This window comes from Flavobacterium sp. 2, assembly GCF_049949195.1.
Lineage (GTDB): Bacteria > Bacteroidota > Bacteroidia > Flavobacteriales > Flavobacteriaceae > Flavobacterium.
Map to the genome: position 1 here is coordinate 1 of NZ_CP188206.1, position 57,671 is coordinate 57,671.

Annotated in this window: 28 protein-coding genes (1 of these 28 running past the window's edge); 26 read left to right on the plus strand and 2 right to left on the minus strand. The window is 34.7% G+C overall.

Translation table 11 applies throughout. The features are described from left to right. The 18 genes from ACNFIH_RS00005 to ACNFIH_RS00090 all read left to right on the plus strand — a co-directional run bounded on the left by ACNFIH_RS00005 (position 1) and on the right by ACNFIH_RS00090 (position 40,476). Positions 1 to 1,134, plus strand: coding sequence for an ABC transporter substrate-binding protein (locus ACNFIH_RS00005; protein WP_426484933.1), 1,134 nt, complete (start codon positions 1 to 3; stop codon positions 1,132 to 1,134). 15 nt (positions 1,135 to 1,149) lie between these two features. Then, positions 1,150 to 7,359 (plus strand): T9SS type A sorting domain-containing protein, encoded by a 6,210-nt coding sequence (locus tag ACNFIH_RS00010; RefSeq protein ID WP_426484934.1) that lies wholly within the window; start codon positions 1,150 to 1,152, stop codon positions 7,357 to 7,359. Between the two features lie 52 nt (positions 7,360 to 7,411). Further along, on the plus strand, positions 7,412 to 8,251 hold the full coding sequence (locus tag ACNFIH_RS00015; RefSeq protein WP_426484935.1) for an outer membrane beta-barrel protein: 840 nt from the start codon (positions 7,412 to 7,414) through the stop codon (positions 8,249 to 8,251). A gap of 230 nt (positions 8,252 to 8,481) precedes the next feature. Then, on the plus strand, positions 8,482 to 9,432 hold the full coding sequence (locus ACNFIH_RS00020) for an aldo/keto reductase (protein ID WP_426484936.1): 951 nt from the start codon (positions 8,482 to 8,484) through the stop codon (positions 9,430 to 9,432). Positions 9,433 to 10,221: 789 nt separating this feature from the next. Continuing rightward, positions 10,222 to 11,895: a glycoside hydrolase family 43 protein gene (locus ACNFIH_RS00025; RefSeq protein ID WP_426484937.1), complete on the plus strand. Its 1,674-nt coding sequence runs from the start codon at positions 10,222 to 10,224 to the stop codon at positions 11,893 to 11,895. A gap of 81 nt (positions 11,896 to 11,976) precedes the next feature. Further along, positions 11,977 to 14,694: an alpha/beta hydrolase-fold protein gene (locus ACNFIH_RS00030; protein ID WP_426484938.1), complete on the plus strand. Its 2,718-nt coding sequence runs from the start codon at positions 11,977 to 11,979 to the stop codon at positions 14,692 to 14,694. Between the two features lie 42 nt (positions 14,695 to 14,736). Next, positions 14,737 to 17,202 (plus strand): glycoside hydrolase family 95 protein, encoded by a 2,466-nt coding sequence (locus ACNFIH_RS00035; RefSeq protein ID WP_426484939.1) that lies wholly within the window; start codon positions 14,737 to 14,739, stop codon positions 17,200 to 17,202. Positions 17,203 to 17,287: 85 nt separating this feature from the next. Next, the gene (gene xyl3A / locus ACNFIH_RS00040; protein WP_426484940.1) at positions 17,288 to 19,882 is read left to right on the plus strand and encodes a xylan 1,4-beta-xylosidase; all 2,595 of its coding nucleotides are present in this window, start codon (positions 17,288 to 17,290) and stop codon (positions 19,880 to 19,882) included. Positions 19,883 to 20,024: 142 nt separating this feature from the next. Next, positions 20,025 to 24,164, plus strand: coding sequence for a two-component regulator propeller domain-containing protein (locus ACNFIH_RS00045; RefSeq protein WP_426484941.1), 4,140 nt, complete (start codon positions 20,025 to 20,027; stop codon positions 24,162 to 24,164). Between the two features lie 627 nt (positions 24,165 to 24,791). Further along, complete coding sequence (locus ACNFIH_RS00050) at positions 24,792 to 27,800, plus strand: SusC/RagA family TonB-linked outer membrane protein (protein ID WP_426484942.1); 3,009 nt, start codon at positions 24,792 to 24,794, stop codon at positions 27,798 to 27,800. Between the two features lie 9 nt (positions 27,801 to 27,809). Next, entirely contained in the window at positions 27,810 to 29,297 is a 1,488-nt protein-coding gene (locus ACNFIH_RS00055; protein ID WP_426484943.1) for a RagB/SusD family nutrient uptake outer membrane protein, read from the plus strand. Positions 29,298 to 29,475: 178 nt separating this feature from the next. Beyond that, positions 29,476 to 30,021, plus strand: coding sequence for a hypothetical protein (locus tag ACNFIH_RS00060; protein ID WP_426484944.1), 546 nt, complete (start codon positions 29,476 to 29,478; stop codon positions 30,019 to 30,021). A gap of 165 nt (positions 30,022 to 30,186) precedes the next feature. Further along, positions 30,187 to 31,683 (plus strand): vanadium-dependent haloperoxidase, encoded by a 1,497-nt coding sequence (locus tag ACNFIH_RS00065; protein WP_426484945.1) that lies wholly within the window; start codon positions 30,187 to 30,189, stop codon positions 31,681 to 31,683. A gap of 49 nt (positions 31,684 to 31,732) precedes the next feature. Further along, positions 31,733 to 33,943 (plus strand): FG-GAP-like repeat-containing protein, encoded by a 2,211-nt coding sequence (locus ACNFIH_RS00070; RefSeq protein WP_426484946.1) that lies wholly within the window; start codon positions 31,733 to 31,735, stop codon positions 33,941 to 33,943. A 63-nt stretch (positions 33,944 to 34,006) separates the two neighbouring features. Beyond that, complete coding sequence (locus ACNFIH_RS00075) at positions 34,007 to 37,300, plus strand: VCBS repeat-containing protein (protein ID WP_426484947.1); 3,294 nt, start codon at positions 34,007 to 34,009, stop codon at positions 37,298 to 37,300. 146 nt (positions 37,301 to 37,446) lie between these two features. Then, positions 37,447 to 37,962 carry a hypothetical protein gene (locus ACNFIH_RS00080; RefSeq protein ID WP_426484948.1) on the plus strand — a complete coding sequence of 172 codons (516 nt, stop codon included), beginning with the start codon at positions 37,447 to 37,449 and terminating at the stop codon, positions 37,960 to 37,962. A gap of 38 nt (positions 37,963 to 38,000) precedes the next feature. After that, positions 38,001 to 38,912 carry a hypothetical protein gene (locus tag ACNFIH_RS00085; protein ID WP_426484949.1) on the plus strand — a complete coding sequence of 304 codons (912 nt, stop codon included), beginning with the start codon at positions 38,001 to 38,003 and terminating at the stop codon, positions 38,910 to 38,912. A 1-nt stretch (position 38,913) separates the two neighbouring features. Beyond that, the gene (locus ACNFIH_RS00090; protein WP_426484950.1) at positions 38,914 to 40,476 is read left to right on the plus strand and encodes a phosphatase PAP2 family protein; all 1,563 of its coding nucleotides are present in this window, start codon (positions 38,914 to 38,916) and stop codon (positions 40,474 to 40,476) included. Positions 40,477 to 40,625: 149 nt separating this feature from the next. Here ACNFIH_RS00090 and ACNFIH_RS00095 read toward each other — a convergent pair whose 3' ends face one another. Then, positions 40,626 to 42,170, minus strand: a complete 1,545-nt coding sequence (locus ACNFIH_RS00095; RefSeq protein ID WP_426484951.1) for an MFS transporter — start codon at positions 42,168 to 42,170, stop codon at positions 40,626 to 40,628. 222 nt (positions 42,171 to 42,392) lie between these two features. Between ACNFIH_RS00095 and ACNFIH_RS00100 the strand changes: the two genes are divergently transcribed. The 8 genes from ACNFIH_RS00100 (at position 42,393) to ACNFIH_RS00135 (ending at position 56,046) form a co-directional block, all read left to right on the plus strand. Next, positions 42,393 to 44,510 carry a thioredoxin domain-containing protein gene (locus tag ACNFIH_RS00100; protein WP_426484952.1) on the plus strand — a complete coding sequence of 706 codons (2,118 nt, stop codon included), beginning with the start codon at positions 42,393 to 42,395 and terminating at the stop codon, positions 44,508 to 44,510. A gap of 631 nt (positions 44,511 to 45,141) precedes the next feature. Next, the gene (locus ACNFIH_RS00105) at positions 45,142 to 47,079 is read left to right on the plus strand and encodes a glycoside hydrolase family 97 catalytic domain-containing protein (RefSeq protein WP_426484953.1); all 1,938 of its coding nucleotides are present in this window, start codon (positions 45,142 to 45,144) and stop codon (positions 47,077 to 47,079) included. A 58-nt stretch (positions 47,080 to 47,137) separates the two neighbouring features. Further along, positions 47,138 to 48,100 carry a glycoside hydrolase family 43 protein gene (locus tag ACNFIH_RS00110; protein ID WP_426484954.1) on the plus strand — a complete coding sequence of 321 codons (963 nt, stop codon included), beginning with the start codon at positions 47,138 to 47,140 and terminating at the stop codon, positions 48,098 to 48,100. 27 nt (positions 48,101 to 48,127) lie between these two features. Further along, entirely contained in the window at positions 48,128 to 49,687 is a 1,560-nt protein-coding gene (locus ACNFIH_RS00115; protein ID WP_426484955.1) for a glycoside hydrolase family 43 protein, read from the plus strand. 18 nt (positions 49,688 to 49,705) lie between these two features. Continuing rightward, on the plus strand, positions 49,706 to 51,004 hold the full coding sequence (locus ACNFIH_RS00120; protein ID WP_426484956.1) for a glycosyl hydrolase family 8: 1,299 nt from the start codon (positions 49,706 to 49,708) through the stop codon (positions 51,002 to 51,004). 24 nt (positions 51,005 to 51,028) lie between these two features. Continuing rightward, on the plus strand, positions 51,029 to 52,150 hold the full coding sequence (locus tag ACNFIH_RS00125; RefSeq protein WP_426484957.1) for an alpha/beta hydrolase-fold protein: 1,122 nt from the start codon (positions 51,029 to 51,031) through the stop codon (positions 52,148 to 52,150). Between the two features lie 136 nt (positions 52,151 to 52,286). Next, on the plus strand, positions 52,287 to 54,860 hold the full coding sequence (locus ACNFIH_RS00130; protein WP_426484958.1) for a glycoside hydrolase family 9 protein: 2,574 nt from the start codon (positions 52,287 to 52,289) through the stop codon (positions 54,858 to 54,860). 19 nt (positions 54,861 to 54,879) lie between these two features. Beyond that, positions 54,880 to 56,046 (plus strand): alpha/beta hydrolase-fold protein, encoded by a 1,167-nt coding sequence (locus ACNFIH_RS00135; protein ID WP_426484959.1) that lies wholly within the window; start codon positions 54,880 to 54,882, stop codon positions 56,044 to 56,046. An 80-nt stretch (positions 56,047 to 56,126) separates the two neighbouring features. On the opposite strand, the gene ACNFIH_RS00140 is transcribed toward ACNFIH_RS00135, so the two are convergent. Further along, a protein-coding gene (locus ACNFIH_RS00140; RefSeq protein WP_426484960.1) for a glycoside hydrolase family 9 protein crosses the window boundary here: on the minus strand, positions 56,127 to 57,671 show its 3' portion. 909 nt of this gene lie beyond the right edge of the window; 1,545 of the gene's 2,454 nt are visible here — the last part of the coding sequence; the start codon falls outside the window, past its right edge; its stop codon occupies positions 56,127 to 56,129.

Here is a 57,671-nt window from a genome sequence, read left to right on the forward strand (position 1 = left end):
ATGGATAACGAAATCAAAATAGGAATTTTAATTCCAAAGTCACAACAGTATCCCGGTTTAGATAAAGATTTTATGAGAGGGTTAAAACTTAATGCTCTTAATGTAAAGTTCTTTGTTGAAAGCATTGGTATTGGTGCAGACGAGAATATGATAATTGAGAAAATTCAAAAAATGAATTTTCAGGAAGATATCTCAATTATTATTGGCTTTTTTGGACATTATAATATAACGGAAGTATATAATTATGCCTCAAAAAGTGATATTTTATTACTAGCCGCAGACCTTGGGGCAACTGTACCTTATGAAGCCAAAGCTCAAAAAGGAGTATACATTAATTCATTTGGGCTAAGTGAATCGTGCTTTCATTTAGGTATCTATTTTTCAAATAAGAATTATCAAAAAATTGTTACTTCAACTTCTTTTTATGATTCTGGTTATGGTATGCTTACCGCTATTGAGCAAGCATTAACAGAAAAATCTAATTTTTCAGGGCATTATATAACTCCTTTTTTGCCAAGAGAAAACGAAGCTTTATATATGGATTATACCATTAGCAATCATAAGCCTGATGCTGTTTTTGCATTTTATAGTGGTTTATATGCCGAAGAGAATGCCAATTTTATAACTCAAAATAAAATTACCCAAAAGTATCCTTTTTATGTTACTCCGTTTTTTATTAATGATAAAATTCTGGAAGAGTATAAAAGCAATCCTTACAATCTTTATGTAGTCAGTTCATGGATGCAAAATGATACTGAAACATTAGATTTTACTAACGAATATTTCAATACTTATTCAGAGAATCCATCTGTTTTTTCAATTCTCGGATATGAAAACGGACTGATATTAAAGAGCATACTTCATAAAGCAAGTAATTTTACTAAAAACTCTTTAATTGATGCCATTACGGAATTAAATATTGCCGGACCAAGAGGAACTATTCGCTTTGACAAGGAAACAAACAGAACAATATTTAATCATCATATCTATGAAATAAATCTGGATTCTCCTGATACTATAAGCTTTAGAAAAATTGAAACATTGATAAATGACGGACATTTTATTAAGGCTTTTACCTCAACTACAAAACCTGAAAAATTAGGCGGTTGGCAGAATGCTTATCTGTGTCATTAAACTAAATTGTATGTTATGAAAAAAAAATTACTCTTATTTATTATGCTTTTGTGTTCGTTTTTTGTAGAGCAAAAAATAAATGCACAAGTCAGCGCTGGAGATATTGCCTTTATAGGTTATCAAACCGGAGCGCCTGCCCAAGATGGTTTTACTTTTATTACCTTAAAAGCAATACCAGCCGGTACCACTATCTATTTTACTGATCGTGGTTGGAATCGAACTACTTCGACATGGGTAACAGGAAGTACTGAAATGCATTTGCAATGGAATGTACCAGGTACAGTTCCCGCCGGAACTATTGTTTCGGTAATAGAAACAACAACAGCTGACGTGCTTACTGTTACCGGTACAACAGGTCTAGGTTTTGCATCTGGTTTTACTGGTTTTAACCTGAGTGCGGGTGATCAAATGCTCGCCTATCTTTCTCCTGCAGGTGCACTGCCTGTTTCTCCAAACGCACCTACATTTATTGCAGGTGTACATGCAGATTACAACTCTGGCGATTATGATCCTGTTACAACTTGGAATACTGATAATACAAGTGGAGGACCCTCGAGTGCTCTTCCCTTGGGATTAACTAACGGTGTGAATTGTATTTCATTATATCCTGGTGTAACGGAAAAAGCAAACGCAAGATATACGGGTACTTTAACTGGTACTTCAGCAGACTTACTAGCAAGCATTAACAATATAGCAAATTGGGATAAATTCGATGGTGTTGATTTAGGAATAACTCCATCAGGCTATGTTACTCCTAATGTATCTACGGCTGTAGTGGCAACAGTAAGTTCTGCCGCAGCATCAAATATTAAATCAGTTTCAGCTACGCTCGGAGGTTCCGTATCTGCTGATGGAGGTGATTCATCTGTGGTTAGAGGAATTGTTTGGTCTACATCAGCAAATCCGGTTGTTACGACTAATGCAACAGTTCCAATTGGCAGCGGGACTGGTACATATAGTGCAATAATAACCGGACTTCCAGCAGCTACAACAATACATTTTAGAGCCTATGCCACAAATAGCGCTGGAACGAGTTATGGTAATGATTTAACGTTTACTACTGGAGCAGCATTAACTGCGCCTACTCCTTCAAAAATTGATGTAAGTTGTAATGGAGGCACTACTGGTTCAGCTACAGTAGCACCAACAGGAGGAACAACTCCTTATACTTATTCCTGGTCTCCTTCTGGCGGAACTTCAGCAACAGCATCTAGTCTTTCGGCTGGAACTTACACTGTGACCGTTACAGATGGTGAATCAACACAAATAACAAGAAACGTTACTATTAATCAGCCAAATGTATTATCAGGCATAGTTTCTAAAGTTTCGGTTTCATGTAACGGAGATACAAATGGTTCTGCAACCGTTGCGCCATCTGGAGGTACAACTCCATATACTTATTTATGGTCAAATGGTGTTATAACCGCAACCGCATCAAATCTTGTAGCTGGAACATATAGTGTAACAATTACTGATGCGAATTCTTGCACTAAAACAATTAATAATATTGTAATAGATCAGCCACCTGTATTATCTGGTACAGCCAATACAACTTCAGTTTCATGTTTTGGAGGAGGAAATGGTACGGCAACTGTGACAGCCTCAGGAGGTACTCCCGGATATACATATGCTTGGTCGCCCTCTGGAGGAACTGCTGCAACTGCAAATGGATTGTCTGCCGGAACTTATAGTGTAACAATCACAGATGCTAATTCTTGTTCAACAACGGTAAGCAATATTGTTGTGGGAGGCCCAACGAATGCTTTAGTAGCTTCAGCTGGAGCTCAAACCAATATTTTATGTAATGGATCTGCAACAGGGTCTGCAACTGTAAATGTTACAGGAGGAACTGGCGCTTATACTTATTCTTGGTCTCCTTCTGGCGGAACAGCAGCTACAGCTACAGGCTTGACAGCTGGAACGTACACTGTTACAGTTACTGATGCAAATTCTTGTCAAGCTACCCAAAGTTTTACTATTAGCGAGCCGAGTGTTTTAATTGCTTCACCTGTAGCCCAAACAAACATTGCATGCTACGGTGATGCTACTGGATCTGCAACTATTTCAGCTAGTGGAGGAGCTGGCTCATATACCTATTCATGGGCACCATCCGGCGGAACTGCAGCTACAGCTACAGGATTAACGGCTGGAACATATATAGTTACTGTTACGGATGCAAATTTATGTCAATCAACTCAAGCCTTTACGATCACTCAACCTGCTGCTGCGCTATCAGCAACAACTGCGGCAATAGGCGTAAGTTGTTATGGAGGAAGTAATGGCTCTGCAAGTGTAACAGTATCTGGTGGTACTCCGGGATATACTTATCTTTGGGCTCCATTGGGGGGTACAACAAGTTCAGTTAATGGCAGACCAGCAGGAAATTATACTTGTACTATTACAGATGCTAACGGTTGTACTCTTATAAAAAATCTTACAATTAATACTCCCGCAGCATTATCACCAACAATTACAAAAACTGATGTTTCTTGCAATGGAGGAGCGAATGGAACTGCAACAGTAGCCGTAACAGGCGGAACTGGTGCCTATACTTACTCATGGTCTCCTACCGGAGGAACTGCTGCTACTGCTAGTGGGCTTGTAGCTGGTACTTACACTGTAACGATCACAGACGCTAATATATGTCAGGTTACTCAAAGCGTTACTATAAATCAACCTGCTCTTCTTACGGCAACACAATCACAAACAAATGTTCTTTGCAATGGTGGTGCTACAGGTACCGCCACAGTAAATGTAACTGGTGGAACCGGAACCTATACTTATTTATGGTCTCCATCTGGTGGAACTGCGGCTACAGCTTCAGGGCTGACCGTAGGAAATTATAGTTGTTTAGTTACTGATGCAAATGGATGTAGTATAACAAAAAACTTCACCATTGTACAGCCACCAGTTTTATCAGCAACGACAAGTCAAATCAATGCAACCTGTTCAACTGGTGGTCAGGCAGCGGTGACTGTTAGTGGAGGAACTACTCCATATACCTATCTATGGTCGCCATCTGGCGCTACAACTTCAAATGTAACTGGATTGTCAGCTGGTAATTATAGTGTCTTGATTACTGATGCCAATGGTTGTACATTAACTAAAAACTTTGTTGTCACTTCTACAAATACTTTAGTCGCTAGTACTTCGCAAACTAATATATTATGTAATGGATCTGCAACAGGATCAGCTTCTGTCGTACCAAGTGGTGCTCCGGGGCCTTTTACATATGTGTGGTCACCATCTGGAGGAAATACCGATACCGCATCTAATCTTAGTGCAGGCAATTATTCCGTAACAATTACTTCTTCTAATGGTTGTTCGATTGTGAAAAACTTTACAATCACGGAACCTTCGGCGCTTGTCGTTACTCCTAATCCGCAAACAAATGTTTCTTGTAGTAGTGGAGCCAATGGTTCTGCAAGTGTCACAGTAACAGGCGGAACAGGTGGTTATACTTATTCATGGGCTCCTTCTGGCGGAACTGCTGCTACAGCTTCTGGTCTTGCTGCAGGAACTTATACCGTAACAGTAAAAGATGCTAATTTATGTACTAAAACACAAAGTTTTACTATTACAGAACCTGCTGCACTTGTTGCAACAACAACTCAAGTAAATGTTTCTTGTAATAGTGGTTCAAACGGATCTGCAACAGTTAATGTAACTGGTGGAACTGGAGCTTACACTTATTCATGGTCTCCTTCTGGCGGAACTGCAGCAACAGCAACAGGATTATTAGCTGGAACTTATACAGTAACCGTTAAAGATGCAAATTTATGCCAAACTACTGCTAGCGTTACTATTACACAACCTACAGCTCTTGCCGCTACAACATCTAAAACAAATGTTACTTGTAATGGCTCAAATGACGGAACGGCTACTGTAAATGTAACTGGCGGAACCGGCGCTTATACTTATTCCTGGTCTCCTTCTGGCGGAACTGCGGCAACAGCTTCTGGTCTTGCACCGGGGACTTATGTAGTAACGATTAAAGATGCAAATTTATGTCAAACGACTGCTAGCGTTACCATCACAGAACCTACCTTGCTTACTTCAACTGTTACCTCTACAAATATATCTTGTAATGGTGCAAATAACGGATCAGCAACTGTAACAACAACCGGAGGTACAGGTGCATATACTTATTTATGGTCTCCTTCTGGCGGAACAGCTGCAACGGCAACTGGTCTTGCACCGGGAAATTATAGTATAAAGGTTACTGACGCTAATTTGTGTCAGACTCTAACAACTGTAATTATAGTTGAACCTGCGGCACTTGTTGCAACAGCAACACAAGTAAATGTTTCTTGTAATGGTGGTTCAAACGGATCAGCAACAGTAAATGTGACTGGCGGAACTGCTCCTTATACTTATACATGGTCTCCTTCGGGGGGAACAGCTGCTACAGCTTCAGGCTTGACGGCAGGAGTTTATACAGTAACTATTACTGATGCAAATGCATGTCAGATAACAATAAATGTTACTATAACTGAGCCTGCATTACTTTCTGCAACAACTTCTAAAACAGATGTTTCTTGTAATGGTGCAAACGACGGAACTGCAACAGTAAATGCAACTGGTGGAACTGGCGCTTACACTTATTCTTGGGCACCATCTGGAGGAACTGCAGCAACTGCAACAGGATTAAGTCCAAACACTTATACCATAACAATTACTGATGCTAATGGATGTTTCATTACTAAAACAATAAACATAATCACAACTCCAGATGTAACTGCTCCGGTCCCGAACGTTGCCACTCTTCCAGTGATTACTAACTATTGTTCTGTTTTAACATCCGAAATTGCTATTCCAACTGCAACAGATAATTGCTCAGGAGTTATTAATGGAAGTACAACTGATCCTTTGACTTATAATGCCGTAGGAACTTATGTTATAACATGGAAATATGCAGATGCAAGCGGAAACAATACTACACAAACGCAAACTATAAAAGTACTTGATTCTCCAATTAGTTTGGTTACTCTAAGTGATGCTGAATTTACATATGATGGAAATCCGCATTCTCTTCAGGTTGCGAATTTGCCAACTGGAGCTACGGTAGTTTATTCTGCAAATAACATTTCAACAAATGCCGGAACTTATGTTGTTACTGCTACAATTACACCAGCAGCTAGTTCACCAAATTGTTCACCAATAGTACTAACAGCTAATCTTGTAATCAAGAAAGCTTCACAACAAATTACATTCAGTGCTATTCCCGTTAAGACACTTGGAGCAAATAACAATTTTAATCTCGTAGCAACTTCAAGTGCTGGTTTGCCAATAACTTTTACATCTACATACAGTTCAGCACTGCCTCCAGCTACAGTTTCAGCAACTGGTGCTGTTACTATGTTAAGATCTGGTCAAGTCTTAATTACTGCTCAACAAGCTGGAAATAGCAACTATCTTGCTGCAACAGATGTTTCGCAATTATTAGTAATTCTTAACAATAATATCGACGTTAAGAGCATTACAATAGGATCTAAAGTTTTTGTAAACCCAGGAAAAACAATAAACTATTTATTGCCTTGCGGTGACAATAATCCAACAGTTTCAATTGTCAACGAATCAAATGCGACAATTACGCCTTCTGTAAACTTTACTTTGCAAACTCCTAAACCAGGAGTTTATACTCAAAACGCAACGATTACATCCGAAGATGGAAGTACATCTGCCACTTATTCTATTACAGTTGAAAAACCATTTGGTTTCTACGATATAGTACATCAAAAGTTCAATAATGTATTGCTTGTAAACAATAATCCACAAACAAATGGAGGTTATGAATTTGTATCGTACCAATGGTTTAAAAACGGACAATTAGTTGGCACTGGCCAATATTATTCAGCCGGTAATGATACAAGTTCAACTTTAGATGCTAATGCCGATTATATGGTAAAAATGACTACCAAAGATGGAAAAGTTTTACAAACGTGTTCAACAAAAATCAAACTTACAAATTCGCTTCAGGCAAAACTTTATCCTAACCCTGTTGAGGTTGGAAAAGTACTTACAGTAGAAGCGGATTTCCCTAAAGAAGAATTAGAGAAAATGCAAATTAGTCTTTATTCTGTCTCAGGCAAGTTAATCAAAACTGTACAATCATCTTCAGTCGTTACCGAAATACAATTACCTGAAACAACTGAAAGCAATATGTATCTTGTAGTTCTGGAAACTCCAAATGCAAAAAAATCTTTCAAAGTAATTGTAAAATAAATAAACCCTGCCAATGCTTGATACAAAGGGCATTGGCATAAATTAAGTTAAGATGAAAAAATATATAAAATCACTTCTTGTAATTGTTGCATTTTTAGCGGCATGTTTTAGTAGTTATAGTCAGGATAAAAAACACGAGTTCTCAATATCAATTGGAGGTCCATTTTCATTTGTAAAAGCTACTACAATTGGTCAGTCTGTTGAAGGAAATGGAATGAACGCGGGTCTTCGTTATTCCTATTATTTAAATAAAGGATTAAGTATTGGTATTGGTGTGGAATATCAGACATATAATTCTGACTTTAAATTTGGCTCACTAGGAGGTCAATATGATGCTGTTGATGCTGAAAATGAGTCATTTGAATTTAGATACAAAGCAGCAAATTATAGAGAGGAACAAAAATTAGGATATATTAATGTTCCTATTGGTATTCAGTTTGAAACTCCCGGTACATCAAAATTATATGTTGCGGCCGGAGCAAAAATTGGTTTCGCATCAAGCGGAAGTTATCAATCGACAATTTCAAATCTAACAACAAGCGGATATTATCCTCAATACAATGTAGAATTATTTGGCCCTGCATTTGCTGGTTTCGCAAGTACAAATAATGTAGAAACGCCAGAACAGGATCTTAATAACAAAGTTTCATATTCAGTAACTTTTGAAACCGGTTTAAAACAGGTAATCAGTACTAGAAATTCGATATATATTGGAGCCTATTTAGATTATGGATTGAATGATATCTATGATAATAACGAAGCTAAAAATCTGGTGCAATATAATCCTGAAATACCTGTTGTTTTAAAATACAACAGTGTTTCTAGTTCAGGTTTTACAACAAATGGAAGATTAGTCTCTTACGGACTTAAATTAAGATTCGCACTACAATAAATAAAATAAAATTTATTCCAAGAGCTGTTTTAACTAACAGCTCTTTTTTTGTTCAGTAAACAGAAGGTTTTAAATAAAAACAGAAGGAAAAAATTAATCATAATTTTATTGAATAATAGCTTTTTTACTCTCTTTTAATAATTACGTTATATTAAAAAATTAAACATTTTATTTAAAATATAATATATACTTTTATTAACTGATATGAATTGACTAATACAAAAAACAACATGAATTCTCAAAACCAAAAAAATGAAATAAACCGACGCAGATTTTTACAAACCGGTGTAAAACTGGCAGCTGCCGGAATTTACTTAGGCATGTTTGGTATGCCCAATTTGTTTGGAAATGTTATAGTGGATAAAGATGCTGCGAATATCCCAGATGTTAAGCTGAATAATGGCGTAAAAATGCCTATGCTTGGATTTGGAACTTATGGACTTAGAGGAGAAGTATGTCAGCAATCTGTAGCCGATGCTATATCAGTAGGATACCGCCTTATTGATACCGCAAAAGTGTATGGAAATGAAGAAGCGGTAGGTAAAGCAATAAAGCAAAGTGGAATTGATAGAAAACAACTTTTTGTTACTTCGAAACTATGGGTTGATGATGCTGGTTATGAGAATGCTAAAAAAGGTTTTGAAGAGACACTTACAAAATTGGGACTCGAATATCTTGATCTGTATCTTATACATCGTCCAAGAGGTGATGTAAAAGGATCCTGGAAAGCAATGGAAGAACTTTACGCGGCCGGAAAAATCAGAGCTATAGGAATAAGTAACTTCGATTCAGAACAGCTGGCCGATCTTTTGTCTTATGCTCAGGTAAAACCGGTAGTGAATCAGATTGAGACACATGCTTATTTTCAGCAAGGCAATTCATATAATTTGCTAAAGAAACATAATGTTCAGATGGAAGCATGGGCACCTTTTGCTGAAGGTCGAAATGGACTTTTTACAGATGAAGTATTTGCTAAAATTGCGAAAAAGTACAACAAAACAGTTGCTCAGGTCAATTTGAGATGGCATTATCAGCGTGGTATTGTTGCCATTCCAAGATCTTCCCAAAAGGCACATATTGTAGAAAACCTGAATATATTTGATTTCAAACTTAATCATGAAGACATAAGTGCAATTGAAAAGCTGGATTTAAATAAAACCCAGTTTCCGGAATGGAGCTAAAGCAGCGCTGCTAAAACAAGTATGTTGCTATATTTTTATTATAAAAAAGCCTCTTTTATTGGAGGTTTTTTCTTTTTGCTATTTAGCCTGAAATGAATAATTTTTTATTGAAGAGAGTGGAGGAGTTTTTTTTCAATAGGATAAATAGAATATAATAGCCTTTTTTTATAAAACTAGTTGATTTTACTTTTCCCATTCATTTTCATAGTACAAAAGGTCTTCTTCATATGAACTAGTATCGGTTTCAAATCCTTCGGGCGCATAATATTGTTTTTCGTATTCCATAAGAGTGTTTGATTTTAATTGTTTCTGACCTTTCTATTATCCAATAGAATAATTTAAAACTAAGTTTTTACCAGAAGAAAAATTTATATAATTTTCATTTAGTGTTTTAAAATTTACATTCGTCAATCTTCTAATGAAAATAATTTTTGTTATGGTAGAATAAGAAAGTTATAATTGTTAGGAAGAAAATGCTTTTACCGGAATTTTTAATTTTTCTTATCTCTTTTTGGTATATTAAATTTAAAACTTTAGTAGTGTTATTGCGTTATGTGTTTTTTATCTGTTATATTTTTATTGATTTAAAAAAAGAAATGACAAAACAACCGGTTGTGTATTAAAATGTTTTTCTATATTTGTAAAATATACACTTATTAATTAGAAAGAAATTTGAGGTAAGTGCTCTAATTCAATTGATTTTTTTAATAATTAAGATTTAACAAAATGAACCAAAAACAAATTTATTGCCTGTCGGTATTACTATTTTTTCTTTTCTCTTTTAATGTAATGACAGTTAAAAACAGCTTTAGAAATGGGTCAATTAAAGAAATGCCTATTTTTTCAAATGTCATTTATCAGGGAGATGATCTTATATATAAAAATAACCCTTTAAAACCAGATGAATTTTATACTCCAATTTTACAAGGATGTTATCCAGATCCGGCTTTAACTCGAAAAGGAGATGACTATTATATGGTTTGTTCTTCATTTGCAATGTTTCCCGGAGTGCCAATTTTCCATTCTAAAGATTTAGTGAATTGGACCGACTTGGGCGGGGTATTAAATAAAGTTTCAGAATTTAATCCGCACGATACCGGAATTAGTCAGGGCGTATATGCACCAAGTATAACGTATAATCCACATAATGATACTTTTTATATGATTGTAACTGCCTTTACGGGAGGAATGGGGAATATTATAGTAAAAACAAAAGATCCTATGAAGGGATGGGGAAGTCCAATAAAATTAGGTTTTGATGGAATTGACCCATGTATCTTCTTTGATGATAACGGAAAAGGATATATCGTACACAACGATGCTCCAGATAAAGGAAAAGCATTGTATGAAGGTCATCGTGTAATTAAAGTTTGGGAATATGATCTTGTAAATGATAAAGTAATCCCAGGTTCTGATAAAATTATTGTAGACGGAGGTGTAGATCTTTCTAAAAAACCAATTTGGATCGAAGCTCCGCATTTATATAAAAAAGACGGACGTTATTATTTAATGTGTGCCGAAGGAGGAACTGGAGATAATCATAGTGAAGTTATTTTTATCAGCGATAATCCAAAAGGGCCATTCAAACCCGCATCTAATAATCCTATCTTAACACAACGTTATTTTCCACAAAACAGGACTGATAAAGTGGATTGGGCTGGACATGCCGATTTAGTTCTTGGACCTGATAATAAATATTACGGTGTGTTTCTGGGTATTCGTCCAAATGATAAAAACAGAGTGAACACGGGCCGTGAAACGTTTATGTTGCCTGTAGATTGGTCTGGAATTTTTCCTGTTTTTGAAAACGGATTAGTTCCTCTTGAGCCAAAAATAAAAATGCCGAAAGGAGTTACTGAAAACAAAACAGGTAAAGACGGATTTTTTCCTAATGGAAATTTTACGTTCACTGAAAATTTCACATCTGAAAAATTAGATTACAGATGGATAGGACTTAGAGGACCTCGAGAAAGTTTTAGTACAGTAACTAAAAAAGGACTACAAATCAAGCCTTTTGAAGTTAATATTAAAGAAGTAAAACCAACTTCGACACTTTTTTACAGACAGCAGCACAATACTTTTTCTTTTGCTTCAACAATAGATTATAAACCTGCATCTGAAAAGGATTTGGCAGGAATTGTTTGCCTGCAAAGTGAGCGTTTTAATTATGTTTTTGGTATCACCAAAAAAGGAAAGGATACTTATGTTGTATTGCAAAGAACAGATAAAGGCCAATCAAAAATTGTTGCAAGTACTAAAATTGAAATCAAAAAGAATATCCGTCTGCAGGTTAAGGCAACAGGTGACAGTTACCAATTTAGCTATGCTCTAAATGGTGTTAATTTTGAAAATTTGGGAGGAAGCGTTTCAGGAGATATTCTTTCTACAAATGTAGCTGGAGGTTTTACAGGAGCTTTGGTAGGTTTATACGCGACCGCAGCAAATGATGCTCATGCTGAGTAAAAAGAGAGATCTTTAAAAACAATTGAATTTTATAATTCAGGCATTTAAATAATAATTTTTGACACTAAATACCACCATATAATGACATCAATAATTAGATTTTTTGCATTTACTGCTCTTTTATTACTAGGACAAAAAGGATATTCCCAAGACCCAAATTTTCATGTCTACTTAAGCTTTGGCCAATCAAATATGGAAGGTTATGCCAAAATTGAGCCTCAGGACATCACTGCAGTTGATGATCGATTTCAGGTCTTGGAAACAGTAGATTGCCCTGAAATTGGACGTTCAAAGGGGAATTGGTACACTGCTGTTCCTCCATTATGCCGATGTACTACCGGGTTGACTCCAGTGGATTATTTTGGGAGAACTTTAATTGCCAATCTGCCAAAAAATATAAAAGTTGGTGTTATAAATGTAGCTGTCGGAGGTTGTAAAATCGAGCTTTTTGATAAGGATAAAACATCAGAATATGTTGCAACGGCACCAGACTGGATGAAAGGTATTCTAAAACAATACAACGACAATCCATATCAAAGATTGGTTGAAATGGCAAAAATTGCTCAGAAAAAAGGTGTAATTAAAGGAATTTTACTGCATCAAGGAGAGTCTAATACGGGTGATACGCTTTGGCCGAAAAAAGTAAAAATCGTTTACGATAACCTCATGAAAGATCTGAATCTCGACCCTAATAAAGTTCCATTGCTTTCGGGCGAAACGGTAAATGAAGACCAAAATGGCAAATGTGGAAGTATGAACAAAATCATAGCCACACTTCCTAAAACAATAGCTAATTCTTATGTGATTTCTTCAAGCGGATGTAAAGCCGAAGCTGATAATTTGCATTTTAACGCAGCAGGTTATCGTGACTTAGGAAATCGTTATGGCGAGAAAATGTTATCGTTGTTAGGGTATAAATTGTACAATGGAAAAGATTTTTTCAGGGTTAGCGCGCCAATTGGTTTTGATCAGGTAAATTCAAACGTAGCGACCGGTAAAGTAGAAATGATTAGTTATGAATCTAAAACAGTTGGATCCATAAGAAAAGCCAATGTATATACGCCGCCTGGATTTAATAAAAAGAAAAAATATCCAGTGCTATATCTACTGCACGGAATAGGGGGTGATGAAAATGAATGGCTAAAAGGAGGAAATCCACAAATTATTTTAGATAACCTTTATGCTGAAGGAAAATTAGAACCTATGATTGTCGTTATGCCAAATGGAAGAGCGATGAAAGATGATAGTGCTTCAGGAAATATAATGGCTCCGGATAAAGTACAAGCCTTTTCAACCTTTGAAAAAGATTTACTGACCGATTTAATTCCATTTATCGAAAAAAAATACCCTGTTTATAAAGACAGAGAGCACCGCGCAATTGCCGGTTTATCAATGGGCGGAGGACAATCTTTGAATTTCGGTTTAGGGAACCTGGATAAATTTGCGTGGGTTGGTGCATTTTCAGCTGCGCCAAATACCAAAATGCCTGAAGAATTAATTCCAAATCCTGAAGAAGCAAAAAAGAAATTAAAACTGCTTTGGATTTCCTGTGGTGATAATGATTGGCTGATCATGAACAGCAAGCGCACACATGATTATTTATATAAAAATGATGTGCCTCATATTTACTATTTAGAACCTGGTGTGCATGATTTCAAAGTTTGGAAAAATGGATTATATATGTTTTCGCAGTTTTTATTTAAGCCTGTCGATCAGTCCACTTTTTCAGAATATACTATTTTAGGAGATCAGGCTCAGACTAACATTCGTAATGCTAAATATCCTCAAATATTGCCAGATAACCGTGTTGTTTTTAAAATTAAAGCACCAGGAGCTTCAAAAGTACAAATTGATTTAGGTAAAAAATATGATATGTCCAGAGATTCAGACGGATTATGGACGACTACTACCGTAGTAATCAATAAAGGATTTAATTATTACTCGTTATTAATTGATGGTATGGCTGTTGCTGATCCGTCAAGCGAAACCTTTTATGGTATGGGACGTATGGCAAGCGGTATTGAAATTCCGAATAAAGAAGGCGATTTTTATGCCTTAAAAACGGTTCCGCATGGCGATGTCAGAATTAAAAAATACTTTTCAAAAGCAACTAATTCTTGGCGTGAAATGTATGTTTATACTCCTCCAGGTTATGAAAATTCGACCGAAAAATATCCTGTTTTATATCTGTTGCATGGAGGAGGCGAGGACCAAACCGGATGGGCCACTCAAGGTAAGGCGAATTTAATCTTAGACAATTTAATAGCCGAAAAAAAAGCAAAACCAATGGTAATCGTTATGCTGGATGGCAATATGGGAAATACAGGAGGAGTTGCCGGTTTTAATGAAAATGCTTTGAAAGCTTTTGAAAATGAATTAAAAATCGGGGCAATCCCTTTTGTAGAAAGTAATTTTAAAGTAGCAACAGATGCTAAAAACAGAGCTTTAGCCGGATTGTCTATGGGCGGATTGCAAACACTTTATGCAGGTATTAAAAACTCAGATATGTTTTCCAGTATAGGCGTATTTAGCTCTGGCTGGTGGGCGAATAATGACACATTATCTGCACCTCAATATGAGTTTATGAAAAATAATACTGCAACAATTAATTCAAATATTAAAAATTTTTGGATTTCAATGGGTGGTAAGGAAGATATCGCTTATGAAAACTGCAAAATAATGATGAGCAAATTTGACCAAATGGGAATTAAATACAAATACAGCGAATATTCGGGAGGTCATACCTGGCCGGTATGGAGACATGATTTATTTATGTTTGCTCCTTTGTTATTTAATTAATTCAAATGTGTAAATGAATCCCAAAAGACAACAAAAAAAGTTATGAAAACATATTTAATTGCCATAGTACTGTTTTTTGGAATTTCATTATCTGCACAACAGACAAATGATTTAAAGCTTTGGTATAAAAATCCTGCCGGTTCAGTTTGGGAAAATGCCTTGCCAATTGGAAATGGTTTTCAAGGCGCTATGGTATATGGGAATGTAGAAAAAGAAATTTTTCAATTAAATGAAGCAAGCGTATGGAGTGGAAGTCCGAATAGAAATGACAATCCTGATGCAAAAAATGCATTGAGTGAAATTCGAAGACTTATTTTTCAGAAGGAATATAAAAAGGCTGAAAAACTCATTAATGAAAATATAATCACTAAAAAATCCCACGGACAAATGTTTCAGCCCGTAGGAAACTTAGAACTGGATTTTTCGAATCATCAAAACTTTACCGATTATTACCGAGAACTTAATATAGAGAATGCTATTGCAAAAACAGTTTATAAAGTACAAGGCATTACTTATACCCGAGAAGCATTTATGTCTTTTCCTGATCGGGTTTTAGTGATAAAACTCTCTGCTGATATACCGGGTAAAATATCATTTACAGCAGCTTTCAATTCTGAACATAAAAAACAGGAAATTAAAGTTGAAAACAAGAATGAAATTTCACTTTCAGGAACTACAAGTAATCATGAAGGTGTAGATGGAAAAGTCAATTTTAACGCATTAGCGAGGTTTAAAGTTAACGGTGGAATTACAAAAACTTCTGGCAATTCTATAAAAATTGAAGGCGCAGATTCTGTTTTGATTTATGTATCAATTGCGAGTAATTTTATTAATTACAACGATATCAGCGGTAATGAAAAGGAATTTGCAAAATCTTTTTTAGACAAGACATTTGATAAGAAATATGATATAATGAAAAAAACTCATATTGCTTATTATCAAAAGTATTTTAATAGAGTAAAGCTTGATTTAGGAAATACAGCGGCATCTAAGTTTCCAACAGATGAAAGACTGGCGAATTTCAGGAATGTTTCAGATCCATCTTTTGTAACACTTTATTATCAATACGGACGATATTTATTGATTTCATCTTCACAACCGGGAGGTCAGCCTGCCAATTTGCAAGGTATTTGGAATCACAGCATGAATCCAGCGTGGGACAGTAAATATACGATCAATATAAATACCGAGATGAATTATTGGCCGGCTGAGAAAACCAATTTATTAGAAATGCATGAGCCTCTTTTAAAAATGATTCAGGAATTAGCTCAAACCGGAAAAGAAACGGCAAAAGTGATGTACGGAGCCCGTGGCTGGATGGCGCATCATAATACTGATATATGGAGAATTAACGGCGCTGTTGATGGCGCAACTTGGGGTGTTTGGAATGCTGGTGGAGGGTGGCTGAGTCAACATCTTTGGGAGCATTATCTTTATACTGGTGATAAGGAATATCTTCAATCAGTATATGAAGTGCTTAAAGGTGCCGCCGATTTTTATGCTGATTTCCTTGTAAAAGATCCTGAAAATGGCTGGTTGGTCGTAGCTCCAGGGAATTCGCCAGAAAATGCTCCCATAGCGCATCAAGGTTCTGCAGTAACTGCTGGATCAACGATGGACAATCAAATTATTTTTGATGTTTTTAGCACTGCAATAAAAGCGTCCGAAGCATTAGGAAAAGATAAACAATATGCCGATAGTTTGAGAACGTTGCGAAGCATGCTTCCGCCAATGCAAATAGGAAAATATAATCAGCTTCAGGAATGGATGGATGATGTAGATGATCCTAAAGATAATCATCGCCATATTTCGCATTTATACGGTTTGTATCCTTCTAATCAGATTTCGGCTTATAAAACTCCAGAGCTTTTTGCGGCGGCAAAGAATACATTGTTGCAAAGAGGCGATATTTCTACAGGCTGGAGTATGGGCTGGAAAGTAAACTGGTGGGCAAAGATGCAGGATGGAAATCACGCTTATAGTTTAATTCAAAATCAATTAACTCCGCTTGGTGTAAACACTGGCGGAGGCGGTACTTATAATAATCTTTTTGATGCGCATCCGCCTTTTCAAATTGATGGGAATTTTGGATGCACATCGGGAATTACAGAAATGTTGATGCAAAGTTCAGATGAGGCCATTCATTTACTTCCAGCACTTCCCGATGCTTTGAAAGAATATGGAGAAATAACAGGTTTGAAAGCAAGAGGCGGATTTGAAATTAAAGATATGAAATGGAAAAATGGAAAATTAATGGCTGTCAGTATTCAGTCCAATCTTGGAGGAAACCTACGATTGAGAACTCCAAATCAAATCATTGCTAAAAATAAAATGAATTTTAAAACTGCTTCGGGAGTTAATTCAAATGTTTTTTACCAAACAAACGAGGTCAAAAAGCCCATTATAGCTAAAAAAGCTTCTATTAAACCTTTGGAGATTCAACCAACATTTTTATATGATATTGGTACTGAAAAAGGTAGAATATACAATTTCTCAATTAAGGAATAACGAATTCAATTACAATTATTTCATTAAAAGCAGCGAAGATTAAAAGACGAATTTTAAAAATGTTCACATTAAATTCAAAAAAAACATGAAAAATCATTTTGTATATCTAATAAGTTTAATTTCTTTTTTTTGTGCAAATGCGCAACAATATCCGTTTAAGAATCCTTCTCTTAGTTCGGCAGAACGAGCAAAAGATCTAATTTCACGATTGACTCTTGAAGAAAAAGCAGCATTAATGTGTGATCAAAGTGATGCCATACCACGATTAGGAATCAAAAAATTCAATTGGTGGAGTGAAGCTTTACACGGTTATGCTAATAATGATAATGTGACGGTTTTTCCTGAACCTATTGGTATGGCGGCATCATTTGACGATAAGTTGGTTTATCATGTTTTTGATGCTGTTTCAGATGAAGCTCGTGCTAAATACAATCAGTGGATTAAAAACGGTAATGAAAACAAGCGTTTTTTAAGTCTTTCGGTTTGGACTCCGAATGTAAATATTTTTAGAGATACGCGTTGGGGTCGTGGTCAGGAAACTTATGGAGAAGATCCATATCTTACTTCGCGAATGGGAATTTCTGTTGTTAAAGGATTGCAAGGTCCTGCAGATGCTAAATACCGAAAACTTTTGGCTTGTGCCAAACATTTTGCGGTTCATTCAGGACCAGAGTGGAGCAGGCACGAATTGAATCTTAATAATGTTAATCCGCGAGAATTGTACGAAACGTATCTGCCAGCATTTAAATCATTGGTTCAGGATGCCGATGTTCGTCAGGTAATGTGTGCTTACCAGCGTTTAGATGATGAACCATGTTGTAGTAATACTCGTTTATTGCAAGGCATTCTTCGTAACGAATGGGGCTATAAATATATGGTAGTATCGGATTGCGGAGCGGTTACTGATTTTTATACGACTCATAAAGTTTCGTCTGATGCTACACATGCAGCATCTAAAGCGGTACTTGCAGGAACTGATGTCGAATGCGTTTGGGAAAAATATCCTTTTAAAAATTTGCCAGAAGCAGTAGAGAAAGATTTAATAAAAGAATCTGATATTAACAAAAGTTTGCTTCGCGTTTTAGTTGGGCGTTTTGATTTGGGTGAAATGGATGATGATGCCATTGTTCCGTGGACTCAAATTCCAGCAACCGTACTTAATAGCAAAGAGCATCAAAAGTTAGCGCTTGAAATGGCTCAGGAGTCAATGACACTTTTGCAAAATAAAAATAATATTCTTCCTTTAAATAAAACAATTCACAAAGTGGCAGTTATTGGTCCAAACGCTGACGATGAGCCAATGTTATGGGGAAATTATAACGGTACGCCCGTAAAAACTATAACGATTAAAAACGGAATAGAATCAAAAATTACGGCTAATAAAATCTTTTATGATAAAGGTTGTGATTTAGTAGAAGATAAAGTAAATCAAAGTTATTTCAGTCAAATTTCATTTGAAGGAAAAAAAGGGATGAAAGCAACTTTCTGGAATAACCCGAATAGAGAAGGTGTTCCAGTTGTCTCACAACAGATTTTAAATCCAATAAAAATGACAACTGCCGGTCAGCATGAATTTGCTTCAGGAGTTAAATTAGAAGGATTTTCGGCAAAATATGAGACAGAATTTTTAGCTACTTCAGATGATACACTTGTATTTAAAACAGGAGCTTGCGGCGTTTTCGAATTACTAGTTGACGGAATTTCAAAAGCAAAATATACTACTTGGAGAACGTTGCCAGGAAAAATTCCATTTGTAGTTGAAGCGGGTAAAAAATATAAAATTGAAATTCTGTATGCTCAATCAAACAATTGGCAGGCAAATCTTGAATTTGATTTCGGAAAAGAATTTGATATAGATTTCGGAGGATTAATCCAGAAATTAAAAGGTATTGATACTGTGGTTTTTGTAGGTGGGCTTTCGACTTTGCTTGAGGGCGAAGAAATGCCGGTTTCTTATCCGGGTTTTAAAGGAGGTGACAGAACGAATATAGAACTTCCTGCAGTTCAAAGAAAATGTCTGCAAGAATTAAAAGCTGCCGGTAAAAAAGTGGTTTTTGTAAACTGCTCGGGTTCTGCGATTGCCTTAACGCCAGAGACATCAAGTTGCGATGCCATTTTACAGGCATGGTATCCTGGAGAATCAGGTGGTCAGGCTGTTGCCGATGTGCTTTTTGGAGATTTTAATCCTGCTGGAAAACTTCCAGTTTCATTTTATAAGAACTCAGACATTTTAGGCGATTTTGAAGATTATTCGATGAAAGGACGCACATACAGATATACAACAGATGTTTTGTTCCCTTTTGGTTTTGGTTTGAGTTATTCTAAATTCGATTTAAGTACAGCAAAACTGACTAAGGCAAAAATAAAATCGAATGAAAGTACACAATTGAACTTTTCAATAAAAAATCTAAGTAAACATGAAGGAACAGAGATTGTTCAGGTATATATCAAAAAAATAAATGATACAGATGGCCCATTAAAAACCTTAAAGGCTTTTAAACGAATCAATTTAAAAGCGGGAGAAAGTCAAAATGTAACAATTGATTTGCCATCTTCTTCATTTGAATTTTATGATCAAAATACTAAAAGTATGAAGGTAACTCCAGGTGAGTATGAGGTGTATTATGGTAATAGTTCAGCAACTAAAGATTTAAAAATAATTAAAGTGCTTGTTCAGTAATTTGCCGTAATTCAACGCCTGCTCTGGGAAATATTATTTTTAGAAGTAAGCTTAAAATTCTAATACTATTTTTAATTAACATGTTAATAATTGCATTTTCAATTAAAAAGTATATATTTAATTTAAATTTCCTCAATAATTTATGGCTCCAAAAAATTGTGTTAGAGCGATAGTTATTTTATTTTTTGTAGTAAACAATTTGTTTTCTCAAAATAAATTTGAAAACTATCAATTTCGATTAGTAGATAAAGAAGCTTCGAAAAGTGGCATTTATACTATCTCACAGGATCAGTCTGGATTTATGTGGATGGGTACAAATGGCGCTGGTTTATTTAAATACGATGGAGTTAATTATGTTGCGTATGAGCAAAATTCCAAGAAAAGTAATTCTATTAATAGCAATTTGATTTATGCTACTTATGTAGATACTCGCAACCGGTTGTGGATAGGGACAGATGAAGGATTGTGTCTTTATAATCGAAACTCAGATAATTTTGAGAGTATTGATATTCAAAAGAAAATTAAAAAGGAAACTGTAATTTCTATTAAAAGCATTATTGAAGATAATAATGGAAATCTAATGTTAGGAACAGTTAATAACGGTTTACTAAAATTAAATACTACGTCGCGGGAAATTACCAAAGTTAATTCTGATGTAGCAAATAACTCCAATTATCTTATCAATAGTCTTGCAAAAGATAAAAAAGGAACAATTTACTTGGGAACGAATTTAGGTTTGAAAATATTCGACCCTATAAAAAATGAGACTAAAAAGATTAACATTGGCAATGACAATCGGATACACTCGGCAAGCATTGTGTCTATGTGTTTAGACAGTAATCAAAATTTATGGATTGGCGACGGATTTAAAGGTTTAATAAAAGTAGATTTACATTCTAAGGTTAAACAGGCTTTTTTCTACCCCATTACTAAAAAAAGGATCATGTCAATTTTGGCAAGAGATTCTAAAACAATTCTTTGTGCGACCGAAAATGACGGTTTAATCATTGTAGACGATCAGGGTGCTGTTCAAAAAAAATATGTAAACAGCAAATTCAATACGCGCAGTTTAAGCTCAAATTCGGTTTGGTCTTTACTTTTAGATAAAGAGAATAGAATTTGGCTAGGATATTACAATAAAGGCTTAGGTGTTTTTGATAAAATAAACAGTAAAGTCAATATCATAGAAAGTTTGCCTGGAAATCCACAATCCTTACAGACAAATTGTGTAACTGGAATTGCAAAAGACCATCAGGGACAATTATGGATTTCCATGGAAGGTGGCGGAGTGGATGTTTATAATCCCATAACCAAAGACTTTAAACATATTACCAAATCAGATCCTAGTCTATATTCTGGATTAACCAATGATAATATCACAAAGGTATTTATTGACAAAAAACAAAATATCTGGTTATCGAGCTGGAATGAAGGAATTTTTCTTTTAAAGAAAGGAAGCAGGAGTTTCATTAATTATAATACCAAAAATACTCCTAATCTCGCCTCAGATAATATTATGAGCATTACTGAAGATTCCAGAGGTGTAATTTGGATTGGAACTTTTGCTAAAGGATTGCATTATTATACCCCGTCAGACGGACAATTTCACCATTGCAATGCGAAGCCATTTTTGACAAATGCAATAACAAATATTGACATCAGAAATGTAATGGTTGATTCAGATGATGCTGTTTGGGTTGGTTCAACAACTGGACTTTATAAAGTGGTTACGAATGATTTTATCACTTTTTCTGTGACTTCTTTTAGAGATAAAATGTCGGAGAAACTTAAAAATCATAAAAGTACTCATACAATCAATGCTTTATATCAGGCTAAAAACAAAGAAATCTGGATTGGGACAGATGGCGCAGGATTGTTCAGTTACAATAAAAAAACAGATGTTCTAAAGTGGTACATAAACTTTAAAGGACTGCATGAAAAATCTATTTCGGCGATTACAGAATCTAATGACGAATGTATTTGGTTAAGCGGAAAGAAAGGAATCACCAAACTGAATTTAAAAAACAATACTACAGTCAACTATTCTACGTATGATGGTTTGCTAGGGAATGATTTCAATAACAATGCAGTTTTTAGAGATGAAGATGGAATGCTTTATTTTGGAAGTTACGAAGGTTTAAACTATTTTAATCCTTCTAATTTAGTTAAAAGTAAAAAGCAATTGTCTGTTTATTTTACTGATTTAAAGCTTTTTAATAAATCGGTCGGACCACTCGAAAAAAATTCGCCACTTATAAAAGTACTTTCTGAAACAAAAAAAATAATTCTTAAACACGATCAGTCTGTATTTACAATTGATTTTATTGCGGTAAATTATTCTTTTCCGGCCCGAAATGAATTTGCCTATTATTTAGAAGGTTTTGATGATTCCTGGAATTATGTCGGAAACAAACGTTCGGCAACTTATACCAATTTAGCTCCCGGAAATTATACATTTAAAGTTAAAGCTTCAGAAAAAAATGGAGCTTGGAGCAAGGTGCCGCTGGAATTAAAAATCGAGATATTACCGCCTTGGTGGAAAACATCTTTTGCGTATTTATTTTATACTCTTTTATTAGGGGCAGCAATTCATTTTGCCAATCAGTACTATCAAAATCGATTCAAACAAAAACAAATGATCGAGTTTGAAAAACAAAAAGCCATTCAGATTGAAAAATTAAACAATAAAAAATTACAGTTTTTTACCAATATTTCACATGAATTCAGAACGCCGCTTACATTGATATTAAATCCTTTAGGCGATATAATCAAAAATAATAGCCAACAGCTTCCAGAAGGTGTATTGAATAAATTGCAAACGATTCAAAAAAGTTCTGACAGACTTTCTCGACTGATTAATGAGTTGATGGATTTTAATAAACTTCAGTTTAATAAAATGAGCCTTCAATTGCAATTGATTGAAGTAGTTGGTTTTACAAAAGAAGTTGTCAGTTATTTTAATGAAGAAGCACTAAGCCGCGGAATTCAGTTGCAATTTGAATCCAATAAAACTTCACTGAAAGATTGGATCGACCCTAAAATGTTTGAAAAAATTATTTTTAATGTCGTTTCAAATGCTTTTAAAGTTACTCCAGATAACGGAAAAATTATGGTGAAAATCATCATTAATAACGAACAAATTCATTTTCCTTTAATTGATTCATCGGATGCTGCTCCTTATTTTACAATAGTTGTTGAAGACACGGGTTCTGGATTAGATAAAAAAGATATTAAAAGAATTTTTGATCGTTTCTATCAGGTAAACAATTTGAACAAAGCATATTATGGAAGCACAGGAATTGGTTTGGAAGTGGTTCGCGGATTTGTAGAATTACATAAAGGAATAATCGAAGTTGAAAGTGAATTGGGAGTAGGGACCGTTTTTAAATTGCTGTTCCCTGTTGGAAAGGAATTTTTTAATGAAAGCGAAATATTGTTTGAAGAATATAAAAAGGAAAACAAAATTAGTTTCAAGCCTATAGTCGAAAAAGAAGAAATTCAATTGATAGAGGAGGACGAACAACAAGACCGTACTTATACGGTTTTGATTGTTGAAGACAATGTTGAACTTCGAAATTATCTAAAGAGTGAACTCAAAAAAGAGTACAAAGTCATCGTTGCAGAAAATGGGCAAGTTGGTCTGGACTTAGCTTTACAAAAACTACCTGATTTAATTTTAACCGACGTGATTATGCCTGTTATGAATGGTTTGGAATTATGTAAAAATATAAAAGCCAATTTAAAAACGAGTCATATTCCGTTAATGATGTTGTCAGCAAAAGCCTTAGTAAAAGATAGATTAGAAGGAATTGATTCTGGAGCTGATATCTATTTGAGTAAGCCGTTTGACATGGATATTTTGAGATCCAGCTTAGTACAATTGATTAATAGCAGGCAAATTATGTTCAATAAATTCTATAACGGAATTACTTCAACAGCTAAAGAAAAAACTACGACTTTAGACAATGAATTCATTAAAAATGTTCTGAATTATATCAATGAAAATATCCATGAAACTGAATTAAGCGTAGAAGTTTTGGCATCGAATGTTTTTTTGAGCAGAAGCCAATTATATCGTAAAGTCAAGACATTAACCGGTGTATCAGTCAATGAATTTATTAGGAATGTTCGTTTAGAAAAGGCTAAAGAACTAATTGAATTAGGAAATGATAATATAGCGGAAATCAGTTATAAAGTAGGTTTTAGTTCTCCATCTTATTTTACTAAATGTTATAAAGAAAAATTTGGATGTCTGCCAACACAAAAAGTAAGCAATAGTTAATTACATCAATTTTCCCTCTAAAAAAGACGAATTATTTCGTCTTTTTTTTTGCTTTTATGAATCAATTAACCGGTTTTTATAAACTGCATATTATGCTGTTTTTAGTCTTTTTTATTTTTTTAAAAAGAAGAAATATTGGGCTTGATTTTATCTCTTACAGATTGCGAAATAGGAATTTATAAGTCGTTTATTTTTTTCATATCCAAAAAATAAGATGCTAAAATTAGTAATAATATATTTTTCATTTCTATTGATTAAGCGCTGTAAAACCCTGAATTTGCTATTTTTTTAACTATGATGCTACAAATTTGATAGATTATGCATCAAATGTAGTATGTGAAATTTATGTTAACAATCTACTTTTGGTATAATCAAAATTAAAAATAAACATGAAAGAAATTACTAACAATCTTAAACCAACTAGAACATGAATTAAAACCATATTTATGTATTGTGAGCAACTTTTTAAAATCAGAATTTAAGAACAGAATTTATCAATTGCGAAAAAAATAAAATGCGTTCGATAATTAGTTTCTGAAATTAAAAAAACGATCAGTACAATAAATAACAAACAAACAAAACTTTACAACCAACAAATTATTTAACTAAAACAAAAAACCAATTAATATGAAGTTAAAATTAAAATTTGCAATAATCGCATTGCTGATGATAAGCTATCAGAATATGATGGCACAATCCAAGACCGTACAAGGTGTGGTTACAGATCCTTCGGGATTTCCATTACCTGGTGCCAGTATTACAGTACAAGGTTCAAACAATAGTGCATCGACAGATTTTGACGGTAAGTATTCTTTAAAAGGAGTTAATCCAACAGACAAAATAATATATTCTTATGTTGGCTTAGTTACGCAAACGGTTGCAGTAGGAACTCGTAGCACAATTGATGTTACACTTGTTGAATCAGCACAAAACTTGCAGGAAGTTGTTGTTGCCTACGGTACGCAAAAAAGAACTAAGGTAACTGGAGCAATTTCAACCGTTACATCAAAAGATATTACAGCAGTGCCTATTACTAATGCAGAGTCTGCTTTGCAAGGTAGAGCAGCAGGTGTTACTGTTGTAAATGGTGCACCGGGTACTAGTCCAACGGTTAGTATTCGTGGTTTAGCTACAATGGGAAATAGTACACCTTTATATGTAATCGATGGAGTTTTAACAGGTAACTTATCAGGATTAAATCCTAGTGATATTGAGAGTATTTCCGTTTTAAAAGATGCTTCAACAACTGCATTATATGGTTCTAAAGCCTATAATGGTGTAGTTATGGTAACAACAAAAAAAGGAAAAAAAGGTGCAGGAACATTAAATTTTAGTTCTTATGCAGGTTTTCAAAGAATTACTAAACGATATGATGTTCTGAATACACAGCAATACCTAAAATATGCAAAAGATTTAGGAAGTGACTTAACAGCTAGAGCAGCTGAATTTGGAAACATAAATACAAATTGGCAAGACGAAATCTTTCAGGATGGTGTAATGCAGGATTATAATCTAAGTTTCTCAAGCGGAACGGATAATTCTACAAGCCGTTATTCTGCTGGATATTTAAAACAAGAAGGAGCTGTTATAAATACTGGTTTTGAGCGTTACTCTTTCAGAGCAAACAATACACAAACCATTGGAAGGTTAACAGTTGGAAGTAATATTGGAGTGTCTTTTAGTAAAACTAATCCAGAGCGTGCTTCGGGAGGTAGAACATTATTAGAGCATGCTATTAAAATGGCACCTTATTTACCTGTTTACAATGCAAATAATTTAGGAGGTTATCAAGGTCCTTCTACTGCTGATGGGCAGGATGCAGAAAACCCAGTTCGTGTGGCAAATTTAGGATATCAATACATTAAGGGTTTATCTATAATAGGAAACATTTACGCTGAAGTAGAAATCATTAAAGGATTGAAATTCAGATCACAAGTTGCATTGGATTATTTTACAAACGAAGATCATACTTTTATTCCAAGTTATGCTGATGGTTCAGCTCATAAACAAGCTTATTCATCAACTGCAGAAACAAATTCTCAAGGTCAAACTATTGTTTTCGATAATAGTTTAACTTACAAAACTACCATTGCAGAAAAACATCACGTAGAAGCAGTAGGAGTAATTACTAAAATTGAGAATAAATTTCAGAATCTTGTAGCAAGTAGCCGTTATTATATTTCAGATGAAATTGATCAATTGAGACTTCAAGATGCAAATTTAGCATCAACAAGCAGTGAAACAAATAATTTAGGTTATGTAGCTCGTATTAACTACGACTATGATGATAAATACCTATTCGCAATTTCAGGACGTAGAGATGCATCTTCTCGTTTTGGTTCTAATAATCGCTATGGTAATTTTTACTCTGTTGCTTTAGGTTGGAATATTGCAAAAGAAAGTTTTATGGCAAATTCTATATTCAGCACATTGAAACTTAGAGCAAGTACTGGAACAACAGGTAATGACCTTATCGACAATTATCAGTACAGCGGAACTTTAGCGGCAAATTATATTTATCCAATTAACGGAGCAGCAGCTTCAGGTGTTACAGCTGGTAGAGCTTCTAATCCAGATTTGAAATGGGAGTCTAAAACAGATAGAAATATAGGTTTGGATTTTGGACTATTTGATGAAGCATTCACTGGAAGTTTTGAATATTTCAATAATAAAGGTAGTGATATCCTTTTCGCAGTACCGCTTCCTGCTTCTGTAGGTTCAGCTGGTGGAGGAACTCAAACTCAAAATATTGCTAATACAAAAGTACATGGATTTGAACTTTCACTTGGCTACAACGACAGAAAAGGTGATTTTACATGGTCAGCTGTTGCGAACTTAGGAACAAGTAAAAACGAGGTAACAAGTTTAGCACCGGGTGTAACTAGCGTATTAGGCGGGCCGTCAGGAAGAGCCGGTCTGGAGAGCTTTTCAAGACTAGAAGTTGGTCAGCCATTATTTTATTTCTGGGGTTATCAAACGAATGGAATTTATCAAAATCAAGCAGAAGTAGATGCAGCTTTAGGTGCAGGACAAACTACTGTACAACCTGGTGATATTAGATTTGTTGACAGAAACGGTGATAAAGTTATCAACTCAGAAGATAAAACAAATATTGGAAATCCATATCCAGATTTCACATATGGTTTAAACCTTACAGCAGCTTATAAAAAATTCGATTTCAACTGTTTTATAACTGGAGTTAGCGGAAATGACGTTTTCAATTCAAATAAATTTGATTTAGAAGCTATGCAGCGTTTATTTAATGCTAGTACAGATGTTTTAGACAGATCAATTGTTCAAAATGGAGTAGTTACCAATCCTTCGGCTACATTACCTAGAGCACTTGGAGCGGGTCAAAACTGGTCATCTGCAAGTCAAAGATATGTTGAAGATGGTTCTTATACTAGGTTAAAAAATGTGACTCTTGGATATACTTTATCTGGAGATGCTTTTGACAACCATTTTTCAAATATCCGATTCTATGTAAGTGCGCAAAATCTTGTTACAATTACAAAGTACTCTGGTTTAGATCCTGAAATTGCTCGTGTAGATGCTAATGCAAATTCTGCCGGAATTGATATAGGAAGATATCCACAACCTAAATCAGTAATTTTTGGACTTGATGTTACATTTTAATTTATAAAGATGATGAGAAAAATAAAATATACAGTTGCAATATTGTTAGGGATTTTTACAATAAATTCATGCAACGACAATGATTTAGAATTGAGTAACCCAAATGAGCTATCGCCGGAAACGTACTTTAAAAGTGAAACTCAGGTGCAAGCTTCAGTAAATGCTGCATATGCAAACTTACAAACCAGAGGACTATACGCAAGACATATTTTCTTTGCTTTAGATAATATGGCTCAGGAAAATAAAGGAAATCCACAATTAGAAGGAAACAAAAAACCTTTTCTTGATTTTTCTTTTGATGCAAGTAGTGACATTATCCAATTTTATTGGGAAACTTGTTATTTAGGAATTTCCAAAGCGAATTTTGTCTTAGACAATGAAGATAAAATTAATGCTTTGCCAAGTTCAATTTTATCACAAGAGAAAAAGAATAAGTTTTTAGGAGAAGCTCATTTTTTAAGAGCATACTATTACTTTTTATTAGTACCTCGTTTTGGAGATCTGCCAATTTATACAAAACAGACTATCGTTGGTAATCCACGAAGCCCTAAAGATGAAGTTTATAAATTGATTGTTTCTGATTTTGATTTTGCTTCTAAAAATTTATTAAGCAAAAGTGTTGAAGACAAAGGAAGAGCAACCAAAGAAGCTGCTTTTGCTTATTTAGGAAAAGCATTATTGTATCAAAAGAAATATGATGAAGCTTTAGCTGCTTTCAGTAAAGTGACAGGATTTAGCTTAGAAACTAATTTCTATAACAATTTTATGGATGAAACGGAGCATGGGCCAGAATCAATCTTTGAAATTGAATATGATGAAAAATTAGGAGTAGCTGACAAATGGGGTAGTGATACTGCCGGAGATGGTGTTGCCGAATCTACGCTTAGAGGTCAGGAATATGGTAATCTTGGTTGGTACAATGTATATCCGTCTGATAATTTGTTAGATGAATATGAGGCAAACGACAAACGTTTTGGAGATACTTTTTACGTTCCGGGATCTAAATATAATAACGGAAACAACACGATGACAGCTGCTAATTTTTCTTCATCAGAAGGTTTAAGAAGAGCAGGCTGGAAAAAATATCAAAACTATTATAAACGTACTGATGAAAATCTTGATTCAAGTATCAACTTCAAAGTTATGCGTTATTCAGATGTATTGCTTATGATGGCTGAATGTGAAAGCTTAAGATCTGGCGGTGTACAAGCGACAGCTATTGGTTACATTAATCAGGTTCGCGCAAGAGCAGGTGTACCATTGTTGGCAACAACACTTACAAAAGATCAGGTTTTTACGGCTCTTATTCACGAACGCAAAGTAGAATTGGCTGGTGAGCAAGTTCGTTTTGATGATATAATTAGATGGGGCATTGCTAGTACTCAATTAGCAGGAACTGGTTTTAAAGCTGGTAAAAGCGAATTATGGCCAATACCAAATAGAGAAACATCTTCAAATCCAAATATTAAGCCTAGTAATAATAATCCGGGCTATTAATTGAACGAAGTTAGTTAGTTTAAGTTAGAGTTAGTTAGTAGTTTGACAAACAGCGCATGCAAGTGCGCTGTTTATCACTATTTTATATTCTGAAAAACCATTAAAATTTAGACACTTATAATTTTCTGTTTTACTATTAAAATACATTTTTAAATACTACAGACCAGTTTTATTCAAGATGAAAAAAATTGCATCACTTTTTTTAATCGTAACATTGTTTTACAATGTTTTAGGATTTTATATGATGTTTGCTGAACAACAAGAGCAAGTATGGGTGACTGCTATGGAAAAAACTGAGGATTCAAATTTTGAAGTGATTGAAGTTCAAATCGATCCTTATGCATATGTCGTAGATTCTGGTTTTGAAGAGGTTAATGAAGATTTTACCATTGAAAATAAGACCTATCATGTTTTTAAGAAGAGAATAGTAAACAATGTCTTAAAGTTATATTGCCTAAAAAATTCCTATACCAAAGTTTTTAGCAAGGATTTAAAAAAGATTGTTGACAGTCAAATATTTGACACCTCTTCTAACAAAGAAAATCCAAGTAAAAAATTAATGAAATCCTTCATTACGGATTACATTCCTAATAATGATACAATTGATTTGGTTGTTACTGCATCCAAAGTATTTTTCCCTGAAAAATTGTGTCCGTATACTCCAAAAAGAGACCTTCTTTCAGGGTATTTTACTACCATTTGTCCTCCTCCCGATATGGTATAATATTTCTTTCACGTTAAAAATTTAAAAGATCTTGACTATTAATCAAGTCCTCAATTCAATCTTTGGAGTTTCCATAAGATGAATTCTGATTATTTAAATTTTTCACTTAATCAATTAGAATAATTGATTTAAGAAACTATTACATAACCATATAAACCTAACCAAATGAAAATTTATAAATTTTTGTTTAAAGTGCTACTGTTTAGTGCTTTAAGCCTATCTGCGTTTGCCCAAAACAAAGACAATAAAAAACAACCTGAACCAACAGGAGCAAGCAATATGGCTTATAAATGGAGCGAAATTGCTATTCGTGCAACAGCAAATGATACGGATAAATTTAAGCCAAGACCAACCGTAACTTCCCGTTTTTTAGGATTAACTTTTGTTGCTGTTTTTGATGCATGGAGCCGTTATGATCAAAAGGCAATTCCGGTATATTTAAAAGATGCAGAAAGAAGACCTCAGAAAGAACAGACACTCAAAAACAAAGAGATTGCTATTAGTTATGCTGCTTATGGTGCCTTAAGTGAATATTATTTTTCGGATAAAGAAATGTTTAAGGCTTATATGATTGAATTAGGATTGGATCCTAACGATAAATCTCTCGATCCTAAAACACCAGTAGGAATAGGGAATTTAGCGGCTAAAGCGGTAATTGAAGCTAGAAAACACGACGGCTCAAATCAATATGGAGAAGAAGACGGTTCAAACGGAACTCCCTATTTTAACTATGTAAATTACAAGCCAGTAAATACTGCAGATGAAATGATTGATGTAAATCACTGGCAACCAAAATATTTTTCAGACGGAAAAGGCGGTAAGTTCGCGCCAGGTTGTATGACACCATTTTGGGGCAAAGTAAAGCCTGTTGGTTTAAAATCTGGAGATCAGTTTCGTGCAATGCCTCCGCCTTCTTTAGATTCAGAACAACTTAAAAATGAAGTTAAAGAATTAATCGACTTGCAACATAATCTTACTAACGAACAAAAGGCATTAGTAGAATTTATGCGTGATGGTCCAAAATCAGTACAACAAGCTGGGCATTGGCTAAAATTTGCTCAGGATGTTTCAAGACGTGATAAGCACACGCTGGATCAGGATGTAAAAATGTTTTTCTACAATCAGGTGACGGCTATGGACTGTTTTATAGCATGTTGGGATACTAAAATGTTTTACGATTTTGCTCGTCCTTATGCTTTGGTACATTATTATTTTAAAGACAAGACTATAAATGCCTGGGGCGGACCTGGTTTTGGAAATATAGATATGAAAGGACAAGACTGGAGACCGTATTCACCAGATATTTTTTTATGTCCAGCTTTTCCAGGTTATGTTTCCGGACATAGTACAATTAGTGGAGGTTGCGGTGAAGCATTAAAATTATGGACAGGAAATGACACTTTTGGAGAGTCTGCAACTGTGAGTACGCCAGGATCAATGACAGAACCAAATAACATCGGAAAACCTGTTGTTCTAAAATTCCCAACGTTTACAGAAACAGCAAATATGGCTGGAATTTCCAGAGTTATGGGAGGCTATCATATTCAGGCAGATAATGTTGAAGGACTAAAACTGGGTAGAAATGTAGCTCACGAGGTTTGGAAATTCTACAATTTTCATATCGGAAACAAAACGATCGATAAAATCACTTCAATTGAATAAGTTTTCTAATATTCAAAAGGGATTTTGCTATTTTAAAAATGTTTTAATTATGAAAATTAAGCCGCTAATATTTTTATCTATAGTATCTGTTTTGACGGTTTCATGCGATTATTTTTCTAATCCTAATGATAAAATGATCAAGATTTTAGGTGCCAGAAAGAAGATGTATAATGTGAAAAATAATCCATTCGCAGCTCAGGCAGAAGTGGCTTATTACGATTCAATAATTAAAAGTTCTGATGAAGGTTTTTTTAAATTATTCAACGAATTAAACAAAGGAAATGCATTATTGAAATTCGGGAAAGAAGCTGAATCGGTGTCAATTATGGAAAATGCCATCAAAAGAAAAAAAAATATTGATGGCAAAGATGATCCGCAAGCGTTAAAATGTCTGGCAATTGCTTATATGAGACTTGGCGAAAAGCAAAATTGTGTCAATTACCACAATCCGGAATCGTGTATTATACCTATTCAGAAAAACGGTATTCACACCATACGTCAGGGATCTCAAAATGCAATTGAAATTTATAAGAAGTTATTGGATTTAGATCCAAATGATTATGAATCAAGATGGTTGCTTAATATCGCTTACATGACATTAGGCGGTTATCCTTCTGAAGTTCCTCAAAAGTGGTTGATACCAAATCTTAATAAAGATAACTCAGAATACCATGTAAAACCGTTTTTAGATGTCGCTCCAAATGTTGGCATAAAGAGCAGAAATATGTCTGGAGGAGTGATTGTGGATGATTTCAATAATGACGACTATTTGGATATTGTAACCTCAGACTGGAGTTTGGACGGCGTTATGCATTACTATCAAAATGATCTAAAAGGAAAATTTTCGGATTTATCTAAAAGCTCAGAAATAGGAAGATTTAAAGGCGGTTTGAATATGATTCAGGCAGATTATGATAATGACGGTGATGTTGATATTTTCGTTTTAAGAGGCGCCTGGATGCGTAAATACGGTAGACAACCCAACTCATTATTACGCAACAATGGCGATGGCACTTTTACAGATGTTACTATTAAAAGTGGTCTGTATTCTGAATTTCCTACTCAAGCCGGAAACTGGAACGATTTTAATAATGACGGTTATTTAGACTTATTTATTGGAAACGAGTCCTCAGATGATGGAGTTTATCCTTCTGAATTGTATCTCAATAATCAGGACGGAACATTTACAAATGTAGCCAAAGCGGCTAAATGTGATGTTGTTAGTTATATCAAAGGAGCGACATCAGCGGATTATGATAATGATGGCGATATCGATTTGTTTCTTTCCGGAATGAATAAAAAGAAAATATTATTAAAAAATACCGGACTTAAAAATGGTATTCCGCAATTTAAGGATGTTACCGATGAAGCTGGTTTAGCAGGAATTAATGTCATGACTTTTCCAACTTGGTTTTGGGATTACGACAATGATGGCTGGCAGGATATTTTTGTTTGCGGCTATCAGTTTAATGGTTCAATTGCAGGTGAAATTGCAATGGAAGCATTAAATATTCAAAATGGAAGCAGCAAAATGTATCTATATCATAATAATCATGACGGCACTTTTTCTGATGTTTCCGTGGTGTCTGGTTTAAGCAAAACCGTTTTTGCAATGGGTTCCAATTTTGGAGATCTTGATAATGATGGATTTCTGGATATGTACCTCGGCACTGGAAATCCAGATTATAAATCCTTATCTCCTAATAAATTATTCAGAAATATGGGCAACGGAAAATTCGCAGATGTCACAGTTTCAAGTCGTATGGGAAATCTTCAAAAAGGGCACGCCGTAGCTTTTAATGATTTAGATAATGATGGTGACAGCGATATTTTCATTGAAGTTGGAGGTGCTTATTTTGGAGATGCTTTCAATAATTCATTATACCTGAATCCAGGCCAAAACAACAACCGTTGGATAAAGATGAAGTTAGAAGGCACAGAGAGTAATCGTTCTGCAATTGGGGCCAAAATAAAAGTAAGTTTCAAAGAAAACGGCATTTCAAGATCGATATACAGAATCCTAAATTCAGGTGGAAGTTTCGGAGCCTCGGCATTGCGAATGGAAATTGGAATTGGGCAAGCAAAAATCATTGACCAAATTGAAATTATCTGGCCAAAAAATCAAAAAAAGCAAGTGTTTAAAAATGTAAAGCCAAATCAATTCATCAAAATTATTGAAGGCGAAAAAGAATTTTCAAGCATAAATCTTAAAAAACTTTCCTTTCCTACGGCCGGAGCGAGATCGCCTATCTGTATATAATAAAATGCTAAGAGTTAAGAGATTAATCCATTAGACAAATTGATAAATTTTAGAAATATAAAAATGAAAAACATAAATACGATAGCAGGTTTTTTGAGTATTGTGAGCTTAGTATTACTTGCAAGCTGTTCTAAAGATTCTGATCAAAAGATCTTTACCACTTTAGACCGTTCTGATACCGGAATTGAGTTTAGTAATAACTTGAAAGAAAATGATTCTCTCAATTATTTTACCTATAACTATATTTATTTGGGTGGAGGAGTTGCAACAGGAGACATCAATAACGATGGTTTAGTTGATATTTATTTTACTGGAAATCAGGTATCCAATAAATTATACTTAAACAAAGGAAATTTAAAATTTGAAGATATTACAGAAAAAGCAGGTGTAGGAGGTGATAGCCGTTGGTATACAGGAGTTACCATGGCCGATGTAAATGGAGATGGTTTTCTAGATATTTATTGTAGTGTGGGAGGAAAATTTGGCCCTAAAAACAATCAATTGTTTATCAATAACCACAACGGAACATTTACTGAAAAAGCCAAAGAATACGGTATTGATGACATAGGAAACAGCGTTCAGGGAACTTTTTTTGATTACGATAAAGATGGTGATCTAGATTTGTTTGTAGCCAATTATCCGCCAACTAAATTTAATTCGGCAACGGGTGATTATGTACAAATGATGCTTCATGTTAAAGAAAATGAATCAGGGCATTTATACCGAAATGATGGAAATCATTTTACAAATGTTACCGAACAGGCAGGTGTAAAAAACTATGGATTATCATTAAGCGCCACAGTGGGCGATTTAAACAATGACAGCTGGCCTGATATCTATGTTTCAAATGACTTCAACTCACCAGATTTCCTGTATATAAACAATCAGGATGGAACTTTTAAAGAAGTTGTAAAAGAGGCAATGGCGCATAATTCATTCTACGGAATGGGCGTTGATATTTCAGATTTTAACAACGATGGAAATTTAGATGTTTTTCAGGTAGATATGGATGCGAAAGACAATCGTCGTAAAAAAGCAAACATGTCCAGCATGAATCCAAAACTTTTTTGGGATGTAATTGATGCAGGTTTTAATTACCAATACATGCACAATTGCATGCAGTTAAATACGGGTGTTTATGAAAATGGGATTCCGCATTTTGGCAATGTATCGCGTATCACAGGAACATCATCTACAGATTGGAGTTGGGGACCTTTATTTGCCGATTTTGACAATGACGGAAACAAGGATTTGTTTGTAACGAATGGAACAAGAAGAGAAATCAACAACAACGATTTCTTTCATAGCCTTGAAACGTTAAATCTAAAACCAAAAGATTTGCTTAAAAAATCTCAGGAAATTCCATCTGAGAAAATCGATAATTTCATGTTTCAAAATAAAGGGAATTTAAATTTTGAGCAAGCAAATAAAAAATGGGGAATTGAATTTAAAGGTTTTTCAAATGGAGTCGCTTATGTAGATTTAGATAACGATGGCGACTTAGACATTGTAGTAAATAATATCGATGATTATGCATCAGTTTTCGAAAATTCAAGTTCAAAACTCAACAATTATATCAAAGTAGATTTTAAAGGCAATTCAAAAAATATTTACGGTCTCGGAAATCGTGTTTATGTGAGAACCAAAAAAGGAACTCAAATGCAAGAGCTTACTTTAACAAGAGGATTTCAGTCATCTGTTGCTCCTGAGTTACATTTTGGTGTAGGTAAAGAAAATACAATTGATGAAGTAAAAGTGGTTTGGACAAATGGTAAAGTACAAAAGTTAAACAATGTAAAAGCAAATCAAACGCTTCATATAAAAGAGCAGGATGCTAAAGAAGAAGCCGTAGCTACTACAAACCCGAAAAAACAATTATTTACTGCTGAAACCAAAATCTTCCCAGTTTTTAAACACGAAGAAAATAAATACGATGATTTTAAAGATCAGGTTTTGTTGCCTCATAAAATGTCAACTTTTGGTCCTGTGATTGCTGTTGGAGATTTAAATAAAGATGGTCTTGAAGATTATTTCATTGGAGGTTCTGCAACTTATTCCGGGAAAATGTTTTTTCAGACTAAAAATGGTTTTGTCGAAAAAAATATTCCGGCATTGGAATTGGATAAAGCTAGTGAAGATACGGGTGCGTTAATTTTTGATGCTGATAATGATGGGGATAACGACTTATATGTAGTAAGTGGCGGTTATGAATTTTTGATTAATGATCCAAAATTACAAGACAGATTATATATCAATAATGGAAAAGGTGATTTTACGAAAGCACCAGTTGGAGTATTGCCAAGGATGCTTGTAAGCGGTTCAAAAGTATATCCGATTGATTATGATAAGGATGGAAAACAGGATCTTTTGGTTTTAGGAAGACAAGTGCCGGGACAATATCCAGCACCAACCACAACGTATTTATTGCACAATATCAGCACGGTGTCACAGCCAAAATTTGAAATTTCTAAAAAAGCACCAAAAGAATTCATTAATCTCGGAATGGCAACAAGTGCTGTAATCACGGATATCAATAATGATAAATTAGATGATATTATTGTAGTAGGCGAATGGATGCCAATCCGTATTTTTCAAAATTCAAAAGCAGGTTTCAAAGAAGTTACAAAAGATATGGGACTTAACGATGACACGACAGGCTGGTGGTGGAGTATTCAGCAAGGTGATTTTGATAAGGATGGCGACATGGATTATATCGTTGGAAACAATGGATTGAATTACAAATACAAAGCCACTCCAAATGAAACTTTTGACATTTTTGTAAAAGATTTTGACAACGATAAACACAAAGATATTGTATTGAGTTATTATAATGATGGTAAGCAATATCCGGTGCGTGGCCGTGGTTGTTCATCACAACAAATTCCGAATATCAAGAAGAAATTCAAAGATTATGAAAGTTTTTCAGAAGCTACACTGGTGGATGTTTATACTGAAAAATCTCTTAAAGAAGCCCTGCATTATAAAGTGAAATCTTTTGCCAGTATTTATTTGGAAAATAAGAACGGGAAATTTGTAATTCATGAATTGCCTGTTGAAGCACAACTGAGCTGTATCAACCAAATAATCGTTGATGATTATGATAAAGATGGAAATTTGGATGTACTGATTACCGGAAATATGTTTAATTCTGAAGTAGAAACTCCTAGAAACGATGCCGGTCACGGATTGTATTTAAAAGGAAATGGAAAAGGAAAATTCAGGTCAATAACAGCAGTTGAAAGCGGATTTTTTACTCCGGGAGATGTTAAAAACATGGAAAAAATAAAAGTGCAAGGAAAAACATATCTCTTAGTCACTAAAAACAATTCGTTTTTACAAAGCGTCAGGATTAATTAAAAGTAAAAAACAAGTCAGGAAAAAATTCTAAACTCTGATTTTGAGTTCAAGCCTGACTTTTAAAAACAATACTTACAGTGTCATGAAGACATTGTAAGGAATTGTTTTTAGACACTCCTAATTAATAATCCAAAACTTGAAGACAAATGAAAACTACTTTTAACTCTTTCTATTTCTCATTAAGTGATAAAATAGGAAAACACAGTGTTTACTTAATGCGTATGGCGCTTGTCATCATTTACATTTGGTTTGGACTTCTTAAAATCTTCGGTCTTAGCCCTGCAGGTGACATGGTAGCGAAAACTGTTTTTTGGTTAAAGCCAGAATTTTTTATTCCAATACTTGGTATTTGCGAAGTATGTATAGGTTTGGGATTACTCGTAAGAAAATTGATTCCGGTAACTATTGTACTGCTTTTATTGCACATGGCAGCAACGCTATCCACTTTTTTTATTCTAAAATCCAGTTGTTTTGAAATCTTTCCTTATGAACCAACATTGGCGGGTCAGTATATTATCAAGAATATTGTCTTGGTAGCAGGAGCGCTGGTTATTGCCGGAAAATACAACGAGGATTATTATACAGCAATGAGTTTGAAAAAAGAGCAGGAAAAGTTTACTGCAAATTCTGCGATTCAGAATCAGCAAATACTGAATGAGTAAACAGAAACAAACTATTAACCAACAAAAACAAATTAAAAATGAAAAAAATATACTTGTGCTGTCTCTTCATAATTCCCCTTATGATGAATGCACAAACCGATATAGACGCATTGATGATGAATAAAAATAATTTTTGCTTTGGAGCGGTTTATCAATACAGCAGCTGGGATAAATATTGGGAGGGAACTTTTAAAAGAGAAAATCTTAACCTTGGAACTGTATCTGCGCAAGGTCCTGCTTTTATGGGAGATTATGGAATATTAGACAAGCTGAATTTTCTTGTCACCATTCCGTATGTTGAAACCAACGCTACCGCAGGAACTATGAAGGGCCAAAAAGGAATGCAGGATTTAACAATGACTTTGAAATACATGCCAATTAAAAAGAAAATTGGTTCAGTTACCTATTCCTTATTGGGTTTAGCAAGTTATTCACTGCCAACCTCAGATTATCCGGCTGATTATTTACCATTAAGCATTGGTATGCGAAGCAATACCGGAACATTTCGATTAATGGGAGATGTTCAATATCAGCATTTTTTCACCACTTTTTCTGCGGCTTATCTTAAAAGAGGGAACATAACAATTGATCGAAATTCTTATTTGGATGATGAAATTCATTATACCAATGAAGTCAATATGCCAGATGTTATAAACGTTAATTTTAGATTTGGATACCGTTCTTCAAGATTAATTGCGGAAGCTGTTGTGGATAATTCGGTTACACAGGCCGGAGGTTTTGACATTACAAAAAACAATATGCCTTTTCCAAGTAATACGATGAATGCTTTTAAATTGGGTTTAAATGGAAAATACACGGTTATAAAACAACCTGAATTAGCAATTGTAGGCGGATACAATGTAGTGACAGAAGGTAGAAATGTTGGACAAGCAACTTCATTCTACGGAGGCGTTTTCTACCTGATTAATTTTAATAAAAAAAGCAAATAAGATGAAAAATAATATAAAAAAAATAGTCTTTAAAAGTCTGATTCTTTTCGTTTTTGCAATTGGACTAATTTATTCCTGTGATGATGATATTACGCAGCGCAATGAAGAATTTCCACAATTAAATCCGAAAAATACGGATGCCGAAGCTGGCAGTTGGAAAACATATCTTTTAACCGCGCCTGATGAATTCTCAATTGATGTACCTGTTGCGACAAATTCACCTGCTTATACAAGGGAAATTAACGAAATTAAAAGCTTTCAGGTTAGTATCACGAAAGAGCAAAAAAGCGTAATAGAATATTGGAGTGCAGGCAGCGTACTGCGTTGGAATGAAATTTTGAGAACATTGGTTGCGAGACATAATCGTCCGCCATATCAAAATGAAGATGGGACTTATCCGGCACCTTCAGCAGCAAATCCGTTTGCATATCCTCAATTTCCATTTTCTAATCCTCCTTATGCTGCAAGAGCTTATGCTTATGTAAGTGCTGCGCAATACGATGCGCTGATTGCGGCCTGGCATTATAAAAAGCTTTACAACAGAGCAGCACCTTACACTGTTGATCCTAGCTTACAAGTTTTAATTCCTAAAAGCACCTTGCCATCTTATCCTTCAGAAGATGCTGTTGTGACGGGAGTTACCGTTGAACTTTTAAAATTATTATTTCCAACAGAAATCGCTTATGTAAACGAAAAAGCCGAAGAAGAAAAATTATACCGTATTATAAGCGGTGCCAATGTTCGTTCTGATGTTGACGCCGGAATAATTTTAGGAAGAAAGGTTGCTGCCAAATTTATCGCTCGAGCTTCAACTGATGGAGCCGGAGCAGCTATTGGTACGCCGGCAATTTGGGCAGCGTTAGAATCGCAAACTGCAGCAACAGGAGAAATTCCATGGAAATCATTAGAAATACCAGCGAGACCGCCAATGTTGCCATTATTTGGAAAAGTAAAATCATTTTTGATGACAGAAGCTGATGTTGTTGCAAATCGTCCGCCTGCACCGCCATCCACAAAATCTGAAGCTTTTGCAAAAGAATTAGCCGAGATAAAAATGTTCAGTCAGGACAAGTCTCGTGAACATTTGGAAATTGTAAGTTTTTGGGCTGATGGAGTAGATACTTATACACCTCCGGGGCATTGGAACGCCATTGCTTCTGAAACTTTTGTGCAACAGTCTTACAGCGAAGTTCGTTGGGCAAGAAATTTAGCTTTGTTAAATGTTGCCATGATGGATGCTGCTATTAGTTGCTGGGATGCAAAATATGCTTATTTCAATCCACGTCCATGTCAAATGGATCCTTCGATTAAAACCACAACAGGAGTTCCTAATTTTCCAGCGTATGTTTCGGGTCATTCTACTTTTAGTGCTGCTGCCAGTACAGTTTTATCGCATTTTGTTCCTGCTAAAAAAACTGAATATGATGCAATGGCGTTGGAAGCATCAAACTCAAGAATGTATGGCGCTATTCATTACAGAAGTGATTGTGAAAAAGGATTAATACTTGGTAAAAAAGTGGCTGGTTTTGCTGTCACAAGAGCTACGACTGATGGAGCTGAATAATTGAAAAGATAATTGATTAAAATACATAATAGTGTTTCCTATTTTCAAACCTGGCGCGTATCAAAACGTGTCAGGTTTTTATATTTTGTCGGATAAATAAAAACTAAGCCGTATAAATTGCTGCTTACGGCTTTTATTAAATGGTGTAACTATTGTAATTCCGTTCCCCTTCTTTCTTTTAGATCGGTTTCAATCTGGATTTCCATTTTTTTATCGATTACGTAGTAGCATAATAAAACGGCACTTATAATGAATATAAAACCCGGATAAATGCTTACAGAAAGTTTAATTCCTTCTACTGCTGCCGGAACCTGATTGACTTCTTCGGCAACGTAGCCATATTTAGACAAAAAAGCAGCTCCCAATGCACCACCAATACTGATTCCAATTTTCAGCCCCAATAACATGGCCGAAAAAACAGTAGCAGTCGCTCTTCGATTGTTTTTCCATTCGCTATAATCAGCCACATCAGCAATCATAGCCCACAATAAAGGAATTGTTATTCCATAAAGAAAACCATGAATTAATTGGGTTACAAAAACCATTTTAATAGCGGTTCTGCTGTAAAAATTAAAAAGTAGCAGGCTAATTGCCGATAAAAAAATAAAGGCGATATAGATATTTCTTTTACCAAAGAAATCTGCCAGTAATTTTGAAAAAAGAATGCCTAAAATCATAAAAATAATTCCTCCCGCATTAAAAAGACTAAACGCTGAAGTTGGAACATCTTTTGGCCACTGCAAATCTACAAGTCCCATATTTATTAAAGAATTATTTAGACTTTCAATAAATGAAGAAAAACCAATATCATTCAGAAAGACGGTTTGAGCGGCTGGATCTAAATAATATTTAAAGTAAAAAACATACATTCCGCCTTTTAATGACAAGGTTATAAATACTAAAATTGTAACCAGAACCATAACCATCCAAGGTCCATTTTTACACAAATCCATGAAATCCTGCTTCACAGAAGATTCCTGATTTTTTGATGGCAGGATTCTTTCTTTGGTCGTAAAAAAAGTTATCAGCAAACAAATTGTGCCTATTACAGCAAATAAAATCATTGTATTTTTAAAACCAACTGCTTTATCACCATGCCCAAAAATCAAAACTAATGGCAATAAAAGAGACTGAATCACAAATTGAGCAATCATTACTGCTACAAAACGATAAGAAGAGAGGCTATTTCTTTCTTTCATATCACCCGTCAAAACGCCACTCAGGGCAACATACGGTAAATTATTTGCCGAGTAGATTAACACTAGGAAAAAGTAAGTCAGTAATGTGTAGATGATTTTACCGGTTTCGTTAAAATCTGGCGTTAAAAAAGTTAGAACAGAACCAATTCCAAAAGGTAAAGCGGTCCATAAAATCCAGGGTCTGAATTTTCCCCAGTGACTTTGAGTACGATCAGCAATAATACCCATAATGATATTAAAAAAAGCACCAATAAAACCGCCAATAAATATAATAATACTTGCAGTTCCGGCAGGAATCTTATAAACATCGGTGTAAAAGAAAGCTAAAAAAGTAAGCAGAGTTTGAAAAATCAAATTCGCTGCAAAATCCCCCAAACCATATCCTATTTTTTCTATTACGGAAAGTTTTTCAGATGTTTTACTAATACTTACGTATTGTTTTTTGTTTCTATCTGTGAATTGGTTTATAGTTAAAATAATACTGAGTTTTCTCATCTGTCAAAAATTTCCCTTCTTTATAATTTGAATAAAATGCTATCTGTAAAAATAGCTTGAAACTTGAAATAAGTTTGTCACTTTTGAAGCCTTTAATACAACATTTGAAGCATTCTTTTGTTTCGATAAATCTTTTAAATATAAATTGCTATTTTCGCTTCATAAGTCTTCAAAAGCTTCTAAAATTCAAATCATTATACTCACTTTTTTATTTTATTTTTTATGCGCATTCTATACCGTTTACTACTTGTTTGCTGCTTTTTTGTAAGCTGTAATAAAAAACAGGATGATAAAGAATATCATAAATATACGAATGATTTGATCAATGAAACAAGCCCATATCTTTTGCAGCATGCGCACAATCCTGTAAATTGGAAAGCATGGAATAAGGAAGCTTTAGATCAGGCAAAAGCAGAAAATAAACTTATTATAATTTCAGTAGGATATTCTTCCTGTCATTGGTGTCATGTTATGGAAAAAGAAAGTTTTGAAAACGATTCTGTTGCCAAATTAATGAATGACAATTTTATCAGCATAAAAGTAGATAGGGAAGAGCGTCCCGACATTGACCAGATTTATATGAATGCCGTACAATTGATGACTGGCGAAGGCGGATGGCCGTTAAATTGTATTGCGCTCCCAGATGGCCGACCTATTTTTGGAGGTACTTATTTTACAAAAGAACAATGGATAAAAGCTTTAACCGAGATTTCTGATTTATATAAGAAAGATCCAAATAAGGCGAGTGAATATGCAGATAAATTAGTAAAAGGAATTCAAGAATCTCAATTGATTGCTGTCAATAATAACGAAGCAAATTTTAATAAAACTGAAATTTCAGCGGCTGTAAAATTATGGAAAGAACATTTAGATTTTAAAGATGGAGGTTTAGTTGGTCAAACCAAATTTCCAATGCCGGCTTCTTTGCAATTTTTGCTTCGTTACAGTGTTCAGAATAAGGATAAAACAATTCAGAATTTTGTTGACAATACGCTTACAAAAATGGCTGATGGCGGAATGTATGATGCTATTGGAGGTGGATTTTCGAGATATGCTGTAGATGGAAAATGGCACATTCCTCATTTTGAAAAAATGCTGTATGATAATGCGCAATTAGTTAGTCTGTATTCAGACGCTTATCTGGTTTCAAAAAATGAACTTTATAAAAAAACAGTTTACGAAACACTGAATTTTGTAGAAAAGGAACTCATGGCTTCGAATGGAGCGTTTTATTCTTCGATAGATGCTGATAGCAAAAACAAGGAAAAAAAATTAGAAGAAGGCGCTTATTATGTTTGGGATAAAAAAGAATTGCAGTTTTTATTAAAATCAGATTATCCGCTTTTCCAGGAATATTATAATATTAATGAACACGGTTTATGGGAAAACCAAAAATATGTCTTGTTTAAAAATCAATCCGATAAAGATTTTGCTGCTAAAAATAAATTGACTTCAACTCAATTGGATTCAAAAATTAAAAATTGGAAGCAAGTGCTTTTAATAGAAAGAAACAAGAGAGCCCGACCGCATGTAGACAATAAAACATTGACTTCATGGAATGCTTTAATGATAAAAGGTTATGTATCTGCATATCGAGCATTTAAGAATCCACATTATAAAGAAATCGCTTTAAAGAATGCCAACTTTATTGTAGAGAATCAATTGCAAAAAGATGGAAGTTTGAATCACAGTTATAAGGAGGGGAAAAGCAGTATTTCTGGTTTTTCAGAGGATTATGCTACAGTTGTCGATGCTTTTATTTCGCTGTATCAAATTACGCTTGACGAGAAGTGGTTGAACAAATCCAAACAATTAACGGATTATGCTATGAAACATTTTCAGGATAATAAATCAAGTCTATTCTATTTTACATCACAAACTTCTGCAGATTTAATTGCAAGAAAAATGGAAGTTGTGGACAATGTTATTCCGAGTTCCAACTCAATTTTTGCGCATAATTTATTTTTATTAGGACATTATTATTCTAACGATACTTATTCAAAAATGGCACAACGTATGCTGAATAATATAAAAACGAATGTTTTGGAATCTCCTATGGAATATTATAATTGGCTGGATTTAATGCTAAATTATACTGATAATTATTTTGAAGTTGCCATCTCAGGAAAAGATGCAGTTGCCAAAACGAATCAGCTTCAAAGTCATTATTTGCCCAATATTTTAATTGCAGGATCCGCAAAAGAGAGTAGACTTCCTTTACTAGAAAACCGTTTTGTCGAAAATGAAACCTACATATATATATGCGTAAATAAAGCGTGTAAAAAACCAGAGATAGGTGTTGCAACGGCGGTTGCTAAAATTCAAAGTAATATTCAATAAGTAAGTAGATTTAATATGGATACTATTGATTAATAACGTATTACTGAAAAAAATATTATCGGTTTCTTTTTACGACTTGTTCAAAGAATATTTAATAACGGTTCTATATCTATAATTTTTTTTCCTAAAGCAATAGTTTAAATGCGATTTTTTCATCTTATTGGCTTAAAAAAGATGTATATGGTTTTTTTATAGTTATTTTTTTATCAAAAATTAATAATTTTTATAACACAACCGGTTGTGTATTGATTTATTTTTTTATATTTGTAATAAATACACTTATTCAGAAATACTAAATATTATTAGGGCTTTTAAAGAAAGAAATCATAATAGATTATATCATAGTCGATTGTAAGACATTGAATAAGAAAACTACATTAAGGTTATAATTGAAGTTTATAAATGTTTTACTGTGAGTCATTTAAATGTTGAAAGATAAAAAATGGTTTAAAAGTTGGTTGTGGAGTTATAAGTGTTATTTTACAGAATTTGTTTATAACTAAGCGCCTGTTAGTTTTTAAATCGTAAAGCCGGAAGCTTGATCCCTTTCGGCTTTTTCATTCTTTAATAATCAGACTATTTATAACATGATTAATCGATGATAATAGTAATAACAGAATTATTTAAAATCATGAAAATAAAAATTATTGTACTGCTTTTCGCTTTCATAATCTTTTCTCCGGGTTGGTCGCAAAATATACTTCTAAAGTCACCAAATAAAAAAATCATGGTGGCGTTGCAAGCTGTTGACTTGAATAATAAAGGGGAATGGTATTTAGAAGTGTCTTATAAAACCGATGCTCATACAGTAAGTATAATTCCAAAAATAAATTTAGGTCTTTCTAGAAGTGATCAGGATTTTTCAAAAGAACTTCGGTTTTTAAAAGTATCGAAGCAAAAAGGTATCAAAGAGCATTATGAACTTCCTTTTGGAAAGAAGTCACTACGTGAAAATGAAGCCAATGAAATAGTTGTTTCCTTTGAAAATCCCAGTAAAGCTATGATGAATCTTATTATTAGAGCCTATAATGATGGTATTACCTTTCGATATGAATTTCCAGAAAAAAATGGTTCTTATATAATTAATGATGAATTAACGGCTTATCAAATACCAAAGGAAAGTAAGCGATGGTTAGAAAAATGGAATCCAGCAAATGAGGGTTTATATGCTTCTAGCAGTGATGATAAAATACTTCAGCAGGAATGGTGTTATCCGGCATTATTTAATTCTTCGGATAAATCATGCTGGTTTCTATTACATGAAGCGGATTTAAATCGCAGTTATTGTGGTACAAAATTGAGCAATATAAAAGATATCAATACATACAAACTTACATTTCCCGATCAGCATGATGCTAGAGGCACTGGCGAATCAAAACCAAAAATTTCACTTCCGTGGAAGTCACCTTGGAGGGTAATTACTATTGGTAGTTTATCTGATATAGTAGAAAGTACTTTAATAGAGGATGTATCGACTCCAACTGTTTTTAAAACAACAGAATGGATCAAGCCCGGAAAAGTTTCCTGGAATTACTGGTCTAGTAATCATGGAACTAAAGATTATAAAATCGTATGTGAGTTTACTGATTTAGCCGTAAATATGAATTGGTCTTATACACTTTTGGACTGGGAATGGGATACGATGGCGAATGGTGGAAATTTAGAAGATGCTTTAAAATATATCCATTCAAAAGGTATAAAACCATTGATGTGGTATAATTCAGGAGGAGATCATACTTGGGTACCTTCGACTCCAAAAGATAGAATGCTGACGCATAAAAATAGAGTTGAAGAATTTACAAAACTTAAAAAATTAGGTGTAGCAGGAGTTAAAGTTGATTTTTTCGAAAGTGAAAAACAGGATATGATCAACTATTATCTGGATATTTTGGAAGACGCAGCTCAATTTGAAATCATGGTTTATTTTCATGGCTGTATTGTACCACGCGGCTGGTCGCGAACTTATCCTAATTTAATGACTTACGAAGCAGTCCGAGGCGCTGAATGGTACAATAACGGACCTGAATTTTCAACCACAGCACCAGAGCATAATACCATTTTACCTTTTACAAGAAATATAGTAGGAGCGATGGATTACACTCCAGTTACTTTTACGAATTCTCAATTCCCACATCATACTTCTTATGGACATGAACTGGCTCTTTCTGTGCTTTTTGAATCTCCTTTGCAACATTTGGCAGACAGGCCGGAAGGATATTACGAATTGCCTGATGAGGCGAAAACTTTCTTAAAAGAAGTTCCCACAACTTGGGATACTACCAAATTAATAGATGGCTACCCGGGCAAAGATGTGACAATAGCACGCAAAAAAGCAGACGCTTGGTATCTTGGAGGAATTAGTGCATCTGATCGTGAGGAAATTACTAAAAAAATCAAGCTTGACTTTTTAAGTGCCGGGATTAAATATCGCACCGTTGTTATTGCCGATGGTATTCATGATAAAGCATTTATGTCGCAAGTTTTGGAAGTAAATAAAGACAGTACTATTGAGGTAAAATTACTGCGAAGAGGAGGCTTTGCAATTTCATTGACTCCAATTAATCAATAGTTTCAAATGAATAAACATTACATGCATTAACTATAAAACCAAACCAAAAAACAATAAAATGAAAAACCAAACCAAAATTTTATTTGCACTGCTATGTTGTCTGTCAGTAATAAAAATAGAAGCCCAAAATCCTGTCATCAAGGATATTTTCACTGCTGATCCGGCACCTATTGTACACAAAGGAACATTATATTTATATACAGGACACGACGTAGCAACGGAACAGGATACGAATTATAAAATGGCCGACTGGCATGTGCTTTCTACAACCAATATGAAAGACTGGAAAGATCATGGAGCATTGCTTTCACCAAGCACATTTTCCTGGGCAACGGGCGATGCTTATGCAGCGCAATGTATCGAGAGAAATGGAAAATTCTATTGGTTTGTTTCTACGTTTCATAAAAAAAGTGATGTAAGTGCTGGCGGTGCGGCAATAGGCGTCGCAGTTTCAGATAGTCCTACAGGTCCTTTTAAAGATGCCATTGGCAAAGCGCTTATCATTAATGAAATGACTACCGATATGACATATGCTTGGGACGATATCGATCCGACTGTATTTATCGATGATGATGGACAAGCGTATCTATTTTGGGGAAATGGTAGCTGTAAATGGGTAAAACTTAAAAAGAATATGACAGAAGTAGATGGAGCCATTACTACTTTCAAACCTAAAAATTATATCGAAGGGCCTTGGGTCTACAAAAGAAAAGGACTTTATTATTTAATATATGCCAGTGCAGGCACAAAACCAGAAATGATAGAATACTGTACCGCTAAAAATATTACAGGACCTTGGACTTATCAGGGCATTATTCAGGAAAATGTGCCCAATAGTTTTACCACACATCCGGGCATTATTGACTATAAAGGCAAATCCTATTTTTTCTATCATAACGGAAGCTTACCAACCGGAGGCAGTTACAGACGTTCAATTTGCGTCGATTATATGCATTATAATAAAGATGGTACCATTCAGAAAATAATACAAACTACTGAAGGTGTAAGCGAAATCAAGTAAAAGGTATTTCAATTTAATTTTTATGCCATGAAAAAAAGAATTAGAATGATTTTTACCTTCTGTATTTTGATGATTCAGATGGTTACTTTTTCACAAGAAAAAAAGGCTCAAAATCCAATTGTTTTTGCCGATGTACCTGATATTTCAATAATTAGAGTAGGGAGAAATTATTACATGAGCAGTACAACGATGCACATGAGTCCGGGTTTGCCCATTATGAAATCTACAGATCTTGTCAATTGGAAACTGATTAATTATGCCTATGATATTCTGGCAGATGTGCCGGAATTAAATTTAACAGAAGGAAAAAGTACCTACGGAAGAGGTTCATGGGCAAGCAGTTTGCGTTTCCATAATGGGATTTATTATGTTACAACTTTTGCGCAAACCACTGGTGAAACTTATATTTTTAAGACGAAAGATATAGAAAAAGGAAATTGGCAAAAAGTTTCTTTTCAACCCGCTTATCACGATCACTCTCTTTTTTTTGATGACGATGGAAAAGCGTATTTAATTTACGGAACAGGTCAAATCAAATTAGTTGAGCTAAACGATGACTTAACGGGAATCAAACAAAATGTTTCTGAAAAAATTATCATAGAAAATGCCAGTGAACCCGCTGGAAATAATATCATGCTCCGAGCTGAGGGTTCACAATTATTCAAAATTAAAGGGAAATATTATTTATTTAATATCTGTTGGCCGAAAGACGGAATGCGAACCGTAGTTATACATAAAGCAGATCATATTACCGGCCCTTGGGAAGGAAAAATAGGTTTACAGGACTTAGGTGTTGCACAAGGCGGCCTTATCGATACTCCCGACGGACGCTGGTTTTCTTATCTCTTCCGCGATTTTGGTGCTGTTGGGCGAATTCCATATTTGGTTCCCGTAAAATGGGAAAAAGACTGGCCAATATTAGGCGAAAATAATAAAGTTCCTGAAAATTTAGATTTACCGGCCAGTAAAGGTTTGATTCCGAATTTAGTGGCTTCTGATGAATTTAATAGCAAGAAAGGACAAGAAACTCTTCCATTAGTTTGGCAATGGAATCATAATCCGGATAATTCTCTTTGGTCTTTAAAAGAAAGAAAAGGTTATCTGCGTCTTAAGACGGGAAGAATTGATAACGATTTTCTTTTAGCCAGAAACACACTTACTCAACGCACTATCGGGCCAACGAGCAAAGCTTCTGTTTTATTGGATGTTTCACAAATGAAAGATGGAGATTTCGCCGGATTAAGTGCTTTGCAAAAAGAGTATGGTTTGGTAGGAGTAAAAGTTGAAAATGGGCAAAAAGTGATCGTAATGGTTAGCGCTCAAAATGAAAACCCTATTGAAAAAGAACGAATTTCATTAAAACAAAATCAGGTTTATTTCAAAATTGATTGTGACTTTACGAATAAAAAAGATGAAGCTAACTTCTTCTACAGTTTAGATGGAAAAGTTTGGAATCCGATAGGCGAAACTTTAAAAATGAAATATACACTTCCTCATTTTATGGGTTACCGTTTTGGGTTGTTCAATTATGCAACAAAAAATATCGGCGGATATGTAGATTTTGACTGGTTTCGAATTAATTATTAATAAAGTAAAAAAACAAAAATGATAATAGATAAAAATTTCACAGGCGAATCCCTCGTAAGACTTCACTATTTAGTGCTGATTTTGGGATTGATTTTACCAGTTTTGGTCATTAGCCAAAATAAAAAGAAGGAAGGTAAATCTGAATCCAAAACACCTCAATATCGTAATCTTTTTAAAGAAGTCGGTTATAGCCAAAATGATATTGATAAAAAATTAGCCAAAGCCTATTATGATGTTTTTGAAGGGCCAAACAAAGTTTATTTTGAAGAAGGTGATTCTTTAGGATATGTATCGGATGTTAAAAATAAAGATGCCCGTACCGAAGGAATGTCTTACGGAATGATGGTTGCGGTTCAGCTCAATAAAAAAGAGGTTTTTGACCGAATTTGGAGATGGTCTGTAAAATACATGCAACATCAGGAAGGTCCAAGAGAAGGCTATTTTGCATGGAGTGTAAATCCGCAGACAAAAAAACAAAATTCGGCTGGCTCTGCTTCAGATGGAGAATTATATTTTGTAACAAGTTTGCTTTTTGCTTCCAATAAATGGGGAAATACTACTGGAATAGATTATTACAAGGAAGCCAGAAGAATATTGGATAATATGTGGAAAAAAGACGGCAGTAATAATGTCCATAATATTATAAATACCGAGCATAAGCAAATTTCATTCGTGCCCGAAGGAGGTGGTTATAACTGGACAGATCCTTCTTATCATGTTCCTGCATTTTTCGAAATATGGGCATTGTATGCCAAAGATGGCCACGAACAGTTTTATAAAGAATGTGCTGCTGTTTCTCGTGAATTTCTGCATAAAGCAACGCATCCGGTAACGGGTTTAAATTCAGATTATACTGAGTTTACTGGAGAACCTCATCCTACACCTTGGATGCCTCCGGGATTTCGATATGATTCCTGGCGTCTTCCCATGAATATTGCGATGGATTATACTTGGTATGGAAAAGATAAAAAATGGCAGGAAGAGTACGCTTCAAAATTTCAAAATTTCTTAAGATCAAAAGGATTAGATACTTATGAAGATCAATTTAATCTGGATGGTTCTAGACCCGATTTTATTCTGCAAGCTGGTACGGTTAAAAAACTCAGACATTCAATAGGATTAGTAGCAACAGCTGCTACCGCATCATTAGTTAATAAAGATAAAAAAAGTATCGATTTTGTTCATGCTGTCTGGAATGCAAAACTTGAACCTTATGAAGACGGCTACTTTGATCCCTATTATGATGGATTGATGTACCTCTTTAGTTTAATGCACCTCAGCGGGAATTATAAAATTATTGCCCCATCAGTTAAATAACTTTTAAACTTAAAAAATAAAAATATGAAACAGTATGTAATTGTTATGTTGCTATTTATTTTGTCAGCAGGAGCAGGTTTTTCACAAACAAACCAAACTTCAATTACCGAAGATTTTAAACCTTCAACAGTTAATCAGCCCGGGCAGGAATATCCACAAGTAAATTCTCAGGGATATGCACGTTTTCAAATTTTAGCTCCAGAAGCCAAATCTGTTGTGGTAAGTCTTGGATTGGGCGGAGCAAAAGGAGGTACCCCACTTATAAAAGCGGAAGATGGCTTTTGGAGAGGTACTACTTCCGGAGCAATGGATGAAGGATTTCACTATTATCATGTAACTATCGATGGAGGAGTTTTTAACGATCCGGGAGCACTAAACTTTTATGGTTCAACCCGATGGGAAAGTGGGATTGAAATACCGGCCCATGATCAGGACTTTTATGCATTGAAAAGTGTCCCTCACGGAAATGTACAGCAAATTCTTTTCCCATCAAAAAGCACCAACACATCACGCAGAGCTTTTGTGTACACACCACCATCTTATCATAAAGATAAAAATAAGAGTTATCCGGTTTTGTATTTACAGCATGGCTGGGGAGAAGACGAAACGGCTTGGAGTAATCAGGGACACGTTAATTTAATCATGGATAATTTAATTGCAGAAGGTAAAATTAAACCATTCATTATTGTAATGACTTACGGAATGACAAATGAAATTAAATATGGTGGGCTGGCAAGTTTTAAAATAGAACCATTTCAAACGGTTCTTGTAGAAGAATTAATTCCGTATGTTGATTCAAATTTCCGTACACTCGCCACTCCGGCTAATCGTGCCATGGGGGGCTTATCAATGGGAGGCATGGAAACAAAAATGATAACACTTAATAAGCCTGAAGTTTTTTCTCACTATGCACTGCTTAGTGGAGGAATTTATAAGCCTGAAGACATTAAAGATAAATCAAAAGTTAAACTTGTTTTTTTAAGTTGTGGAAGTAAAGAAAACCCTGACGGTATTAAAAATGCGGTATCAAATCTTAAAAATACGGGCTTTAATGCTGTTTCCTATATTTCAGAAAACACAGGTCATGAATTTCAAACCTGGCGCCGAAGCTTCAAAGAATTGGCACCACTTTTATTTAAAGAGTAGTGATTTTGAGGATTACTAATCCGTTCATCAAATTTAGAGTATCTGGCGATGAATTGTACTAGCCCCAAAACATGACAAATAAACAATTCATCAGTCCAGGTACTTGTTGTTGGCTTTAATAATTAAATATAAAATTATGCGTAAACTTAATAGTATAGTAGTGGTAATTTTCAATGAATCTTTATTGAAAAAAGTAATTATATTTTTTTGTTTGTTTAGTCTTACAAACAAGTCATTTTCTCAGAATTTAGTAGTAAACGAAAAAGAATATTTCGAAACTCCGGGCCTGAATGTCTGGGTTTTTAATAACGAATACAACGGAATGTTTTTTGACGAAAAAACGGCCGGAATAGAATTTATTCATCATGGTGTCAGAACGGTAACCGGCGGAGCTATCAGACTTCAAAACACACCAGAACAATGGGATTTGATTCCAAAAATGACGAGTCGAAAAGTAGACAAAGCAAATAATACCATTGAAGTTACACTACGATATGAAGAATTTGATTTTGATTCCAAAATAATAGTGACTTCAAAAGGAAAAGGTTTTGTAATCACTGTTTTTTTGGATAAACCTGTTCCAAAGAAATTAGAAGGAAGAGCAGGATTTAACATGGAATTTTTGCCTTCTTCTTATGTCGAAAGTAATTATCTGGTTGATGGAAGAGCGGAAACATTTCCGAGATATCCTTCAGGCAATACTGAAATTCAACCTTTATCTCAAAAAATACCTCAATTTGCAGGACATACCACTTTTGATGATCGCGGAAGAAATGAATTTATAGTGACACAACCATTGGCATCTGGCAAGGATTTTTTATTTGCTCCTGAAAATCCTGAGCGAACTGTAAAAATTCAATCTGAAGATCAGGAAATTTTGCTTTTTGACGGAAGAAACCTTGGGCAGAATGGCTGGTTTATTGCGCGAAGTATTCTTCCTTCAAATAAAACAGGAAAAGTGTTGACTTGGTATGTAGAACCGAATGCAATTCCCAACTGGAAAAGAGAACCTGTAATTGGATTTTCGCAAGTAGGTTATATGCCAAACCAAACCAAAGTGGCTGTTATTGAATTGGATAAAAATGATAAAGCATTAAGCAACGCATCGATATTTAAGCTTGGCGAAGATGGAAAATTTACTGAAAAACTAAAAGGCGATGTCAAAGTTTGGGGAAATTATCTAAGATATAATTATGCTCAATTTGATTTTAGTTCCATAAAAGAAAAGGGACTTTATTACATTCAATATGGAAATCATAAAACCAACACTTTTCAGATTGAAGATGATGTTTATTCACAAGTATGGCATCCTACAATGGATGTTTGGTTTCCAGTTCAAATGGACCATATGGAAGTTAATGAGGCTTACAGAGTTTGGCACGGAAAACCATTTTTAGATGATTGTCTTCAGGCGCCTTTGAATCACGAACATTTTGATGGTTACAAACAAGGTCCGACCACGGAAACTAAATATAAACCTTTAGAACGTATTCCAGGAATGTCTGTTGGAGGTTGGTTTGATGCGGGTGATTTTGATATACAAACTTTTTCGCATGTCAGCGTAATCAACAGTTTTGTAGAATCATGGGAACAGTTCAAAGTAAATAGAGATGAAACTTATATTGACCAAAAAACGCAGTTTGTCGATATTCACCGTCCCGATGGTCAACCCGATTTATTACAACAAATTGAGCACGGCGTTTTGAATCTTGTGGCACAAGTTGAGAATATTGGTCATCCCGTTAGAGGAATTGTTGTGCCTAATTTGCACCAATATCATCATTTGGGTGATGCTTCTACAGAGACAGATAATCTTCCGTATAATCCTTCTCTCAAACCATATGAATCTAATGGCGTTTCGAGTGGAACGCTTGATGACAGATGGGCATTTACCAATAGAACTTCGTTTCTTGATTTTAGAACAGCAGGAGCATTAGCCTCAGCAAGCAGGGCTTTAAAAGGCTACAATGATGAACTTTCGGCTAAATGTTTATCTCTTGCCATTAAATTGACAAACGAAGCAACCGAAATAGATAAAAAAGCAAAACCAGATAATAGTCCAATGGCAAGATGGGGAAAAGGCAGTGATATGATTGCGATTTTGCAGCTTTATTTAACTACAAAAGATAATCAGTATAAAAAAGGTTTTTTAGACCGAATCTGGAAAGCATTGGATGAAAACATTGAATTTAATCTGAATGCTGCTTTATTGGCTTTGCCAGCTATGGATGATAATTATAAAGTAAAATTGCGTAGCTACGTCATTAAATATAAAGAAAAAACCGATAAAGAAAATGCCGAAAATCCTTATGCTGTTCCTATTGCATTGAGAGGCTGGGGAGGGACTTCTCAGGTTATAAATTGGGCCAGTACGAATTATTATATTCATAAAATTTATCCTGACATCATGGATAAAGAAAGTGTTTATCGAGGATTGAATTATATTTTAGGCTGTCATCCTTACTCCAACTTATCTTTTGTGAATGCAGTAGGAAACAGATCCAAAAAAGTTGCTTATGGAAACAACCGTGCCGACTTTACAACGATTGCCGGAGGAGTAGTACCAGGTCTTATTTTCCTAAAACCAGATTATTTAGAGAATAAAGATGACTGGCCGTTTTTCTGGGGTGAAAATGAATGTATCATAGACGGTGGAGCGTGGTATGTTTTTCTTGCGAATGCTGTAAGCGATTTGGCTAGAGAGAAATAATAACCTAAAAAAAGCAAAGATGAAACGATATTTAGATATAGTCATTATAGTTTTAGGCTTGTGTTTTCAGTCAGGCTGGAGTCAGGAAACACAAATTGTTGAAGATTTTAAGCCTTCAACAATGAATCAGTCAGAAAAACAATTTCCACAGGTAAATTCACAACGACGTGTTCGTGCCAGTATTTCTGCGCCTGATGCAAATAAGGTGCAACTCGACATTGGCGGTGTAAAATACGATATGCGAAAAGACGCCAATGGAGTTTGGACAGGAGAATCGAATCCGCAAGATGAAGGATTTCATTATTATCAGTTAAACATTGATGGAGCTTCAGTTCCAGATCCGGGATCGCTATATTTTTATGGTGCAGGCAGATGGGGAAGCGGTATAGAAATTCCATCGACGGATCAGGATTTTTTTGCCTTGAAAGATGTGCCTCACGGTCTTGTCAGCGAAAATATTTATTTCTCAAAGCTGACCAATTCTTTTAGACGTTGTTTTATCTATACGCCTGCGGGTTATTATGAAAATACAAAAGCACGTTATCCTGTTCTTTATTTACAACATGGAAGTTTTGAAGATGAAACAGGCTGGTCTTCTCAAGGCAAAGCAAATTTAATTTTAGATAATCTAATTGCTTCAAAAAAGGCAACACCGATGATTATTGTAATGGATAATGGTTATGCTTTTAAACCACAAAGCAATGAAGCCAAAGAGAAAAAAGAACGTCCCGAATCTATTTTTGAAGAAGTTCTTATTACCGAAGTTATTCCGATGATTGATGCTAAGTTCCGTACTATTTCTAATCGGGAAAATCGTGCTATAGCTGGTCTTTCGATGGGTGCCAATCAGACAATGAGAATTATGATGAATCATCTTGAAACTTTTTCTTATTACGGAGGATTTAGCGGTACAGCTAATTATCCGAATAGCGATGTTCTTGATGCTGCTACTTTTTTAGACGGAAAATATAAAGACGGCAATGCATTAAATAAAAAAATGAAGCTTTTTTGGCTAGGATTAGGAACCAAGGAGCCAAATCCCTTTCCTAAATCAATTGGAGCATTTAAAACTATGCTAGACCAACAGGGAATCAAATATGTTTATTATGAATCCTCAGAAACTGCTCACGAATGGCTAACATGGCGCAGATGTTTATATCAGTTTGCTTCTAAGTTGTTCAAATAGTATTAGAGTCAGTAAGAAAAAAAGGGATAAATTTTTAGACGATTATTGCTAAAGATTTATCCCTTTGTTTTTGCGTAAATTTAATTCCCGAAATGTTTTTGAACTGCGAGTACTAAAAACATAAAATCAGTAGAGCCGCCACCCATAACATATTCGGTTTGCTGCCAAAAGTAAGGCCATTTTTTTAGCTCAGGCAAGTTGGGCCTAATAAGCGCCGTACCCGAAGTAACTCCTCCGGGAATGTACGACCAATCGGCACGATTCATACCATATGCTACCAGCACTGAATTAGATCCAATCCCCGAAGCAAAAGAAGCTGTATTATTACCCGGATGAACTCCAAGTATAAAATTCAAAGCATTACTATAAACTTCATAGTTGGCAAACTCTGGCCAAGATTTTGAAAAATAATATTGCTGTACGCCAAAGTCCTGCAAAGTCCAGCCAGCTCCCCAAATATTAGGCGTGTACGGAACTCCATAAGGAGAATCTGTAAGGGAATTGTTTTTGGATTTTGCTGCCCATTTTTGTGCTTCAATATTCAACTTGTCCAGAAAAGATTTATCTTTTATAAGATGCTTTATTCTTCCAACTCGCCATCCTAAATTCTCGAAATTTTTTAATATATCTCCTTGTAAATCGACAATTTGGTTAGTGTAACTTGCTTCGTTAGTGGCCAGAGCAAGTTCAACAAGTACTGTTATTTTACTTTCTGCTCTTTTTGATTTTGAAAAAGATGTTTTGTAAAGCGCTTTAGACGTTTCTAAACATTCATTGGCCAATTTGGGATTTGAAGCTTTTAAAACTCGGTAAGAAGCGGCAAGTCCGGCCGCGACATATAATTCCCGATCAGGATTATCTTCGGTGAAAACCCATCTATCATCATCTTTGGCACTTGGATTAGCAGTCCATTTATTATCCGTAACTCCGCCAAAATCGCCAAGCAAAACATATTGTTTTAGATCGTTTGTAATTATTCCTCGATATAAACGCCCCATTGAACGATAACCGGCCAAAATTGAGGCCAGCCCGTGTTCCATTTGCTGCAAAGCATCTGATTTACTGTCGGGTTGATGAATTTCAACGATATTTTTGTCTATATCAATACTTGTTGCATCATACGATTCAATATTAAATTCTTCTAACATTAGAGCCAGATTCCATACCGTCCCAATTTGAGATTCGACTCTTAAATCGTCGTCTCCTGCATCGTGCCAACCTCCTTGATTTAGATTCGGAACAACTTCATTCGATTTATATTTCGTGAGTGTTGAAGGTCCCTGAACATATCCATCAAAATGATTAAGATTCGTTGGTGCCATTTGAGCATCATCTAAATGACAGAAGTTATGCCAAATTCGGTACTTTTCATTCACTCTCACGTGACACATTTGAACAGGTAAAAAGTATTCGAGAATAGGTTGCCAAACATTTCTATCATAAAGCTTTTTGCTTATTTGGAAGGGAGAAGTTTCATTTCTTTTATAGCTTAATGTATACATTCCTTCTTCCTTTATTTCAGAAAAGTCTATTTGGTAATAATTATATCTTAAAAAGTTGCCCCATTTTTTCGGTTTTATAGTTTTGATGTTTTTCTTGCCAAACTCGTCATGTTTGATCAAAAT

Bases quoted from the DNA above. Each gene is read 5' to 3' on its own strand.
- ACNFIH_RS00060 (WP_426484944.1), top strand. From the start codon at position 29,476: ATGAAAAAAATTGCATCACTTTTTTTAATCGTAACATTGTTTTACAAT.
- ACNFIH_RS00015 (WP_426484935.1), top strand. From the start codon at position 7,412: ATGAAAAAATATATAAAATCACTTCTTGTAATTGTTGCATTTTTAGCG.
- ACNFIH_RS00085 (WP_426484949.1), top strand. From the start codon at position 38,001: ATGAAAAAAATATACTTGTGCTGTCTCTTCATAATTCCCCTTATGATG.
- ACNFIH_RS00020 (WP_426484936.1), top strand. From the start codon at position 8,482: ATGAATTCTCAAAACCAAAAAAATGAAATAAACCGACGCAGATTTTTA.
- ACNFIH_RS00120 (WP_426484956.1), top strand. From the start codon at position 49,706: ATGATAATAGATAAAAATTTCACAGGCGAATCCCTCGTAAGACTTCAC.
- ACNFIH_RS00115 (WP_426484955.1), top strand. From the start codon at position 48,128: ATGAAAAAAAGAATTAGAATGATTTTTACCTTCTGTATTTTGATGATT.
- ACNFIH_RS00080 (WP_426484948.1), top strand. From the start codon at position 37,447: ATGAAAACTACTTTTAACTCTTTCTATTTCTCATTAAGTGATAAAATA.
- ACNFIH_RS00095 (WP_426484951.1), bottom strand. From the start codon at position 42,170: ATGAGAAAACTCAGTATTATTTTAACTATAAACCAATTCACAGATAGA.
- ACNFIH_RS00130 (WP_426484958.1), top strand. From the start codon at position 52,287: ATGCGTAAACTTAATAGTATAGTAGTGGTAATTTTCAATGAATCTTTA.
- xyl3A (WP_426484940.1), top strand. From the start codon at position 17,288: ATGAAAAATCATTTTGTATATCTAATAAGTTTAATTTCTTTTTTTTGT.
- ACNFIH_RS00100 (WP_426484952.1), top strand. From the start codon at position 42,393: ATGCGCATTCTATACCGTTTACTACTTGTTTGCTGCTTTTTTGTAAGC.
- ACNFIH_RS00105 (WP_426484953.1), top strand. From the start codon at position 45,142: ATGAAAATAAAAATTATTGTACTGCTTTTCGCTTTCATAATCTTTTCT.
- ACNFIH_RS00090 (WP_426484950.1), top strand. From the start codon at position 38,914: ATGAAAAATAATATAAAAAAAATAGTCTTTAAAAGTCTGATTCTTTTC.
- ACNFIH_RS00035 (WP_426484939.1), top strand. From the start codon at position 14,737: ATGAAAACATATTTAATTGCCATAGTACTGTTTTTTGGAATTTCATTA.
- ACNFIH_RS00070 (WP_426484946.1), top strand. From the start codon at position 31,733: ATGAAAATTAAGCCGCTAATATTTTTATCTATAGTATCTGTTTTGACG.
- ACNFIH_RS00045 (WP_426484941.1), top strand. From the start codon at position 20,025: ATGGCTCCAAAAAATTGTGTTAGAGCGATAGTTATTTTATTTTTTGTA.
- ACNFIH_RS00125 (WP_426484957.1), top strand. From the start codon at position 51,029: ATGAAACAGTATGTAATTGTTATGTTGCTATTTATTTTGTCAGCAGGA.
- ACNFIH_RS00065 (WP_426484945.1), top strand. From the start codon at position 30,187: ATGAAAATTTATAAATTTTTGTTTAAAGTGCTACTGTTTAGTGCTTTA.
- ACNFIH_RS00005 (WP_426484933.1), top strand. From the start codon at position 1: ATGGATAACGAAATCAAAATAGGAATTTTAATTCCAAAGTCACAACAG.
- ACNFIH_RS00010 (WP_426484934.1), top strand. From the start codon at position 1,150: ATGAAAAAAAAATTACTCTTATTTATTATGCTTTTGTGTTCGTTTTTT.
- ACNFIH_RS00025 (WP_426484937.1), top strand. From the start codon at position 10,222: ATGACAGTTAAAAACAGCTTTAGAAATGGGTCAATTAAAGAAATGCCT.
- ACNFIH_RS00075 (WP_426484947.1), top strand. From the start codon at position 34,007: ATGAAAAACATAAATACGATAGCAGGTTTTTTGAGTATTGTGAGCTTA.
- ACNFIH_RS00030 (WP_426484938.1), top strand. From the start codon at position 11,977: ATGACATCAATAATTAGATTTTTTGCATTTACTGCTCTTTTATTACTA.
- ACNFIH_RS00110 (WP_426484954.1), top strand. From the start codon at position 47,138: ATGAAAAACCAAACCAAAATTTTATTTGCACTGCTATGTTGTCTGTCA.
- ACNFIH_RS00135 (WP_426484959.1), top strand. From the start codon at position 54,880: ATGAAACGATATTTAGATATAGTCATTATAGTTTTAGGCTTGTGTTTT.
- ACNFIH_RS00050 (WP_426484942.1), top strand. From the start codon at position 24,792: ATGAAGTTAAAATTAAAATTTGCAATAATCGCATTGCTGATGATAAGC.
- ACNFIH_RS00055 (WP_426484943.1), top strand. From the start codon at position 27,810: ATGATGAGAAAAATAAAATATACAGTTGCAATATTGTTAGGGATTTTT.